Consider the following 57671-nt stretch of genomic DNA (forward strand, 5'->3'; position numbering starts at 1 on the left):
TCAGTGCTTGAATTGATCAGCTTAGTCAACGCGCTTTGCGACATAATTGGCGTCGTTAAGTAGCCACGCCAAACCCATCCGGCCTTCTTACCATTGGCAGATTGAATATAATAGTAGATTCGCGTTGATTTACCAATCTTCAGCGCCTCGTGACCCTTAGTATAAAACGTGGTATTCGGGTAATTAGAAAGCTTAAAGACTTTCTTACCCAACTTACTGGTATAAGCATACGCACCCTTTGCCTTCGATGCATTGACCTGATAGCTGTGCTTACCCATCGACTTCTTCCATACCACTGACACCTTGGTCTTCGCCTGCGCAGTCGGTGTCGACATCACTGGCTGAGCAATTAACGCTGCACCAAACGACAATGCTGCCACGACGATGATTCCAAGCTTTTTCATACTGATTGGGCCCCCTTAAAAACGCGCGTACCGTATTCGATACCAATTTGTTATAGCATCATTTTAACATAACCGGTACGTTTGTTCGCCCTGAATGCAATAAAGATTAGAGAAACTCAATCTTTAGTTCTTTGTTAACTGCCCGGCCAATTTTTTCCAGCGTTTCAACCGTGATGTTCGTACCGCCATTTTCCCACCTGGCAATCGATGACTGTGGCACTTTGATCATCTCGCCAAGTTGAATCTGCGTCAGTCCCGCCTCCACACGTAGTTTTTGAATTTCCACCGCATACTTGTATCGAATACTACTTTGGTGAAACTTCTTCGCGAACCCCGGCTTCTCAAAAATGTTAGTTTTCTTTCTCAAAATAACGGCTCCTTTGTGATGTAACTAGTTTCGGCAACATGTCATTGGCGACCGCTGCACGTTACCGGCACGCCCGTTTGACAAAATTATTCTACAAAGGAAATCAAATTTCAGAAATCGAACATATGTTCTTGAAATTGAAAATAAACTATGATAACCTATAGATATTCGATTGACGAATTCCAATCGGATGATCCTAAAACATTCCTAATTATGTCCTATGTTAGCCGCTTTCTAAGCGTTTGACAGCCATATGGTCGTCAGTGAACTGTCCCTTCACTGACGACTTTTTTGGCACTTCTTTTATTGTGTTAAATGGTTAACGGCATAGACCTTTTCGCGAATTTTAAGCATATCATTTCTGAAATTAATATAACCTATATGGCCAATCAAACAACATGTCCTCGGTAATTCAACACTCTCAAAATACTGTCGCACCGGCCAATGTAAACTTATCGCGACCATTATCAAGACATAGGTAACGAAGCGTTTCTAGTGCAAAATTCTGTTTTATTCTATAATTGAACCATTCAAACTCAAACGGAGGTTTTACCTATGTGGTGGCATAATTCAACCAACATTTTTGTGCATCCTTACGATATTTGGAATACCTATCTGATTCGCCTCGAAACCATTACCTTCCCATTTGTCATTCTAAGTTGGTTCACCCATATTTGGTGGCTACTGATCATAAGTGGCATCGCGTGGTTTCTTGATTGTTTCTGTACGATTCTCATTATTTGTTTAAATGCGCGGAAAAAGCATCGTCAGTACAACCATTAAAAACGGTTAACGTAAAGGACCACCTCATTAGCAATCATTGCTAGATGAGGTGGTCCTTTCAAAATTTAAGTCAATTAATTCGTAAACGTCTGAGCTAATGCTAATCCTAACCGTTGATTCGTTTGAACCGTTGGGTGTAGGTAGCCGTCGTTCAGTGTTGTCGCGTGGTTTTGATCCGTAATAATACTTGGTGCGAGTTGCTGGAAGTCAACCACCTTCACGTGTTGCTTGTGGTACACCTTCTTGAGGTAATCGCGTTCTTGTTTGAGCGTGAAGCCACGATCATTCGAAAACGTATCACAGTTAACGTTGCTCTTCATCGTGTAGCGTGTTAACGGTAAAATACCAATCACTTTCGCCTTGGGATTCAACTTCTTAAGGTATTTCAGGTAGGTGGTTAATTTACCGCCAATATTGGTTAGACTACCGGAGCCAGATGCTTTCGTATAGTCGTTAGTCCCAATTGCCACATAAATGTAGTTCATCTTTTTCAGTTGCGCCTTATGCTGCAGAATCTGCGTCGATAAGTCCTGACCATGTTCGATTCCTGAATTATAGGTGATGTAGCGATGACCGACAATTTTAGCATCCGGAATCGCATAGTTGTGCAGACGCTTATGATTCATGTGGACATACTGGCCGAACCAATCAAAGTAACTGTTGCCATGGTTAAGTCTGACACCATCCCAACCAGCCGGAATACTATCGCCTAATACCGCAATTTTACCAGTATATGCTGCGGGCAATTGGTACTTAGGGTGGAACTGTGATGAATAAATAGCTTGCAGATCACACGTCTCAATCCAAAATGACTTCTGTCCGGTAATACTAGTCACGTGATAAAACCGGGTCTTCTTGCCGTTCACTTTAATATCAGCCAGTTGATCCCGATACCAAGCGGCTTTATGATTTGCTTTCGTCAAGGTTACTTTACTGGTTAAGTTCTGATTCTTGTACGCGACCGCGCGAGTCTTCAGCGCATATGCGTGTGGTTGAGCCGTCTGAGTGCTCACCACTTTAACCGTTTGCTTCGTCTTTGCTTGTCCAATCACAGGTACCATGCCAACAACTCCAACTGCTAAACTCAATGCGACCACAAACTGCCAAATCCGACGTTGCTTAAAAATTTTAATCCACTCCCCTACTTTGAACATACTTTGATAATAGTAACATATGTTGTACGTAGTAGGTAGCGGCGCCTTACTAACTTAATTTTTGAGCCAATCGTTCAAACTCACCATGTTGATGCTTAAGCTTTTGCTCAATCAACCTTCGATGTTGATGAAATACAGCTTGAACCGTTTCATAATTCTCCATCAATCGTAGTTTAAGTTCCTGGTCATAAGATTGAAGAATTTGATTATTTTCAATTGCGGAAAGCGTCCCATACCCCATACTTAACAGGGCAGCGGTTTGACGCAATGATAAACCAAGCTCAATTCGATTCGCTTTCACCTCCGCCGCAGTTAAAAAGCCACATATTTCACGGAATAATTGAAAATCGATCTGAGTATTGTAGTCCGGATTATCGAGTGGCTCAAGGTATTCATCAACTTCATTCAAATCAATTACTACGGGCAACCAATTACGATGATGTGCTAAAAATGTTACGCCATTGATAGTGACTTTCTCTACAGTTTCAATCACGTTAAATTGTTCTTCTTGATTCGCAAAGTGATCGAAATAAGTCGTTTGCCCAATTAATTTAGTCATTTGAGAGCCTCCCATTATTTAAAACGATAGTGATACCAAGTATCAGTAATGATCCATTTTTAAATCGGCTTAAATTCTTTCAGTCATGCTTGATAAAGGGTGTGAAAAATCAGTTTTTTGTTTCTATATAGAAACAAAAGCTTAACATGGTTAACCATCTTTCACAATGAATTAACTACATTCGCTTCTTTGAGTAGTATGATTAGTAACCTCCAGAACAACGGTTTAATCATAACTACGAATTAGGCGACCATAAAAGCTCACAAAAAGAGGCCATTAAATTGGCCCTCTTTTGTAAAGATACAATGTTTCTGGACTATTTAAAATGGTTAAAAGACCGTCTTGGTAATTCCTTTGAACAATTCACGGCATTAGATATGCTATGAAGTCCCTAGTGATTTGGGTGAAGCTGATTCAAAGTCAACAACTGGTTTGGGTAGTTCAACAAGTATAAATAGGTTTGCATATTCGAAATGGTGTGCCCGTGGAGGTTATCACATAAAAACTGGTGATATACTAATAATGTATGGCATCCAATGCTGAAATTTAAATCAATCGGAAGGTGTATGGGTCAGTTACAACGGTGAAGCTCTTCCTTCTGGAAAGATTATTCACACTTTGGATCACGTGGAGCACGCTGATCAAGTTTGAGAAAAAAGGTTTTCTTCAACACTATGCACGACATAATTCTCAGTACCAAATTACATCTCATTTGATTCAATACAATCAGTACACCATTTTAAATTTAAAGCTCATCATTATATCTGGCATTATATCAATCCACATAACCTAGTTAAGGACTTTTCTGGATCATACAACCTAAGGACTTATACAGAATAAATAAATATTGAGGTGATAATTTTGTTAAACAGATTGGTAAACAAGTATGCCTTAATATATCTATTTCAGATATTTTTATTTGTACTTCAACTATCTGCAGGATTAAATTGGTTTATTAATCTATTTGTTCAATACTTCGGGCTAATGGGGATGGGAAACCACCCTATAACCTTCATTGTTTTTGCCTGGTTAAGTTTTATCTTTTCTATTTGTATGGTATTGCAGGCATGCGTTTTATTATTATTTGTTAAGCGTAATATTCCCATCATGATTTGGGTATTTTCGATAGTTGTCAGCATATTGTACTTAATTATCGATTTCTTCTTTACAGATTTAATTGCCGGATATGACACTTTACTCTTTATATTCAGCAATATTGGTGTTGTTTGGATCAGCTTACTTAAACATCAACTTACTAACTGATTTATATGAGATATATTTAGAAAGCTTATTATTTTTTCCGATCTTTGGGCTAATTTTTTAAAGAGTCCTCGAATATGTTAGATTCATTAAAGGTGAGAAAATGAAAAAAATAAAAGCAGTACTGATAATTGTATTAATTTGTTTACTAGGGCTCAGTCTACGTTGGTTACCATTTTCCAATAAAAATGCAATTAGATTTAATTTGCTAATGCACGGTCAAGTAATTGGCTCAGTTTTTTGTGAGCCGACTATTAAAAGCGCAAACGAATCATTGTCGTTACCAAAAAAGGGCGCCAAAATTTATTCTATTGGAAAGTACAATTATATGGACTACGATTTGGCATCAAATATCACAGATTACGAAGCGTATACTTTTAAAGGAAAAATCATTGCAAAACCATTGGCGGAATACATGCCTTAATAATTCGGACAATCGTTTCAATGATTAATTAATGAAGGTGCATTAGTATCAATAGTAGACGTTTCAAGGACCTCGTGTCTTGAAACGTTTTTTTTAATGATACAGGTAATAATCATTATTAGAATCTAAGTTTAACAGAATTACTTCATTAGCATCTACCCAAAGGTTGGTTACATTCTCTACCTAGACAATATGTAAACTACTATCCCTTCGATTCCATTTGTACCAAAACGGCTTAACAAGGACTAAGTTCAAACTGAAAAACAGCAAAATGATCATAATAAATCTATGCGCTTCACATTACCCTTCCCCCAATGTACATATTTATTCAGCAAACACCGAATATTTCGTACAGTATTTTAATCAAAAATTACCGGACTTGTGTGTATTCATTAAAATCTATTGACGTAAATTCAAAAAAAGTTTCATCAATTTGATAAGTCTATTACAACAATAATTGGAGCACGTTAGTTTGCATATAAAGCCCGTAAACATTGGGGAGTGCTTAACCAATGGGCTTTGTAAGCCATAGCAGGTGTGCTATCCTAACTACGTATAATCCTGCAAAGGATGCCGAGATTAGAGGAGAATTAACAAATAAAAAATTTGCTTCTCGGACACGAAGGCCCATCATAATTGAATAAACTATTTGATGTATGCGTGGAACGACCCTGTTTTTAAGGGAACGCGTCTTAGAACAATTGGGAAGGTAGGACCATATCACACGAAGAATGAATAACAGTTTAATCAAAAAAATTTCTAGGAATAATTTATTCCGTGTCACACTTTTGGTTATCTTTGCAGTTTCCTTATTAAGCAGCTGTAAGTTTAAAAAAATAAATAACGATGCTAATCAAAGTGGCATCGGTGCAATGCAAGGAATGGTTTTTGATAAAAAAGTCCTAACCAGAGTTGTCCCACAACAAACATCTTTTTTGGGTCCTTCAAACTATCATAGAGGGTATCCTGTGATGAATGGCAAGCAGTATTCCAAGTACGTTGAGACAGGCGGTGATGGGAGCATTGTAGAAACCATCGGGAAAAATGAAACAGTTCAAACGCTTGATTTAAACAACTATTCTAGATTGTTAGCGCAGACAAATACGGAGAAAATCTTTAGTCCTTTTTGGTATTCAGGAAAATGGATTAAGTCTGATTACCGCTTAAGATACATTTTAGTAGTTAACATTAAGGATGTTCACCGGAAACTTGCAGTCTCAAAAAATATGTATCAGCAGGCTAAATTAGGTGATTATATCAATGTCTTTAAAACTAAATTTAAAATTATTCAAGAAAAGTAAAGGCCTATAAATGAAAACACAAAGAAAGTTTGACATCATCACCGTAGTACTCAGTCTAGTAACTGGGCTATTATTGTATATCAAAATAGTTGATTACTACCAACTGTCTAACCTATGGGTGAATCATTCGGATGCCCGATTACATCATTTTATTTTGATGTTATGGTTGTTGGTAGCTGGTTTAATTCTAAGTATCTTACTATGGTTCTATTTTCGCAGTAAAGATGCAGGTACCAAACCATGGATTGGTTTTGGTATCTTATTAGTGACTTTATTCGGCAGCTTTTACCAGTATACACATGCACCAAACTATCAAAGCTATCATGAAACGCCCTATCCAATAAGTGCGACAGCGGTTGAAAAGCGTGTTAATTCAAAATCTTATGATCTATACAATGATGGTCCTATTTACTTCTATCGGAAGAATGATCATTCATATCCAAAGGTACGTAAACTTATTCGTCAGTATTCTTTGGCGCAACAAAATGACTTAGATTGTATTGATATGGCTACATTGAAAAAGTCATTAGGTCAAAAAAGGTATGCCGTAGTGATTAAAAATGCAAAAATAAGCTCTAGAAGCGCCATCTTCTTAAAGTATTCGAACGAAGACGGTGGAATCAGTCGAATCACATTTAACAACCTTCAGAAGTCCCATAACTTAAATTTTGCATTGAATTTTATTGATAACCATTGAGTTTTTATGGTGAAAGTAGAAATGCGGTGGTGATAAACGGATTAAGATATATGTTTTATATGAGGTATTACAATGTTGGAAAAAATGAAATTATTTTTGATTTCGATAATTACTTTGATTACTCTCGCGGGTTATTTCTTTATCTGTACACCACTTGGCGGCGCATATTCGTATGTCTTTTCATATGATTTGAACGGTTTCCCACACTCACTCAGTTATCGTTTTACCGTGAAATATAAAACTCAAGATAAAATCATGTATAAATTAAATAAACCATTCAGCGATATGGGAAATTATGTATCAGAGTTCGAGGGGGAACGAAAAGGCATTGTTTGGAGTGTCGGACCATACTATAACCCTGAGGATTTACCTTAAACTATTGGAATTTTTTCAGATATTGTCATCCCAGTATTAATCTGTGGTTTGAAATTGCTTATTAATTGTGCCGACATCTCATTAGTTAAATATTGAAAAAAACAGGATTGACTTTAAAATTCAATCCTGCTTTTTGAATACTTTAAAAATCAAAACCGACCCATTAACTAACTCTGTCAACGTAATAGTTATTTCCCCTATTAATAAATTATAAGCAATCAACACAGCAGTTCGAATAAATACTAACCTTAGCAGTAATACCCGAAAAATCAAATTTACAAAAATAATTTCTAACACAAATTTTCACCCAATTAAAAAAAGAGGGCCTTTAAATTGGCCTTCCTTTGATATGACTTTATAAAAGTGAATTATTTATTTGGCAGTGTAGTAAGCTGTCACATTAACTTGAACGTTGCTTCCCGTTGTAGTCGTATTACCCTGTGTACTCGTTAAAGTGTAAACTGTTTTATCAGCAGCAACTAACGTTTCAAGTTGAGCATCTTTGATAATATTTGTAACATCTTCGCTACTTACAGCAGTGCCTGGTGTAACTTGGAAAGCAGCCTTTTGACCAGAGGCAGTCAACGTTTTGGCATCAGCATCTCTCAATGTAATTGCCTGACCTGAGGTTGTTTCAACGTTAACATTAATCGACTGCGTCAAATTAGTCGAAGTCCCCTTCTTAACATAGAAGGTAACCGTATCACCACTCTTAGCAGTCGTAGCACTCAATGAAGCGGAACTGTTGCTATCAGTGTTGTAAGCTGAGTAGCCGGTTGGGATACCCTTGATGATAGCTGAGAAGTTAGTCCCAGTCGTTAAGTTAGTTGAAGTATCTGAAGTGCTAAATGGCACTGAGATTGAGCCAACGCTCTTGTTGGTCGAGTAATCAACGTAGCTAACCTTGACACTGTTTGTCTTAGCTGCAGTTAAACCGCCGGCGTAGATCCAGCCAGTAACTTTGGCGTTGTTGTCATCAGTAACCTTGTAATACAGTGAGCCTTCACGAGTCTTAGTGGCAGCTTCGCTAACAGTGAATGTGTCACCGTCTTTGTAGTCTGACATGTCAACTTTAGAAGCCTTGTATTGGGTGTATTGTGGGTTGTTCCACAACGTGTTCTTCTTAACGTTGGTAATGGTGTAACCCGTTAATTGATCTGGTAATTTAGCATCCGTTGTGGTCTTAGCAGAAGCAATCCCACCGCCAAAGACGCTGGTTGACTTACCGCCGTAGATCCAGCCACGGTACTTGCCATCAAATGAAACAACCTTGTAGTAAACTGAACCACGGTTAGTTGTAGCAACTTGGTAAGCACGGAAGTAGTTCTTTGACGACTTTGAGTTAGCTAAGGTTGACATGGTTGACTTAGAAGCAACCAACTTAGCACCCTTCAAAGTACCGGCCTTTGTATAAAGGGCGTTCGTCCCGTTAGCCTTAACGTTACGTGATTCTGGTGCAGTCGTTAACGTTGAGTTTGTTGCAACTTTTGCGTAGGTCTTTGCGCTTGCAGTGGTTGAAGCAAAGCTGCTAGCTGCCAAAACAGACACAGCTGCTAAACCAAAGTAAAGTGACTTCTTTAAACTTGATTTCATTTATCTTACACTCCTTTTTACTGGCCGTAGCCTCCTGCTAACCCCTAGATTAGCTTAATCATATTCTAACACTTCACTCCGTCAATCGACAGAATGACATCGAATCTTAAAGATTGTTATAGAATTGTTCGATTGTGGGACGGTTTAGGGATGATGGTGGAAATACTCGTCGGTTTAAGTGATGTAACGCTTGTCGGTAAGCTTGAATATCCAGAGTACTCTCTGGCGGCATTGCCGAAACGTGATAAAAAAAGCAGCACCCGGCCGTATAACGACACCAACCCCAGTGGCCAAGTTCAGGTCACTGGGGTTGGTGTCGTTATACGGCCGGGTGCTAAACGCTTTTTTTATCACTCTACCACGCCTAACATCACCGGCAAATTATGCGGGTCAATTAGACTAACATTCAACGGTTTTTGTAACCGATGAATCAGTTTGATTTCAGTCTCATAATCAGCAACGAGGTACTGCTGCTGGGTCATCTCGGCTGCCCAATCGTTTAATTTATCTGAAGCTGCAACGTCTGCGGTTACCAGCGCAACTGGCATCCCTTTCGTCATTGAAACTAACTCGCGGTAATCGGCGTTTTCTAATGGGCCCACTAAGACGCCCTTTGAGTTAAAATCGTTAGCCAGCCACCACTTAGTGAAGGCATCGATTGAGTCAAAAGTGGCGACTTGCATGCCAACCGGACTTAGTAATTCAATCTGAGACAATGAATCCTGTTCGTAATGAACGGTCAAGACACCTAAACCGTTTTGGCGGTAATACTCATCACGGTCCTTGGTGCCGTCTGCGTTGTAGAACCGGTTAGCGGCTAGTTGCCCTGACGTGGTTAACGTGCTCGATTCAGAAATCTCGTCACCCTTGAAATAATCGATGGTTGAAATTCGGTCACCCAAATCATAGTAGTGAACCTTCAACGTCCACTCGCCGTCTGGTAAGGTCAGGGTTCGTTCAGTGTGGCTCTCATTCCATGTATCACTGGTAACTTCTTCTGGTAACTGGAACTTAGCGCCTAATTCACCCTGGTGTTGCAAGTTATACAGTGGATTGTGCACCGTCACAACGCCACCATCGACAGCGAGTTCAGTCGTCCACTTAGCAATTTGTTCATTCAGGTTCAGGGTGAATTGGCTCGTATACAGGCCAACTCGGTTCACGCCGCGTTGAACTAGCAATGAGACGACTCGCTTCATTAAAGCCACCTGTTGGTCGCTGAGCTGATCCATGTCCAAAATGATCTCAGTATCCGTATCCAACATGAGGCCCTTCACTGGCACCGGCACACCCAGCCAATCATGGATGTCTTGGTTGATCTCAGTAAGTTGGGCCTGTTGCTCGTCCTGGCGATTTTCAGCGCCTGCAAGGTCGTGCTGAAGACTGGCCAGTTGATCAGACAGTTCGTCTAAACGATGTGACTTTTCCTCGTCGGCAGTCGCAATTTTAACCATCACGTCTTCCAGCTCATCGTTGATATCACTCACGGTCTTTTGATCCGTGGTCAACGTATCCCGAACACTTTGAAGTTGGTCTTTAAGTCCTTGGCGTTTAGATTCAACCTGAGCGATCACCTGCGCGTTCTTAAGCCGTTCATCCTTATTATCATCAATAGTCTGGCGATATTGATCTGCCAAAGCAACAATCGCTGCTGGATCCTTCTCAGCTTCAAACTTAGCCGAAATACTATCTTCATCTTCCGTTAACTTCTGTTGACGCTGATTCAACACTGTCAACTCGTGGCTGAGCTCATTCACGTTAGCCACAAGGCCCTTAGCGGTTTCTTGATTAGCGGCAATTTTATCATTGAGCGTCTTCTGTTGCGCAACCAGCTTGGCAGAAGCACTTTGAACAGCATCTTCAAGCTGGTCTTGGATGCCAGACATTTCTTGACTCGCCTCATCAATTTGAGTTTGGGTCGTCTTAATCTTTTCAGCCGCCTGGTCCAGTCGTTCCTGCACCGTATCTTGTTGTTCAAACAACAGATCTTGCAAGGCTTCACGACTGTCGTTATATTGTTGTGCGACCGCCGCTAACTTTTGCTTGGCAATGGTAGCCGACTCAATCGGTGAATTGGTGTTAACAGCTGTTTCTTCGTTCGCCGTGGCCGTAGTTGACTGTGGTGTTGCAGCCGGCCGCACGCGGTCGTTGTTTTCAGTTGCTTGACGCTTGACGCGTTCTGCCTCAGTTAAAGCAGGTTGTGACGCCGCTGTCGTATCTGATTGTTCTGATTTTCCTCGAAACATATCACGAAGTCCCATGATGTTCCTCCTTGCCGCATCCGGTCATAATCGATTTAATAGATAGTTATATTTTACCATTAAGCGACCCGAATGGCGTCATTTGGAAAAAGAAAACCCATTCAGCTGCAACAGATTGTAGCTAGTCGACCTTTGACCATACCTTACCGTTGTTTTGAAATCACGCCAATCAACAGCAATGCAACGATGCTCATCCCAATCCCACCGATTGGTGTCATGGCCAAACCAACGTGACTTACCAACTGACCACCGACCGATGATCCAATCACAATACCAATGTTAAATGCGGAGATATTGAGCGACGACGCTAACTGCAAGTCTTCAGGCAGACGTTGTTCGGCAATTTGCAGTGTATACAGTTGTAACCCTGGTACGTTCATGAAGGCTAATAAGCCCATTGCCAGCACTAAAATGAACCCGACAATCTGGGTCATCATCCCAAACAGCAGTAAAATCATCACACCACCTAAGGCAGCGAACATGATGGCCAACGCCCGTAATGGTGCTTCGTTGGCAAGCCGACCACCAGCTAGATTACCAATTGCGACCATCAGACCATAACCAATGAGCAGTAACACAATGGTATTCGCCGACCACCCGTTATGCTTTAAGATGGTGGTTAGATAAGTGTAAACTGGAAAACTCGCACCGTAACCCACCGCGGTCAGTACCAGGCTCAACATCAGTGCCGGCTGTTTCAAGATGCGCAACATGCCACCACGCTTGCCAACGGCTGGTTTCGGTAACTTAGCTGGCACCAAGAACTGGTTAGCGACCAACGCAATCAACCCAATAATGGCAATCACAAAAAATGACATCCGCCAACTGGCATATTGACCAATAAAGGTCCCCAGTGGCACACCCGTCACCGTCGCAACTGTCAGGCCGGTAAACATGGCTGCAATTGCCGAAGCCCGTCGATTAGCTGGTACCACGCTGGCAGCAATCACCGTGGCAACTGACATGAATAAGCCGTGCGCAAATGCCGCTACGACTCGGCCAACCAATAGCAGGCCAAAAGTGGGTGCAATCCCCGTCAACACATTGCCTAACACAAAGGTGATCATCACCGCTAACAAGAGGTGCTTGCGCTCAAACCGGCCAGTCAAAGCCGTCAGTACCGGCGCACCAACCATGACGCCCGCCGCATACACCGAAACGGTTAAGCCAGCGGTGCTTAAACTTACGTGAAAGGCCTGGATAATCAGTGGCATGACCCCAACGCTAATAAATTCTGTAGAGCCAATCGCAAAGGCACTCAGCGCTAAGGCGAGTAACGTCCAGTTGGCTGTTGCTGTTTGTCGTTGTTCATTTAACATGTATCAATTCCTCCTCGAATACCGGTTGTCTTGTCTTATCTTCAGACACAACCCTAAACTTGTTTTCCCGACAAGGAATGATTATACTAGTACCATCTTTAATAACAATTACGCACTAAAAAGTGCTATACCAACCTTTTAGTACCTATCAAGGAGATCTCATGTCCAAAACTTATAACATTGGCGTTGAAGCCACGATGGAAGTAATCGGCGGTAAGTGGAAAGCAATCATTCTCTGTCACTTGCGGAATCACACGATGCGAACGAGTGAGTTACGCCGAGCTATTCCCCAAATTACCCAGAAAATGCTGACACAGCAGTTGCGCGAGTTGGAAGCGGACGGCATCGTTGACCGCCACGTCTACGACCAAGTGCCCCCTAAAGTTGAGTACTGCCTGACCGAAACTGGCCAAAGCCTCAACCGCATTTTGAACCAACTCTGCACCTGGGGTGAAGCGGCGATTGACCGTCGTCGCGAGGCTGGTGAAGCCATCGAACTGATTCACCGCGATGAAGTTTTATAATGATTAACTAAAACAGCGAGTACTATCCCGAATGGACGGTACTCGCTGTTTTTGCGTACTAAAAATCAGGCATAAACTACCCTTACCATGTTATACTGATGAAGTATTACTTACTAAGCGGTTTGGGAAACCGCCTATTACTGGGAGGATGTTAAAATGACACATCATTTTACGGCAAAACTGGCAATCGCTGGGCTACTGACAGTGGGAATCTTAGGGGCAACCACGAGTCAAGCCAGTGCCAAAACGAAAGTGCGTTACTATCAAGATATCAAGAACGCTAGCTACACGGTGACAAATTCAAAAGCCACCGTGTATACGAGTGCCACCCTGAAGCATAAAAAGGGTACCCTTAAATCTTATGGGAGTAAGGTCACGGGTTACTACGCCGCTCATATCTCCAAGAACGGTAAGGCCACTGTCTACTACAAATTCAAAGTTGGCAAAAAGACTGGCTGGGTCTGGCGCGGCTATCTCAAGAAAGCAGCCACCCTGCCAAATATCTTCAATAGTTCTGAAAAAGCACAAATCACCAGTTACCAAAAGACGGCTAAGTCAATTGGTAACAGTACTTCTGGTATGTACGCCAGCAAGCCCGTCTACAAAAATAAGTTTGCGGTTGGTAAACTCAGCAGTACCTACATCAATAAAACACTGGCAGCCATTAACCTCGCCCGTGGCTTCTACGGTCTACCTAACGTCACCGCACCAGATTCATGGAACGCTTCAGCTCAATATGGTGCTGCAACTCTGGCGGCTGCTAACCAAGGCTTGTCTCATGGCTTAGATGGCCTGACCCAACCAAGCTTTGTGAGTGACGCAGCTTGGTCTAAAGGGGCTGCAGCTACTAGCCAAAGTAACATCGCGCAAGGTTACTCCGGCGCATTTAACACCATCAGTGGCTACCTCAATGATAGTGGTAACACAATGCCCGGTCACCGACTCTGGATCCTGGGTGGCATCACCCAAGTTGGTGTCGGCCAAGCCGGCGAATACAATGACCTCAAAGTGTTTGATATCGATTCCGGTTTAGGCCACGCTACGAAGACCGTTGCTTATCCAAACAGTGGACTTTTCCCTGCTGAATGGTCAGTTGGGACTTTCTGGTCATTAGCAGTCCCAAGTCGCTACGATGCTTCGAAGGTTAGCATCAAAGTGACGGATGCCACAACGAAACAAAACGTGCCCGTCGCAGCAGTGCAATCCGACGATGGCTATGGCCTCTTCGACACTGAAATCTCGTACCTACCAAAAGCTTCAATGATCAAGGCTAACCACGCCTACACCATTTCAGTTTCTAACTTTGCTGGTGTACCGGCTGGTTATAGCTACACCACTAAACTCTTCAAGATTGGTTCTGTGACGAACTAACCTAATTGATAAAAAAGGACCTACCTCATTTTTGAGATAGGTCCTTTTAAAATGCAAAAAAAATGAAATTAGTCGCCACGTTCTACAGACAAGATGTCATAGTAGTTGTGTCCGCCGACACTGTAGCGTGCCCAACTAGCAGTCGTATAATCGGCGTCACCTGAAGCAAACTTCTGCGTCCAAGTCTTGCTGATCTTGGCTGCGGTTTGCTTGATGGTTAAACGATAGTAACGACTGGAAACCTTCTTTTCAGTTAACCCGTAAATTGGTTTCTTGTAATACAGGTAAGCCGTGTTGCCCTTAATCTTAAAGGTTGAGACCTTCACAGAAGCAGTTGGCTTGATTCGGTTAATAAACGCTGGTGCGTAGGATGTGTTACTGCCATTTGGCAGATCAAACAAGTTCGTTGACTGATCAGGATCCTGGATCTTGTAATGCTTCAGCCGGGCTGCACTATAATACTCCACGTAGCCGTCTAACGTAACATGGAACATTGGCTTGTAGTCGTTGGTTGAATCATTAGTGAAGCCAGTACCACTCTGTAACAAGTGGGTCCGAACGCCCATCTTCAACTTGTAGACTTTGTAATCACTCGCCTTAAAGCTGATTGGCTTGCCGGTTTCGTAAATGCCCTTTTCGCTGTTGTAATGCAAATCACCACGACTCAAATTGATGGAATATTTAATGGAACCACTGCTGGTTCGCTCAGAGCCAACGCCATCCGTCCGCAAAATAGTGCCTTTTGGCGTAATGATCTTGTGACCCTTCTTACCATTGACGTAAGTGTACTGCCCCGTATACATTGCCCGAGTGGTCTTCACGTAGTCGGCTTTTTCAATTGCCGCAATTGAAGCAGCGTGCGCCGTAGTATTAACGCTGGCCAACCCAAGTAAACCAAAGGTAGCCCCTAACGCAACGGTAACGAGTTGCTTAGTTAGTCTGGTTGTCATAATGGTTCCTCCCCTAGATAACGACATTAGTTTTATATCAGTTTTGATTTTACACTTGATTGGTTGCGTTGGGGGTTGATTTGTGAGATTTAAGTGAGTCTTAAGGATTACCTTAAAATTCATACTCGGTGTTGCACTTCACTTTTAAATCAGGTAGGTAGGAGGTATGGCGGATATAACAGTTTTTTCTTGACCTTGATGCCATACTAAGGTGTAATATATCTAGATCATAAAAGCGCATTCTCAGACAAAAATACCGTAAGGACATTAATATTGAAATGGACAAACTCCAATTAACTGATAAACAGGCACACACACTCATCCACTGTTTGAAAAATGTGCTTGATACTCACTCAAAAACACTGTCAAATGGTGATCGTGGTAAATTCACATTAGAATCAACAAGAGTTGAAAATGTTCCACAATATTTTCAAGTGGATTATATGTATGATGTTGATGATATCCATATCAATCTTATGGATCTTAAAACCCATCATACTCTCATTCGTATCAATTTAGACACGAAGTTCCACAATAATTCTGATGGTAAGGTTCGCGGTCATCGTGTAGAAGTTTTCTCCGTAGCAGAATTTGAAGCTAAGCACGATTCGTTTACTCATATTAAAGCCTACCCTTTTCCATATGATGGTCTTAATGATACTAATGATTTTCTTGAGGCCATGCAAGAGTTGCTTGACTATACCAATGTTCATAAGCAAAATAGAATAAATATTGTTATTGCCTCTGATTTAGATATATAAATGAAAGGAGTGTTTGCATAATGGATAACCTTGTCGATCAAATTGATAGCATCGCACAGGACTGGCTACGGTTTATTAAAGAAAGTCATGAATTTAGAATTGCAAGTGACAATAGGATCCGTGTAAACACGCCATTTACTGATCCATTTGGAGATGAAATCTCACTCATGATTTCTCTAACGGATAAACAATATACAGTTTCTGATCAAGGATATACTTTGTGGAATTTAAAAGTTAACGGCTTAGATTTGTCAGACAAACGTTCACAACGCTATCGAAATCTGATGTCGATTTTAGACAAAACCAACACTTCTCTATCCAAATCTGACGTCATTCAAACAACCGGTTCAAAATCTGATATTCCACAAATGATTAATGATTTAACTCAGACACTAATTCAAGTATCTGACCTAATCTATCTAAGCAGAAACAATACCAAAAGTGTTTTTCTAGAAGATGTCAGATCATACTTCGAAACTCAGAAAGATACGTACAGCACCTTAAGGGGTATGTCCATGCGTGGACAAAGTCAACTAAAGTACAATATCGATTACATTTTCAACCTCACCGTTACTGATAGAAAATTTGTCAACGTCTATAACGCCCTTTCAAGATCATTGGTTGAGCAACTTATTGGCATTTGGGCAGACACCATTCAATATCGGAAGGCTAACGACCAAGAGAAAGTACCACTCAGTATCATCGTTCCAAATGTTAGCGATAAAGAAGAAAGATTTGTAAGTAGCCTTTCAAAACACAATATTGACGTCGTGCCTTTTGATGACAAAGAACAGGTGAATGACAAGTTAGCAATTCGTTAAGTAATTAGAAGGAACGATATCATCAAGTAACGTTGATATCGTTTCGTTTTTTAGTAAAAGGTATGTTGAAATTATTGAACAATAGCAGTGATTCTTTTCGGAGGGCACTTAGAATCGAGGATTAAGCGTGACGTTAGTCATGGCTAGTCGTCGATTTTTTCTGCATTTTTTAACACATCATTTAAAAATATCAAAAACCGGCCTACATAATACGCAGACCGCCGCTACTTACTTCTTCAATAAATAAGTGTGTTTAATTTTATGCGTTACGGGGTTGATGTTGTATGTCACTAACGCCGCCTTGCCATGATACTTAGTTCGTTTGAGCGTCAACGGCATTTCACCGTGGGCTTGTCCAAACCGATAGTAGCCCTGCTTCGATTTACTCAACACTCCCAAACGATTATTACGATTCTTCGACTTCATGGAAATTTTCCAAGCACCACCCAGATTTTTCCCATATCGATAGCAATACTGCGTCAACGTATATTTAGTTAACACAAACTTGTTCGTGTAATGGTCCTGTGCCTTGGCACTCACCCACGATCCTCTTAAAGCTGTTGGAACAGCTTTAAGATATCTTGATTTGGCTGAAGCCTGCTGAGTTGTGACTGTTAATCCAGTCACTGCGACAATCATCACCAGTGTTCCCATAAAAAATCGCTTAATATGCTTCATCATCTATTCCCCTTTACCTGCCTGATTGAATCGAACGTAAGTGCTTTGGCACCTTATACTGATGCTTGGTCTTGAAATGTGTAAACACATAAAAACCGTCTTCAACGAGAATCGGATGGTACTTACCATTGATTTTCATCTTGCCATAGCGATAGGTACTAAAGGCAGCACTGATATCTTTATTATGAAATACCCATAGATGGGTCTTCTTGTTATCAAGCGTTGCCACAAACTTTGATTTCGGAATATATTCGTGTGCATGATACTCGGCACTATTATTCCGATAATTCATCGTGTGGGCCGTCAACTTAATCTTGGTGTAACCCATATCTGAATGATAGTTGTACCATGTGCCGCGCATACTACGTGGCGAGGTATGGTAATCTTTGGCCGAAGCACGAATATTCGTCTGGTCAGCCATCAGCCCAAGGCTAAAGCCACAGGCAAGCAACAACAGTACTGCATTACTTTTCTTCCCTAGTTGAAACATCGAAATCCCCCTACAGATTTATTTGATGTTGAGACAACTTATTATAGCATTAATTGTGACAGAAAAAGCGACGTCTAAATTAAGACGTCGCACTTTTCTGTGTTTAAAAAATACTGGTATTCGGCAATTTCCTAAGTTGAACATATACTTTACTAATTTGTGTTTGAAGGGCCATCAATTACCTTCTTCAAATCCATGACATTAATTAATCCTCACCGTAGTCATATCCTAACAGCTTAAGCTGATCATAGAGTTTATGAATCTTTAAATCAATCCCATCCATTTCCTGCTTCAAATCTAAAACATGGTTACCAACCTTTTCATGTGCGGCTTTAACTTTTTCAAGATGGTCAAGTGATTCCACATAGCGTTTTTCTACCTCGTACACTTCTAACTGCAACGATTGATTTTCTTGGTCCTTTTGCAACTCAATCTTTTTCTCATTTAAACGGTCCTTATAATAATCTACGTTAGATTGTGTCGTTTCAACAGTTTCACGCACAAGTGCAAAAAGATCATACTTTACACTATTTTCCTCACGTAATTTCTCAATCTGTTCTAAGTACGGCTTCCACTCCGGCTTCTCTTCATAAACATCCAACAACCGTGGTTCCATGCTATCAATCTGTGCCTGCAGATTAGCAATCTGATTCTTCAAGACAGTAACTTCAGCACTATCACTATTAGGCTGTGTCTGATTCAATCGCGCTTCTAACTGCTCAATGCGCGCAAGTAATTTCGCCACGTCACTGTTCTGGTTAGCAGCAGGTGTTACCTTTTTAACCACACCGAAGTGGATAACCTTAGCCTTATACCCCTTCTTCGTCACAGTGAGTCGATAATGCCAGTTTGCCTTAACTGGCTGCTTCAACTCGAATTTGAACTTGCCTGACTTAGCAACTTTACCAGTGCCAAAAGTCTTCGCATAACGCGTCACTTTGACCTTAGCGCCGGCAGTTGCTGTACCTGTGATATACCGATCACCTCTATGAACTGCGGCGACCTTTAAATTGAGTTGCTGCTTAGTTTTCGTAGCAGCGCTAACTTGTGTAGAGGTACTGGAGATCGCAAAAATGGAAGTTGCGAGTAAAACGACGTAACGACTGTTCATTAAAATGAACCCCTCTCAATATATAATAATAGCTTTCAGAATATACAAAATATGTATAAACCATCTAAAAGGATAGCAAGAATAATTAACTTACACAACCATTAACTGGCGAAATGATTAACTATTTGTGCTTTAACACTTTCACTGTCACCACCCAGTCACCTCATTGGGCGACAGTAACTTCATCAGTTATCCTTCTTTTAAACAGTATTGATTAGTGTTACGTAACTAAGTGCCCCTTACTCAATTTACTGGACAATAAAAAACACCTCTCAATATCGAGAAGTGTTTCTGTCACTTTGACTGTAATCATTTACTATAAAACTTATTAAACGACTTGTAGTTGTAAGCAGCCTTTAAATCCGAAACAATACTATCGACACCTTTTTGATCAGTAATTTCCTTACCAGACTTCAGGGTAGTTTTGTACAGTGCGAAGTAATCACTTAAATACTCACTAGCGTAGAACGAGCCATCCTTAGTATAGTACGATGGATGTAGGGTCATTTGCTTGCCCAACTTAATGTGAGCCAACCGCCAATCGTTAACATGCTTTAATCCATGAACGTTAGTGTTTGAAACGCTCTTCCTCAATTCTTTAGGAATCACGTAGCCACCGCTGACCTTAACAGTCTTAACTTTAGGTGAAGACTTCTTCGTGAAATATCCTGAATAGACATAACCTGAAACAGTCCCGTGTGAGTTGATCACGTACCGATACTTCACTAGCTTACCGTTCTTGGCTTTAACAATGGCAGCTTTATCTGAAGTAAACACGTTGGACTTCCTGGAAACGTCATAAGTGGTCAAATACTCGCTTGTATAAACCCGAATCCCTTTATTCTTCTTAGATGAGATTCGATGATACGTTGTGTACTTATAACTCTGCAAACTCTTCAACGTTGGTACTGAATGATCTGGCACATACTTACTTGCAGATGCAGTTGTTGTTGAAGATACCCCCACGATACCCGCAGCCACAATTGCATATGCGGTAAACTTTAATCCTTTAATCATAAAATAATCCCCTTTATTTATAGATTAGGTTAATTTTATCATTTGATTGGAAGCGTGTACAGGGCCTTTGACAGTTCAACTAATTTAATTCAAAAATCAATTTTGATAAAATTAATAAAAATACAAAAAGCCCATCCAAAAGGATGGGCTTCAGCTCTACTAAAAGTAAAGCACTAGTAATTCACGATAACTAATTAACTGACCAAATTGGACGAATTACTTAGTTGAAAATTACTTTATCAGAACTGAACTTAGTTAATTAATATTAACCTAAGTAGTCAGTGTTTGCTGATTCTTGTGCTGGAGTAGTAGCAGGTGCATCTGTAGTAGTAGTCTTAGTGAATACTAATTGGATAGCATCGCCGTACTTAGCAGAAGCGTTGAGAGTTTGAGTTGCTTTATCGTTGTAGGTGTAGTAAGTGTAAACAGTCTTACCAGCTGCATCAGTTGAAGTTGCAGTTGCGTAGTACTTAGTAGTACCAAATGCATCCTTCAAAGCTGCGTAACCATCAAAGGTCTTAGTAGCAACGCCAGTGAATGCCTTTTGTTGAGTGGCAGTCAATGCAGGAGCATTCTTCAAATCAGAAGCGTTTAAAGTTTCTTTGAAGTTGTTTGAGTCAACTTGTACAAGAGAAACCTTTGAAGTAGCAGTCTTAGCTACAGTTGCGTAGCCAGTACCACCGTAAACAGCACCTGAAAGGTATGTTGAATCAGCAGTTACAGTGTAACCTTCTGGAGCGTTAGCAGCAGCAAATTGAGCCAAAGTTTGACCTGCAGTGTTCTTGTCAGTTGAGGCTACAGTTTGGCCTTCTTTAGTAGAAGTACCTTTTGCAGCGATAAACTTAGCTGATGCAGTAGAAACGATGTTCTTGTTTGCATCACGGTAAGCAACAGTTACACTGTTAGCAGTAGTAGCTTCTGGTTCAGCGTTAGTTTGAGTTAAGTTAGAAGCCTTTACCCAAGCGCCGTTGATATCAGTGTTTGATGACTTGATTTGGTACCAAGTTTCGCCTTCACGTGAAGTAGTCTTTGCAGCACTAACAGTGAAAGTTACGTTCTTGTAAGCATCAGTAGAAGTGATAACTTTGTTAGCAGCGGTCTTAGCACGGCCAATCTTGTATTGAGCGTATGCTGGTTCCTTGTAAAGAAGGTCGTTCTTAGTAGTAGAAGTTGAACCTGCCTTTAATTGGAAAGTAGCGTCAGTCTTAGGTGCAGTAGCATCCTTGGTAGTGTCGTATGAAGCAATACCACCAGCAAAGGCAGTCTTGTCCTTACCACCGTAGATCCATCCACGGTATGAACCGTCGAATGAAACAACCTTGTAGTAAACTGAACCGCGGTTAGTAGTAGCAACACGGTATGCACGGAAGTTAGCAGTACCGTTGGTTGACTTAGCTAACTTAGCAGCAGTAGTAGTTGAAGCAACAACCTTAGCACCCTTTAAAGTACCGGCTTTAGTGTATAAAGCGTTTGAACCATTAAGAGTAACGTTACGAGTTGATGCGGTAGTGGTCAAGGTTGCGTTTGATGTAACCTTGGCGTAGGTCTTAGCTGAAGCAGTAGTTGAGGCTGCGCCGGCAGCGGCAACGAATGATACGGCAGCTAAACCAAGATAAAGAGATTTCTTTAAACTTGCTTGCATGTGTAATTCCTCCAAACATATATTTATGTAACTCATCAAGCATAAACAGTATACACAATATCGATTCAAATGTTAAGTAATTTAATTACAAAACCCTCTTACCAAATACTGTGTATCGAGCTCCTAACTCTGTAAAGCAGTATAACGTAGGATTTTTTAGTATTCAAGGAAACCGCTCTAATTGTTGTTGACTTGCAATAATTTCACAAGTTTGAAATATATTGAAATAATGGGCTAAGCCCGTTATAACGTGGTAATGAACGGGTTACAACGTCTCATATATGTCAGATTTTGTAATAAAAGCACCGTTTAAAATTGAAGTTTTCAATCTCTAATTTACTACTTTCGTGGTTCAAATTTGGCTCATCATTGTTAATAAAACTGATTAAGATTTATTTTGATTTCCCCAAAATTTTTTTGAATCTTAAGGGAACGTTTACCTTGTTTTCCGGTTCTATACCATTACGCCACAAAAATACCAGCGCATCAAACTGACCGCTGGTATCTCAATCTCGATTAATTTAAACCAATTCTGCCGCATTTTTCAGCAACTGGCCCAACCGGTGCATGCCATCGGCAATCTGCTCCGGTGTTAGGCCCGTGAAGTTCAGTCGCATGCCGTTAGTGTGATCCTTGTAGGCGTAAAAGTTCTTTGATGGTACGTACGCGATGTGCTGGTTAGGGGTTGCTTCATTATAGAGTAAGTCAGTGGTGTTAATCGCCTCATCCACGGTCACCCAGGTGAAGAAGCCACCCTCTGGCTTGGTGGCCGTTGCACTGTCCGGTAATTCCCGTTCAATCGCCTCAATCATCGCTTGCTGTCGAATTCGATATTCTTGATTCAGTTTAGCAATGTGTTCGTCTAAGCTATTGTTAGCTAGAAATTGATTGATAGCCGAAGCAGTGAGGTTCGGTACTTCAAGATCTGCAGCTTCCTTTAACTTGTAAAGTTGGTCGATGATTTCAGTTGAAGCAACCAACCACCCCGTTCGCAGCGTGGGCATCAACACCTTTGAAAAACTTGATAGGAAGATAACGCGTCCCTCGGTGTCAAAGTGTTTGATGCTTGGCAATGACTCGCCAGTATAGCGTAAGTCCCGGTATGGTGTATCTTCCAATATAATGAAGTTATACTGGTTCGCCAGCTCCACTAGTCGTTGACGTTTAGCCAGCGACATCGTCACGCCACCTGGATTATGGAAGTCGGCAACGGTGTATAGCAATTTAATTTCAGGATGGGCCTTAAGCGTGTCTTCCAATTGATCAACGTTCAGGCCATCTGACTGTAGCTCAACTTCAAAGTAAGTTGGTTCATACATATCAAACGCCGAAAGTGCGCCGACGTAGGTTGGGGCTTCCACTACCATGGCGTCACCCTTATTCAGTAGCGCCTTAGCGACCAAATCAATGCCCTGTTGGCCACCAGCCGTGAGCATTACGTTTTCGGCTGTCACGTTTTCAATCTGCATCCGCGACATTGCCCGTTCAGCTAACCGTTCTCTCAGCTCAACCGGACCAGCAACGGTGTGGTACTGAAACGTGTGGTCACCCTCCTGTGCCATTGCGTCGAGGTACGCTTGTTTCATGGCCGCCGTTGGAAACAACGGTTCAGCTGGCGCACCAGCGGTGAACTTAATGGCATCATCATAATCCATCACTGGGAATAGACCCGCGAGACGTGATGGGACCTCTGGCTGAACACGTGTTGCAAACAGTTTATTATCCATATCGCTATACCTCAACTTTTCTTTTGCTCTATGGTATACTTCTTATTAGTTTTAGTATATATCAACTTATTCACGTTTAGATGAAAATTATTCATTTGATCTAAATTGTATTATAAGGCTGATTTAAAAAAGCGGTGTTATCTTAATGACACACTTGAACGTCCTGTAAAGCTAGGTAAAGCCTGGCTTGCACGGGTGTTTTTACTGACAAAATATAACTTTTATTTCTATATTAATTATCGGCCAGGAGGTCCTGCATCATTATTCCCTTTGCTTACCAAGTTTTTAGCACCGTCATCCAAGAAGGCACCTTTCAAAAGGCCGCCCTTAAACTCAATGTCACGCCCAGTGCGGTAAGTCACTCGATTACGCAACTCGAAAGTGAACTCGGCTTTCCCATCTTTCTGCGTTCACGCTCTGGCGCTGAGTTAACGCCGAATGGTCGGACGATTCTCCCCATCATTCAAGAAATTTTGAACAGCCAAGCTCGACTCGAACAAGAAGCCGCCAATATTAACGGGTTAAACGCCGGATCAATTCGAATCGGGGCTTTCTCATCGGTTTGCATTAACTGGCTACCACCCATCATCCAGACGTTTAAGAAACAATACCCTGACATCGACATCACGGTGAGCCAGACTGGCTTCAACGAAATTGTTCAAGAAGTTAAGACGGGGACGTTGGATGTGGGTTTCGTAGTTTTACCGGTTGCCGAAAATCTCATGGTCGATACGCTGATTAAAGATGAAATTTACTGCGTGGCGCCACAGGGCTTCGTACCGAAAAACCAAAAATCAGTCACACTGGACGATATGGTCGATCAAGATTTCATTTTGCAACCCGGTGACTACGACCGCGATACCAAGGCTGCACTGGATTACTACGGCATTCAGCCTAACTTAATTCACTTCTCCATCGATGATCAATCAATTATTGCCATGGTCGAAGCTGGTTTGGGGCTGGGTATCTTACCAGAACTGGCGCTTCAGAAAATCACTGGTAACGTGGTCGTCTATCCCTTTGAGCACTCATTCTACCGTTCAATCGGCTTGGCAACTTCTGCCGTACAGGCCAAGACCCCTTCGACGCAACGCATGATTGCGTCGATTAAGGACTTTGTGCGTGCTCAGTATCCTGAAGCAATTTTGGTGCGTGGGTAATCACTCAACATTTGTTCTCAATTCGTAACATGCATCTCGACCACTTACTCGTATAATAGTCATATAATTATCGCATTAAGGGGGAGATTGCCCGTGGACTGGACAATTTTTAAATTTTTGATTGTCGTCGGTGTTGTGTTCGTCGTATGTACCTTTTTCTTCTTCATTAAGAAGGCAACGAAGTGGGAAACTGGCACGTTCGCGGTACTAGCCTTCGCTGCATTCGGTATCGCTGCACTTCAGGTGGCATTGAGAGTCCTTCAAAAAATCATGAGTTAATAAATTTGACCCAATCATTGACGATTGTTACCGCCAATGATTGGGTCTCTTTTACGCCGAAAAATCGGTTTGATTGGTGAAGTGGTTGGTTAACCGCTCCATGGCAACTTCGTGAATCAGTTTAAAGTCATTGAGACTCACAACCGCAAACTTACCATGGCCATTCTCGTTTAAGAAAACGGGTTGCGCATCCTTCACTTTCGCTAGTAGATGATCAGCACTCACCTCACTCGTTTCCATACTGCTCCGCTTATCAGCGATTAAGTAACGATACCGATCAAGTTCAATATCTATAAACGTGGCCACTTCGTCTGGCTGACCCTTGGGCAACGTTTCGTCTACTCGCGGAAACGCCCGCAAGTTAATCAGACGCTCAATGAGACAGCGGCCAATGTATTCTCGACTCTGTTCAATCACTTCGAACAGTGAATCGCCGGTAACTTCAGCATCGAATGCTGGAATATAAGCCATGTATGGCATTTTTTCAAGTTCATCGTAGCGAATCAGACTGGCATACGTTAATTGATTCGGCATCGCTTCTGTCGTTGGTAGCATATATATTCCCCCTAAACACGATTTGATAACTATTCATAGCTACGTCGCGTTGAGGGATTCAGTTTTAAAGTTGGCATCAAAAAAGCACCTTACCATCCCTGGTAAGGCGCTGCTATGTTGGTGAAACTTCGGAATCTTCAGCTGCAAGTGCTGAGTCTTCTCTGGTTCGTCATGACCGAGAAAAGTGCCACCTATTCGGTAATGATGCCGATCAGTTGTCTTCAGATGCACCGGCAACCCATGTGCATGGTAAACGTATGTATCACTTCTGTGGCACCAACCAATCAAGTTGCCTTAATGAGTTGAACCACCGTCACTTAACATGACTCATAGTCATCTATGTGCTTCGCCCGCTAACTTTTCCTAAACTGACGTCCAGAAATCATCTGCAGACCAGAGATACTTACATTGCCGATCTTGACCGTCTGAATGGTTGTCATGTCTTTCTCCAATCTTGACGCCCTTGGGCTTGATGAAAATGTTTTAATACAGAACGGCTTGACGAATCGCACCGCCCTAAAATGTTTGGGGACTACAACTAGGATATTAATTTTGGGGAAAATATCCCAGCTCGCAATAAAAATTGGCATTACAACGACGCATCGTTATAACTTAGTCCATTCTAACCCGAAAACGTAATTAAAGCTATTAATGTTACTCTTTTTTTGAGGATAAACCTTAATTTTTTCAAAAATTTCACTAACTTGTGATGTAGTTAAAAGTTTTCATTTTGGATTGACCATCAAGAAAGCTGTTCCTTCAAATGGTAATTTACTACCAACTTTGATTTGACCTTTCAATATAAAATCAAGTCTAAAAAAGTCTACTAATTCTTTCGATATTTTCAACTTTGTTTCCATAACAATAAATAGTAAAACGACCTGCGTTCCCATCATTGAGAACTTTCAGGCCGTTTCATTGTTTGCGCCACTAATTGGCGCAAGGTTATTTCTGTGCTGACCACAAGTAGATGGCCAGTAAACCCAATTCTGGGCACCTAAGTTGCAATGCTGCGTATAGTGCTAACAATACAAGCATCGGTTGTACGTGTTTTGCCATATCCCTCGCCCCCTTGACCGTTCACTTGCGAAGACAGAATGAATTAGGGGCGTTATTGGTTAGGCGCTGTAGATGGTGTTGGTCTTAATGTTGACGTAAGCACCACTAACTGGTTTACGGTATAGCTGGGTGCCGTTACGAGTGAATAAGTTAAGCTCAGCAATCGTCTTCATGGCTTCACCAACAGTATCACTTGGTAAATCCTGTGCAGCCTTCGGAAAACTAAAGGTATGCAATTTGCCTTCGTCATCTTTGAATCGTAATTGTAATGTGGCGGTTAAACTATCAATAATTGGAATCATCGTCATCTCTCCTTATGGGTTAAATTAAGCGACTGGCGTCTTGGTATCAGTTGTGGCAACAGTGGCTGAGTCAAGGTGCAGATTAGTGAGCGATTCGACCACTTTTCCAAACATCTTGATTTGTTCATCCGCTGGTTTTTGAACCACATTACCAAAGGTCAAGCGAACTTTTTCGCCGCTGTCATTCACCATGATTAAAGCTAGGTTGGTCTTATTCCACGTTGTGTTCATCTGTATCACTCCAAGTTTAGTTTAGTAAGTGTTGGCCAACGCCTTACACTGATACAAACAAATGAGTGAGGAAAAGTGTAAAGTGAAATTGTGGAAATTTAGTCGGTTAGAGACTGAAATGCAAAAGAGTCCGCCTCAATTTGCACCAACCCCAAGTTTTCGGTAGAATATAGAAGTTAATACCAAATGAGAAACAGGAGGCTATTTATATAATGGCTCAACGGCTTGTATATCCAGCAATTTTTGATCCAACAGCGATTTTAAACCACGTTCAAATCACAATGCCAGACGTGCCCGGCGTAAAAGTATTAGGCACAAGCAACGAAGATGCCGCCAACAAGGCCGCAACGGCTGCCGGCAAGCTACTTATTAAACTAAAAGATGAATTACCAGTACCAAGCACCCCAAACGAGTTAGAGGTAAAACCAGGTCAATCAGTAAGTTTTATTGTGTTAGACTTGGATGACTTTAAGTAAAAAAGGTGCAGAACCAAGCGTTTAGAGACTGGCGCACAAAGAGAACCCACCATAAAGCCCGAATTTGGCTTTATGGTGGGTTCTCTTTGTGTGCAGGTCTTTGATTTGTGTCGCCTGATTAGGCTATATCTGAGTGGTGTCCCACATTCAAACTTAACTATCCGTTAGCACCCATTCTACTCACTAGCGCTCAATTAAGTTAAACCCGCTTCGCCTACCCCCGAATCTGCGGATAAAGCTCAACAAAAGCACCATTTTCAACCCGATCAGCCAACGAAAAAGTGGCCCACCACTTGCCGAATCCCTTCGACGAGCAATGAACCACTCTCCCTAACTTGCCACTTCTGTCTGATCAACTATCTTCCAGCCATCAAGCAGCTTGTCACTATTAATATACTGTTCCACGACCCACTTGGGACGCTTAGTGATTTGGGTAACCATCTGAAGGCTATCCGTCCGGTGTACAAGGTGCTCCTCTGGCTTGGTGATAACGTAACGTTTCGCCACGACCATTGCCCCCTTTACAAATTCAAGGAAGTTACACAACTCGATATCGTACTCGATCACTTACCGGTAACAGAGTGTAGTGTAACACTTTTTTTGTAATATTACAGGCGAACACGGTTAAATTTTGTTAGCGGTTGATCTATTCACGCCATTTTCACTATCACATCAGTATTTCAAAGACGTATCAATTTCTTTCAAATCACTTTTCAGCTTCCCAAGCAGACCGCTTATGCCGTATAATGTGTTTACGATTAAAAAACAGAAAGGGGTTGGCAGGTAATGGATGCCCAAACCAGTAAGATCGAACGTAATGATAATGGTGATTTAATGCTTAAACTTCCAGCTGAACTCCTCAAACAACTTGATTTAACAGCGGGCGATCAAGTTGACCTTGTCCCAACTGCAATGGGCGTTGAGGTCCGTAAAGTGGGCCAAGATATCCCACAGTTCTGGGACCCATTCTCCGAATCAGTGAACGAATATCAGCGCGCCTTGAAGATGATCAAGGACGGTGTGAGTGATTCAAATGACGATGTTCCAACAAAATAATCAAATTTGTGCGTTCGCAACCCTTAAATCTATGCTATAATGAATATCGCTGTGATGGCGGTATTGGTGAAGTTTGGTTAACACACCGGATTGTGGTTCCGGCACGCGTGGGTTCGAGTCCCACATACCGCCCTATATAAAAGAGTGGGCTAATCAGCAGTTAGCTCCCAGAGTGTAAGCAGAAAAAGTACGATTCCTGGACTTGGAATCGTACTTTTTTTGTTTACACGGCCGGGAGCTGCTGATTTGACCACGTTTCAGCCAGAGTGCTAAAACAGACGGTTAGTTCTCAAAACGTAAATGAATAAAGCGTGTTATCGTTGTTTCGACGGTAACACGCTTTATTTGTTTACGTGGCAGAGAGCTGTCTGCTTTTGCACGTTTCGATCAGAGTGGGCTAATCAGCGATTAGCTCCCGGTTTGAAACAACTAATCATCCGCATGTACATCGTAAGCCGCCAACATTTCCTGTACCCCAGGCGCATCCGGATCATGCCGACCTTTGCCAGTATCTAACGATGCTAACTGGGCCATTTCATCTTCATTAAGCGTAAAGTCAAAAATATTGAGATTGCTGCTAATTCGTGCTGAATGTGTGGATTTCGGCAGCACAATAACACCGAGTTGTGTTTCAAAGCGCAGAATAATTTGACCAGCATCTTTTTGGTATTTATTCGCTAATGCGACCACAATTGGGTTTGTTAGTAGTGCTTGATTGCCTTGTCCGAGCGGTGCCCAAGCTTCTAGTTTGACTTGATCATCAACCATCAATTTACGTAACTCGTGTTGTTGAAATAGCGGATTAAACTCCACTTGGTTTACTGCTGGTTTAACATCGAAGTGCGTGACGTAATGTTGCCAAATCTTCGGTGTCATATTTGAAACGCCAATCGAACGAATTTTGCCTGCCTGCTGGGCTGTGACCATCGACTGCCAGGCACCGGGAACATCACCATATGGTTGATGAATCAAATACAGATCAAGATAAACCAAACCCAGTTTCTTCAGTGACAAGTCGATTGCCCTTGTTGTCGGTTCAATACCATAATCCTGTAGCCAAAGCTTGCTGGTAATCCATAGTTGATCTCGAGGAATACCACTATCTCGAACAGCTTGACCAACTTCAGCTTCATTAAAGTAGGCTACAGCGGTGTCAATGTGGCGATATCCCGCCTTCAGCGCTTCACTAACTGCCTTATAAGTAGACCCATCAGCTGGAATTTGGAATGTTCCGAAGCCAATAGCTGGCATTTCGTTGCCGTCGTTCAATTGAATAGTTGGTGTCATATTTTTCATTAATTTTCCTCCTTAAGCTGTCGTAAACTCGACCCGAAAATCTGTTCAATGGTAATTGGATCGCGATGATCAAAAAACTGACTCTCTTGACGGTCCAGTGCACTAATAGCCGCCATTTCCGCAGGTGTTAGATTGAAATCAAAAACCGCGATATTTTCCCGCATACGTTCCTGATGCACCGACTTGGGAATAACCGTAATGCCACGTTGGAGCAACCACCGTAAAACAACTTGTCCAGTCGTTTTTTGGTGTGTTTCTGCAATGTTAACCAGTGCTGGCGCAGTAAAAATATCATGTTGACCCTCTGCGAATGGTGCCCAGGCCTCTACTCTCACACCCTCAGATTGGTTATAGGCGACTTCTTCGGGCTGCTGATACCAAGGATTAACCTCAATCTGATTCACGGCTGGCATCGTCGTCATCGTTAGCATTAAATTTTTAAGTTGATCTGCGTAGAAATTCGAAACCCCAATTGCCCGAATTTTACCGGCTTTTTGTGCTTCTTCTAGTGCACGCCACGCACCCATTGTATCGCCATAAGGTTGGTGCAATAGGTACAGGTCGAGATAATCTAGGCCTAACTTTTCCAGTGAGGCATCGATTCCCCGCTTTGCACGCTGGTAGGTGAAATCTGAGACCCACAATTTGGATGTGATAAAAAGGTCTTCTCGACTCACGCTACTCTTTTGAATCGCTTGACCGACCGCCGTTTCATTCCGATAAGCCGTTGCTGTATCAATAAGTCGATAACCGGTTTGAATTGCAGCTGAAACTGCTGCTTCACATTCAGCTGAATCTGGTATTTGAAAAACACCGAAACCTAGCTGAGGCATTTCAACCCCATTATTTAGTTTAATCGTTGGTATACGTGTCATAGAATTAATTGCCTTCTTTCAATGAGTAATCTCACTATAATGCAGTCAAGGCAAGTTGAAAATTACCAATTAATCATGCTAGTATACAGGCAATGTATACTAACTTGAATTGAGGTGATTTAACATGTTAGACACTTACTTATTAAAAGAGTTGGTAACCTTTGCACAAGCTGGCACACTAGCTCAAACCGCTCGTTTACTGAACGTTACTCAGCCCACGGTGACGCGAGGACTACAAAAATTAGAAAGCGAGCTGGGCGTTACTTTGTTTGATCGACAACCTAATCGTCTCAGTCTAACGGCAACTGGTAAACTGGCTGCCAATGAAGCAGCAACCCTGCTCCAAGCACAACAACTAGCTGTCAATCGTATTCATAACTTTGACGCGAGTCAACGTGTGTTAAAAGTGGGCGCTATCCTGCCTGGGCCACTAGCAGTACTCCACCATTTTGCGGCCGAATTACCACAAAACGTGACGTTACTGCCTCTAGTCGATACTGCAACACCGGCAGAAAATTTACTTAATTCTGAATATAGCCTACTGTTTACCAATCAGCCAGTCGTTGATTCCCGTATTGAAAATCAATTAGTCGGTACTGAACGACTAGCAGTTAATTTAAATCAGTTCATGTTTCAGGCTAATCAGTCAACCATCACCTTCGCCGAGCTTAACAATCTAAGCTTCGTGGTGCTCAGTGACATTGGCCCGTGGCGTGATATCATTCAGCAGCAAATTCCAAAGGCCAAGTTTTTTTATCAAAAAGAACAGGACGCGCTGCGAGAAATTACGCAATATTCCGACTTTCCTTACTTTAGTACAAATATTTCTCAACTTGATGATAACTTTGTCGCACAATCAACGACTCATAATCGCATTTGTTTACCAATAACCGATGAAACAGCTCAGATGCCAATTTATGCCAATTATCTACGATCAAATCAGGCTCAAGTTGCTTCGATTGTGAGCAAACTCAAATCGGTTTGGCCAGTATAACGCATACGACACATTGTGATAACGCAAAAGAAGCATGATTCACAGCGAATGTGAGTCATGCTTCTTTCGTACCTAAGTTTATCGCTTAAAATTAGATTGGTTTTCACTACCTATAATTAGTTGGTTGCAACTTTTACTTGACCATTATCACTTACGATAACTAATTGGGCGGCATGATCATCATTATAAGTCTGCCCCTGTTTTGCAACCTTTTTCCCGTTTAACTGTGCTTGACCGTTTTTAACCCCAATTTTCACACCCGGTACGTGCATACGGGTTAAGGTCGTTGTACCGTTTTTCTTGTTCAATGTGCCATCTTTGAGCACAGTAATGTCATTCATTAAAGTTGTCCCGTTGTTATGGTTAATCGTTAAATGCCCGACCTGCACAGCCGCCATCTTCAACGTACCGTTCAACTGTGCCACACTCATCGTGGTTAACTGACTTGGTACCGTCACCACAATTCGAGCAGACTTGCCCAGTTCTAACTGGTGATTTCCTGCCTGTGACTGTCTGACGGTCACTGTATCGCCAATTTGTTTCACCTGATAATCGTCATTTATAACGTTAGTGGCTTGAATCTTAAACTGTGAACCCGATTTAACCGTCACGACCGCCGTACGAACGTTTACGGCCAAATTTTTAACTTCATGTTTAGCCGTGAACGTTGCGTTGGTTAATTTTTCAACCTTCAACTGGCTTAAGTTAACGCGGTGCGAACTTGCATTAGCCCACCAGACCGTTCCGCCAATCAAAATCGCAACAACGACAATTAAACCAACTAACCAGCCAATGACCTTTTTCATGCTGCTTCCCCCATTACCCACTTTTCTAAGTACGCTTGCACCATCAAAACTAACGTCTCCGTTTGACTCACAAAATTTTCTGCAGTTAAGACTTGATCCAATTCGTTCAAAAAGACCACACCCCGCTTTAAATACTGTTGCTGTGTGTCAGTTAATCCTTGTATCCGAATTTGCTCGTCAAGCCATTCTGTTAACACCTGACTAAACCCATAAGTACCGTCAGCCATTCGTTTTTGATAGGTTTCATGCAGTAGTGGCCCAATCTCGGGTCGGTACCATTCCATCAAAACTTGATTTTGCTTCACAGTTTCAAAAACCGTCCTAACGATCATCGTGGCGCCATCAACCAAGCCAACGCCACTCCGTAATTGCTTGCTCAGATCACTACGGAGTCGTTCATTTTCTGCGTCATAAACGGCCAGAAAAATCGCTTGCTTAGACGCATAGAATTTATAGAATGAGCCGGTCGCAATCCCGGCCGATTTAGCAATCTGTGCAACGTTCGTATGCTTATAGCCGCTGGTTAAAAAAACTTCCCGCGCTGCCGCTAAAACTGTTGACGTCATATTTACCTCCATGAATGAATATTTTATTTCGTTCATTCATATTACCGAAAAATAAAACAATTCGCAAGACCGAATTGTTTTATTCGCGATTAATGACGATCTGGTCGCTGAATTGCCGCAGCAATTGCCGATTCCTTTCGGTGTAAAACCCACGTATACGTAAAACCGGAAACGGCCGAAATCGCCCAGATATACCAGCTGTACGCATTGCCAAACTTCATAAAGGTAAATAGCTCTTCTCTGACTACCTCACCGAGTTCACGCAAAATATGAGCGTTACTGATACGACCTACGTGCCAGATTTCGCAGGCAATCCCGAGCACAAAAACCGCAACCCAGCCAACAATGTACGGCCAATTTTGCTTCACTAAAACGATTGGCCGTTTAAACTTATCGTGCTCAGCAGTTCGTTGAATCGTCACGCCACTTGCTTGGTACCAGCCAATCAACGCCGACAACACCACAATGGGTACCAATAACCCAATCTCACTGGTTTTCCACGACATCGTAATCAAAAACATGATCAGCGAATAGCCTGGTAAGGTGATTTGTTCAAACCGCGAGACTTTTTCAAACTTAAACGCCTTACTGGCCACCCGATAAACCCCGTAAATTAAAATTAAATATAGCAATAACCCCATTATCATTCTCCTTCATGACATTCGTCCATCTCATTAAGCCCGTCTGAGGATTTTTTGTCAATATTTTGAGGTGTTTCAATCGTTGCTATGTCAACGTCTCATTCAATTTTAATATTCAATATGCATGAATAGACTGTTGACATGGTAATCGTCAACTGTTATCTTTAACAGCATTCATACATATTAAAATTTGAATAGAAGAAGGTCATACATATGAGAAAATACGCAATTATCGGCGTCGGACACGTTGGCGCAACAGTCGCTTATACCCTGGTCTGTCAGGGTATCGCTGATGAATTAATTTTGATTGATAAAAATGAGAAAAAGGCCCGTGCGGAACAACTTGATCTTCAAGATACGCAGGCTCGACTCGATTCACATACGACAATTAAGATCAACGATTACGCTGAGTTAGCGGATACGGACATTTTATTTGTCACATCCGGCAATATTCACGCCCTTGATCATGCAAGTGGCAACCGCTGGGCTGAATTTGAATACACCCGTGAAATCGTGCAAGACATTGCACCGAAAATCAAGGCGTCTGGTTTCAATGGCGTCCTAATTGACGTAATGAATCCTTGTGATTGCATCACTTACTTCTTACAGCAAGCGACCGGCTTACCAACTAACCAGGTTTTAGGGACCGGTACCTTCTTGGACACCGCCCGTATGCAAAAGGTAGTTGGCGAAAACTTTAACGTTGACCCTAAAAACGTCACTGGTTACACCTTAGGCGAACACGGCGAGTCACAATTTGTCGCCTGGTCAACGGTGTCCGTGAACGGTCTGCCAATTGAACAATTAGCTGAAGAACGACAATTAGACTTAGCTGACCTCGAAAGCCAAGCACGTGGTGGCGGCTGGGCTGTTCATTCTGGTAAAGGTTATACCAGCTATGCCATCGCAACCTGCGCCGTCAAGTTAAGTCGGGCCGTCCTTGATGACGCCAACCTCGCTTGTCCTTGCTCATGTTACAGTGACAAGTACGGCACATACGTCGGTCACCCCGCCATCATCGGCAAGTCCGGTGTAGTTGAGGCATTACGCCTGCCAATTACAGCTGAGGAGGAAGCCAAATTGGCTAAATCAGCTGGCTTTATCCGTGAGAAATTTGAAACTTTGCCAAGTCAGGAAGCTGTGGAAGAGGCGTAGGTTCGTTTTCTGGCTACCGTGCCGTAACGTGCAAAATAAAGCAGACAGCTAACATATAAAGGCTCCCCCGCATAAACACAAGCTCGGGGTTTATGCGGGGGAGCCTTTATATATCGCTGTCTAACCGCTTTATTTTGCACTCATTTTTTATTGTCCCAGTCCCGTCCTACTAAAATCAGACAGGATTCTCTGAGTGAATTTCTTCAACCTAGCTTTCAAGAAGTAGCCCAGCATCACCGTCACGATGATCATCGCGACTAGCGCGAAAGCGTCCGTGAAGACCGTTTCCATGTTTGGGCCGCCGACTGCTTCCCGAAAACCGCCCACGCTATATGCGAACGGGAAGAACCGATACATGATTCGGTAGAACAATGGGTTTAACTGAATCGGGTACAGTGCACCCGATCCCGCTAACTGGAGGGCGACCAGGAAGATGACAATTGCCTTACCCAGGTTACCGAACGTCGCCGCTAACGTAAATATGATGGTCGTAAAAAGTATCGACGTCAGCGCGCCAAATATCAGCATCACAAACAGGCTTTCCACCTGGACACGCAGGAGTAAGATCGAACTGAAGATGATAATCGCTGTTTGAATCAGTGAAATCGTCCCGTACGTCAGCATTTTGCCGAAATACTCTTCATGAATCGTAATGTTTCTGAAGCGTCGACCCTCGCGTGGCGCCGTTGTGTGCAACACCATCACCAACATGGTACAGCCGACCCAGATTGACAAGGTAATGTACGTTGGCAAGAAAGCTGCCCCAAAGGTGCTGACTTTATAGATACTTTCATCCTTAACGTTAAACAACGTCACCAGTGTATTGCCCATGGTCTTAGGGTTGTTTTGGAGCACCGTAATAATTGATGCGATATCACTATCACTGGTGAGCTTCAATTGATCAGCGATGGTCTTGATGTCGCCTTGATAACTGTCCAGTTTAGACGATAACTGCGCACTGCTATCAGCAATCAGCTGATTACCTTTTATCGCATTGTTCAAGTAGTCCTGGTTGATACCTTTAGCTTGCTGCAGTTCGCTCAAAATCGTCTGTGACTTGGTCACCGCAGAGATCAAGTGGCCACTGATGTTGTTCAAATGGCTCTTCACTGAAGTATTGTACTGTGTCAGTGCTGAATTCAAGTCATTCGTGATTCGACGGCTGTTGGCGGTCGCGCTATTAATGTCAGCTGACGTTAAGCGTCCCGTTTCATTCAGCGTTGATTTGAGTGATTTCAGTTGCGTTTTTTCAGCATTGAGTAATGACACCACGTTGCCCAACGTACTATTCAAGCCGCTGAGTGCCTGCAATTTAGATTGGCCGTTCACACTCTTTAAGAACGACTGTAACGGTGTCACTTGGCCCTTCAGCAGATTGACCTGCGAAATGGCCTGGTTCAAAGTGGCGTTAACTGCGCTCTTACTGCTTGAGCTTGCTGAACTGTTGAGTCGTTTCACGGTACTGTTCAACCGATTAGCACTCGTGGCAGCGCTATTCAAATTCGTGTTCAGACTGTTAAAGGCCTTGTTAATGGTCTTTTGAACGGAATTAAGTGAAGAAATCGTTTCGGTATTGGTCGTCTGCAACACGTCAACGTTTTGAGATGCCGTCATGACTGGCTTTAACCCGGTTAAAATTGCGGCCATGTTGGTCGAAGCATGATTGACTTCGCTCAGCGCACCAGTTGCTAAATTCATACTGTCGTCTAGCGTGATAATCCAATCCTTCAGCTCAAGGATCTCAGCCTTTTGACTCTGTGCTTTATCACCCAGCACATTTAATTTCGAAAAGATCGTCGTGTTGACCGTCTCTAAGAAGTTGGTCTGGACCTGATTCACTAAAGTCTTTGCCGCAGTTTCCGTAATCTTGCCACCCATTGGACTGTCACGACTATTGGCGCGATAGACAATTTTAGCCTTGTGTGGGTTACTACCAGCAATACTTGCCAATGACGCTGAAAAATTAGCTGGAATCACGATTTCGGCGTAGTACTTGCCACTTCTTAGTCGGGTATCCGCCGTTTTAGCGGACGTAAAGCGCCAGTCTAACTGATGATCAGACTTCAGCTGACTGATCACCTGGTCGCCGACATTCAGTTTGGTGCCTGCCAAGGTCGCCCCCTGATCGTGGTTAACCACCGCCACCGGAATATTTTTAATCTCCGACGTGTCGTAGGGATTCCACATTGCTCGGACGTTGATCAACGTGTACAGGCTAGGCAAGATACACAGCGCCAAGAACACAATGATTACCAACGGCGAAGAAATAATGGCCTTAAAATCTCGTTGATAAATTAATTTTACGTTTTCCATTTAAACTTCCTTATATTATCTATAAATTCACGATTGTTGTTTACCTTTAAACATTTTAGGGTAGCAACCGTTTGATTTCAACCAGTCACGTAACGTTACTGAACACTGTTCACAATCTAAATAATCAAACACTCTCTATGTAATTGTCCTAAAATATGGGTGAATCAGCGTGCATAACCCCGTTTACTTTGACAATTCAAGTTGTTGTTACACTGAGGTTACAGGATTTCCAAACGTTTGATGGTATAATGTGAACCATCAAGTTGTTGTAGGCCACTAACCTATTTCATCTTAACTTGACTATCCAATTTTTAAAAGGAGTTTTTCAACATGAAGAAGAAACCAATTTTATTTCTAGCACTTTTATCCGCCGTTTTCTTCCTATTTACAACGACTAATCAAGTTGACGCTAAAACTAAGAGCGCCAAGATTCTATCAACTCGAACACTAACCAAGACACCCTATCATGCTGTCAGTGGTTACCTCTATACCTCAGCTCACTTAACTAAAAAGGCCCACAACGCCGATAATTACCCGTTAACTACCTTCTATGCCACCAAGTCTGACACCGTTCGAAAAGCTAACGGTAACAAAGCCGTTTACTACTACATCAAAAACGGTAACGGCAAGGTTAAAGGTTGGATCTGGCGCGGCCACTTAGTGCGAATCGTGGACACCTCCGCTAAACTCAAACAGTTTAACGCACTCATCTCACTGATTGATTCCACAACCACCAACACGCATAACAAGATTGTTTCAGTTTTGAACACCATTAATAACGACACCACCTTAAGTGATCTGGTGACCAAGTTAACGACTTTGAAGAACAATTTAACTAATAGCTCGGACATTGCGAAGTTAAACGACATTATCACGATCATCAAGAGTGACTTCAGTACCAGTGTGAACGACCTGACGAATCTGGTAAATGCGTTGCACACTGTAAATGGTACCATTTCAACCGCTTTAAACGGTCTCATCGGTAAGCTATCGAGCGCTTCATAGTCAATTAAATTTAACGTTTTAAAATTGTTTTATGGTCTGAGACGCTAACACTCAAGTCTCGGCCGTATGATAAATCTCCCCGTGGGTTCTGGCGATCAGGAATCCACGGGGAGATTTACTTGTTCGCTGGATCTAAATCATTGGCGTTAAGCCAGATTTATCAAGATTCAGCCCACAACAGCACTTTCATTCATTTCCCAACTTATGTAAAATAAAGGCAATCAAAATTATTCCCGGAGGAAAACATGCGCAACCTTTTCAACCTGATTAAAACCGACTTCAGACGCATTTTTCATACGCGTTCTATACTGATCACCCTACTGGCATTTGCCCTCATACCAATGCTGTACGCCGTGCTTAACATCCAAGTTTCCTGGAATCCGTACTCGCCGAAGAATACCAGCCGCCTCAAAATTGCCGTTGTGAACAGCGATGAGGGGGGCTCGTTGAAGGGTAAAACGTTCAATGTCGGTGACCGAATCATCAAACAATTGAAGCAAAACCACGATATCAACTGGGTAATCACCAACGACTGGGCCGCTAACAACGGACTGGATAATGGTAAGTACTATGCGATGATCGAAATTCCAACTGATTTCTCGTCGAAACTATCGACCTTCGCTACAAGTGATCCGCAGAAACCCAGCGTAATTTATAAATCAAACGAAAAATTAAATCCTGCCGCCACCAAGATCATTGGTCAAGCACAAAGTACCTTAACGGACACCATTCGCCAAAACTTCATCAAAACCGGCTCCAAAGAAGCGCTCCAAATCGCCAACCAGGTCGGTGAAAAAGTGCAGACGAAGAAACCAGAGATTTTGCAAATCCGTAGTTCACTGACGGATGCAATCAGCACCATTAACAAAACCCAAAAGACCTTGCAAGACGTGAACAAGACCAACCTAAAAACTAAAGCAGCCCTGCAAGAAGTCAAAACCAATATCCCTAAAATTTCCAGTCAAATTGATGATCTTCAAGCGGTGATCAATAACACCAAGTCGCTGAATTCATCAACGCAACAACTGAACAGCTCGTTAAAAACCACGTTGGCTAACGGTATAAATTCCCTTCAATCTCAGGGCACCAAGCTTCAAAACACACTAAACGCTCTGCCATCTGGAAGTGTCTCTAAGACAACTTTAAACAGCACAACGTCAACAACCACGTCTCTACTCAACGGTATCAACGACACACTCAGTGACAACCTGCGTGTCTTAGATATCATTAATAACTTCATCCCCAACAACCGAACCACTGCACTGATCAAATCGATTGGTTCGGCTAAGCAAAACATTAATAAGCAAAAAGGTTTAGTGAAGCAATTAAAGGCAACCAATTCGACTGCTAAGCAAAAGTCGTTGATCACACAACTTAAGGCTGCCGCCAACACGCTCAACACCGATTTAGATAACACTTACACTGATTTTAACGCCACAACTAGCCCAGCGCTGGACAGCCTTAATAACACGTTGAGTAATAACTTGAACGGTAGCAGTAACGTCGTTCAGTCCATGAAATCGGTATTACCTGAATTAAAAGCTTTGGCAAACGCTGGCAGCATCACTACCTCACAAACCAGCGACATCAGCCAACGTTTAGGCAAGGTCAAAACGACGCTGAAGGCGCTCAACAGTCAGATGAGTTTTCTAAACGAGAAGAACCTTGATTCAGTGATCAAGTTATTGGGGACTGATCCAAGTTTATCCAACATTTTGTCGTCACCAATCAAACTTCAGACTAAAGAAGTCTACCACATGAAAAACTTCGGATGGCAGGTGACACCGTTCTATACCGTCCTCGCACTCTGGATCGGTTCGCTCTTGCTATCAACCATTTTGGCTTGGAAATACATTTTGCCAGATGACAAGAACGGGTTGCACCGGCCAAACCTCCTAGAGTCGTACCTCGGTAAGCTCACAGTTTACCTCAGCATGGGCTTCTTCCAAGCCACTTTCGCCTTTATTGGTGAGATTGCGTTAGGCGTTCGACCGGCGCACTGGTTCTTATTCTTACTGGCGTTTTACGCGGTCAGTTTTACGTTTACCATTATGATGTTCAACCTAGTCTTTATGTTTGGTAATGCCGGAAAAGTAATCATTGTCTTGCTGATGCTGATACAATTATTCGGTACTGGTGGTGTGTATCCACTGGAGGTCGTGCCAAAAGACCTGGCCGCTCTGGCGCCGTTCGTGCCGTTCACCTATGGTATTCAGCTCTTCCGTGAAGTCATGACGACACCTAACTGGGCTGTCATCGGCCACGACGTTTTGATGTTATTCGTCTTCATCGTGGTCTTCACTGCCATCATGCCGCTTCGACGCGTGTTCGAGAAGCGTGTTTACCAGATGGAAGAGGATTTGAGGAAGTCGCGGTTATGATTAATGTATTTTAGTTCAACACGAAGCACTCATCGACTACGGTGAGTGCTTTTTATATTGTAGTACTGGTTAGACGTTAACTGCCGCCTCCGGCAGCCAGTGGGGTTGGGCGTTAGATGCTGTGGGACCGGTTTCAGCCGCTAACGCGTCTTCCACCTCGCGTCAGAGCCTTGCCAAGTACGCAAGTCTCTGACCCGTCCAGTACTTGTAACCGCTACGCGCTAACAAGTACTAGTCGCTGCTACTAACGCCCAACCCCACTGACTGCACTCCGGCTTACCATAATGTCAAACTAAACAGTTACTTTACTTTGTCCAATCATTCAAAACACAGTGCCTATTGAAAAATAGGTGCACTGTGACGTGAACCTCAAGTTGGACAACCATTCAAATCTGGAGGTCTGACTATGATTAACTTCAATAATTAGCTCGTCGCCCGTTCAATCAACGTACAAAATGACCGCTTCAATTCGCTATGAATGCGCCTATTTTATAATAGGTCGTGTATTCATCTCTCAAGTTAATGGACACCTGAGCTTCAACACACACTCAAACATCCAAGAGATATCCCTACCTCTTCGTAACGAAAACGGAGACAAGCGGGCTTTTTTCGCAGCAGTGACAAGTGGCACTTGGCGCTTTAGCGCTTAGAGCCACTGGACGGTTCTAAGACTCGGCCTTTGAGGCTTAGAACCGAAGCGGAAGCCCCGTGCCTTCCGGGGCTGCAGCTGGTCCCACAGCAGCGAAAAAAGCCCGCTTGTCGAAGTGACAGTGGGCGTAGCGCACGTATTTTTTTAATTTTATGTCTGAACAATATCCATAGAAAAAGGCCGCATGACCTTCGTCATACGACCAAATAGTAATTTATAAGTTACGTTGCGTAAACACTTTATACCCCGCCCACAAAAACAGCGCAATATAAATGACGTTACCCAACAACATTTGCCAAGCTTGCATGTTCAACAACGGCTGATAGACCCCTGGGTGCGCAAGCATCTGCGGATAAAGGAGCATAGTCAGTGGATTCCACTTCGTCCAGTCCCATTTTTGAATCAGCATGGTCAATAATTGGGTCACAATGTTAGTGGCAAAGTAGCCAATAATCCCAACTGAAACCGCAGCCGCCGAGTTCGTAAACAGGTTGGCCAATAGAAATACCAAGCTCAGCAACAGCCACAACGTGATGAAGGTGGCAGCCGAAACTTCTAAGCTTTGAGCAAAAATGCTCAGCCCGTGGCCCGCACTCTGGTGGATACTTAGCTGGTGTCGGAAAAGCATCAGTTTTAACAACATAGCCACACCCAAACTTAAGATGTACCAGTATACACTGTACAAGAGCATCGCCAACCACTTGCTGACCAAAATTTGGCCACGACTATAACGTCTATATAAGACTTGTTTCATCGTGCCAAACTGAAATTCCATGGTGATGATGGTCGCAGTCGCCGCAATCATGTAAAAAATAATGATGGGACGTGCAAAGTACAGCGACTCAAAGGTGCTGGCTGGCACAAACGTCTTTGGATAAACTTTCGATAAAATTGCGAATAAAATCTCAACCGCAACCAAAAAGCCCGTGCTGATCCACGTACTTTTCTTACGGGTAAGTTTAAAAATTTCTTGTCTTACTAAGGTCCCCAATTCAACTACCTCTTTCAAAAAATAACGGTTATCGCTATGCTTGCTCTTTAGCGAGTTTTTGAGCAACACGGTACTGCTTCAAGACTTCTAATAACGAGCTTTCGAGGTTTCCCTCCAAGCGTTTAACATCCATAATCTCAATGTCAGCCTCAACTAAAGTCCGAAGCACCTGAGGCATCGTCTCATCATCGGTGGCAACGACTTCCAGCCGTGGATCTGCGGTCATCTTGAACTTGGCCTTCTTGAGTATCTGACGAGCTGTTTTGTCGTCATTGGTTGCCAGCATAATGGTCTGCTTGCCCTGAGAAGCCAGCAATTGGTGCATGGTGGTTTGCTGGACAATGGCGCCTTGATCGATAATCAGTAAATCACTGGCGAGTTGTTGAAGTTCACTTAGAATGTGGGACGAAATTAGAAAAGTCGTTCCCCGTTGTGATTCTGAAATAATTAAATCACGCAAATCTTTAGTCGCTTCCGGATCCAACCCGTTCATCGGTTCATCCAAAATCACCAGGTCTGGAAAGTTCACCAGTGCCAGCGCAATCCCTAATTTTTGTTTCATTCCCAGTGAATAGCCCTTGGTCTTACGCTTGATGTAACTATCCATATTAAGCTGTGAAATAATTTCTTGAATGTGGATCAATTGGTGATCCCCATCAGCAAAAAGCTGCAAGTGATCCCAGCCGGTCAAAAATGGATAAATGCCCGGATATTCAATCAAAGCGCCAACTTTACTGAGTGCTGCGTGGCTTGCAGGTGTCACCGTTTGATTGGCAATTTTAATCTCACCAGACTGATAATTGATCAAGCCCAAAATGGCCTTCATAATGGTTGATTTACCCGCACCGTTTGGACCGACTAAGCCCACAATGTGGCCCTTCTCGACGGTAAACGAGACGTCATGCAAAACGTGCTTGTTACCGAAACTTTTATTCAGATTCTGCACGGATAAAATACTGCTCATGGTAACCTCCCAAAGATGGTATTAACTTCATATATTTAACCATATCGTCGAAATTGAAACAAGTAAGCGCCCACTTGATTTAATCACGTTGTCACCTGCTTTGTCTCAATACGATAACACGAAAATAAGCTACTTTCATGATAATCGTGAAAGTAGCTTATTTCAGTTGATTGAACTAAACATAACGAATATTTAAGCCTGATAGTGATGCTTGGCCACGTAAGTAAATCGTTTTAGTGATCACGGTGTCCTCACCGTAGTCCTGGACACCACTTAACATTGCGCCAATTTCGTTCACAATATGCCACTCACGCGGAATGTAGAGCTCGATGCCACTTAACCGGGCGTTAACGTTGATCACAGCGTCGTCAACTAAGTCAGCATGTTCAAAATAGACTTTGACGCCGGACATATCTGACACAATGTTAACTTGTTCGATATCATCTCCCTGAACATAGCGAATGCTGTTACTCATCCGACTTTCGATATCCACCTGCGTCGCATCACTGGACACCGTTTCAGTATCAACCATCCCGCCATGATGAAAGCCATTAGCGTGTGGTCCACCATGCCAGTGATGATGCCCTTTTCCAGCGTTCTTCATTTGTTTCAGCCACCAATTATGGCGTGGTCGAAAAAAGATGATCGACAAGCCAATCGTCAGCAAAATGGCAATCCCCAGAATCGTCCAGGGCGCCAGTTTGGCAATCCCCAGCGGACCGGCATACAAAATACTTAAAAATGCCACCGAGAACACAGTCCCACCAATGCTTAACATGATCAGGCTCTGAATCAGTGCACCCGCTAGTACCAACGTTGCAATCACAGTCCAAAAACCTAAGTGGTAAGAGATCAGTCCCATCTGACTCACGCCTAATAAAATGGCACCTAAGATGAAGAACGTGCCCCAAAACCAATTTCGACTCCTCATTGTTTGTCCTCCAATCGTTGTCTTAGCACCGGATAGTACTTTCGTGAAACGTAGACTTGTTTTTGGGTTTGTTGAAACTCGACTAAACTGCTCGAAATAGAGTGCGTGAGCGCAAAAATCTTATCAATGTTTAAAATCGCTGACTTTGAGATTCGCATAAACGTCCCTGGCAACTGATTTTCTAACTCATACAAGTGTTGATGCGTTTCAAAAATATCGTCCACCGTGTGCGCGTTTACCTGACGGCCCTCGGTCTCAAAAAACAAGATGTCGTCCAGCGCCAAGTAATACTCCGTCGCACCTTTATAGAATCGCAGCTGCAACTTTGCATCTTCCGCTGTCTGAAGTTGCTGATAGAGTTGTTGCACCGTTTCGTCAAGAGCTGGTGCCTTGATCACCACTTCTTTTTCAGTCAACGATTCATCGATTTCAATTCGAACTTTCACGGCTACTCCCGCCCCCTCCGTGTTACTAGTTAACGCTATTTTACCCTATGAGTAAATACCGCGTGCGTAAGTGGTGAGGTTTGGGGGGTAAGTGGCAAAATCAGAGTGAGATAAAAGTCGTTTAGCACCCAGAATAGAAGGCCTTCTATAGCCGGGTGCTGACTTTTATCGCGGATTTCGGCAATTTTAAATAAAAGAAACTATGGTAGCCGAATCAATCGCCCTAACCAAAATTGGTATACCCAACTCTAAAATAAGTAAATCGGTTTAAATAATACGTCACAATAGCCTTCAAAAATTTAATATTGCGTATTATTCAGCAAGTGGTATACTCATAATCGAAATCAACACAAATTGGTATACGTTTAATAATGCTATTTTAAATGAATAATGTACGATTTTTAAGCAATCGGTCTATATACAATTACGGTTTGTTAACGTTAATAATTAACTATTTTGACCCATTTAAGGTCACTTTAAGTTATTTCCCTTAGGCTGATTGCATACTAAAAATCGAATTGGAGGCCCCCTATGACAACTGCCCAACAACAAGCACTGTTTTATGACGTCGAACAGCAAGCGATTACGTTTCAAGGTCGTAAGTTATTTCAACAGCAACCCAATTGTCCCATCGCTGTCCTCGGTCAAGGCCAAGCAGACGTTTCAATGTACCGTGGCAACTTCGACATTCAAGATCATTTACTGACGAAGTGGCCATTAACGATTCAAGATCATCAGGCTAATACAGACCGCTTAGTCTTGACGCTGGGCACCCACGATACCGCCTACTTATGCCTGACGTTTCAAATTGATGCGCAAGCGCAACTGATTGTTACACCAGAAGTCCTGACCGGCAGTTGGAATCGCCTCTGGTTGCGCATCGTGGCTGAGCCAAGCGATAACGTTTACGGTGGTGGTGAGCAACTTTCCTACTTCAATTTACGTGGACACCATTTTCCGCTCTGGTCTTCAGAACCAGGCATCGGCCGCAACAAGCATACCTTAACCACCTTCCAAGCCGACCAAGACCATGCCGGTGGCGATTATTACACCACTAACTTCCCGGAAGCCACCTTCATTTCCAGCCAAAAGTACTACTGTCATGCGACTACATACGCCTACGCTGACTTCGACTTTAGTCAACCGGGCTACTACGACTTACAGTTCTGGGCAATACCAGAACGGCTACAATTCGGTACGGCAGATGATTACCCGTCACTAATCTCTAAACTGGCCGATCAACTTGGGCGAACTCAGGGCTTACCAGAATGGACTAATAACGGTGTCATCATCGGACTTCAAGGCGGTACTGAACGAGTTGAAGCCATTAAACAAAAGCTGCAACAACATCACGTTCAGCTAGCCGGTCTATGGTGTCAAGACTGGGAAGGCACCCAAACCACCAGTTTTGGCAAACGAAACTACTGGGAGTGGCGAGCGGATTCAAAGCTCTACCCGCAACTAAAAGCGCACATCCAAAACTGGCAACAAGAAAAGTTGCAGTTTTTAGCCTACATTAACCCCTATGTTGTTGAAGATTCCGATCTATTTAATGAGGGCGCTGCTCATGGCTACTTTGCTAAAACGCAGGCGGGTGACGTTTACCTCGTTGATTTTGGTGAATTTCTCTGTGGGGTTGTTGATTTCACTAACCCGGCCGCTTACGACTGGTTCAAACAAGTGATTCAGCATAACTTAATCGATATCGGCATCAAGGGTTGGATGGCCGACTTTGGTGAATATTTACCAACCGACGTTGTCCTGTACGACAACTCTGATCCAATGGTCCGCCACAATCAATGGCCAATGTTATGGGCAAAATGCAATTATGACGCCGTTCAGGAATCTGCCCATCCCGAAGAACTCGTTTACTTCATGCGTGCTGGCGCCACGGGAAGCCAAAAATATGGTCAGCTACTCTGGGCGGGTGATCAAAGCGTGAACTGGAGTAAAGATGACGGTATTGTTTCAACGATTCCAGCCGCCCTTTCTAGCGGCATGGTCGGCATCAGCCTTAGCCACAGTGATATCGGTGGCTACACCAGCATGTACGGTAACATCCGTTCCAAGGAATTGTTCATGCGCTGGGCCGAAATGGCTGCCTTCACACCCGTTATGCGGACACACGAAGGTAACCGACCTCAACAAAACTTCCAAGTCTACGACGACGATGACGCCATGGCTCATTTGGCAAGCTGCACCCAGATATTTACCAAATTGACACCGTACCGACAGGCGGTCGTCAACGAGGCCGTCACATCTGGTTTACCGGCACAACGCCCGCTCATGATGTACTACGACGAACCGGCCGCTGATAACTGTCAAACCGAGTATCTTTTTGGCCGCGACCTACTGGTAGCCCCCGTTGTACAACCACATCAAGCCAGTTGGACCGTCTACTTACCAGATGATCAGTGGGTCAACCTCTGGACGGGGGAGTCTTACACCGGCGGTACTTACGACGTGCCAGCACCGATTGGTCAGACACCGGTATTCTACCGTCAAAGTAGTGCCTTCACCGAATTATTTAAAGAAATAGGAGCCCTGAAATGAACTATCAAGTAATCAATCCTTACACCGGCGCACTAGAAAACGAGTATGCGCAAACCAGTGATGATGCGCTACAAAGTGCATTGCAAACTGGTGATACCTATTACCATGCCCACTACAATGAACCATTAGCCATTCGGGTAAAACAGTTACAAGCGATTGCTGATGCGTTCCGTCAAAACGTTGAACAGCTTGCCTTCACCGCTACCACTAACATGGGCAAGCTGCACCGCGAGGCTATCGGCGAATCAACCGCAGCGGCCAACATCGCCCAATACTACGTGGACCACGGTCCAGCTGCATTGCTACCTAAGTCCTACACCTACCAAGACGGTAAACAGGCCACGCTCCATTACGATGCCACTGGCATTGTCATGGCCATTGAGCCCTGGAACTTTCCTTATACCCAAGTAATGCGCGTTTTTGCGCCAAATTTTTTGCTTGGTAATCCGGTTATTTTAAAGCACGCCCCAATTGTGGCAGGGTGCGCCGAATTATTCGAAAAACTGGTCTGGTCGACTAATGTCGATCACGGTGCGTTTCAAAACCTCTTCTTGTCAAACGAGCAAACTGCTGATGCGATTGCTGACGACCGTGTCCAAGGCGTGGCCTTAACGGGTTCGCCAAAAGCCGGTCGCGCAGTTGCCGCTGAAGCAGCAGCGGTCCTAACGAAGTCCACCCTTGAGTTAGGCGGTAACGACGCCTTCATCGTTCTTAAAAGTGCTGATGTTGATCAAGCAGTGAAAGATGGTGCAGTATCTCGACTGCGTAATGCTGGTCAAGTCTGTACATCGGCAAAACGTTTCATCGTCCACGAAGCGGTGGCAGACGAGTTCATCGCCAAAATGACCGCAGTTTTTGAATCACAGGTCCTGGGTGATCCAATGGCTGACGCAACGACGCTAGCACCACTATCTTCCAAGGCAGCTCAAACAACCCTCCAACAGCAAGTCGACACTGCGATTGCCAACGGCGCCAAGGTACTGGTTCCCGGCGGTGCGGTCACTGATCAACCAGGTAACGGCTTTAAGCCCGTGCTCTTGACTAACTTGTTACCAGACAATCCGATGTATGACACTGAGTTATTTGGACCAGTTGGCCAAATTCAAGTCGTTCGGTCAACCGAAGAAGCCTTGAGTATCGCGAACCATTCTCAATACGGGCTAGCCGGGGCCGTCTACGCTGGCACTACGGCCGAGGCCCAGGAAGTCGCTGAAAAGCTTGAAACTGGTCAAATTTTTCTTAATCAACCGTCAAACGGTTATCCCGAACTCCCCTTCGGTGGCGTCAAAAATTCTGGCTACGGCCGTGAAATGAGCGACCTGGCGCTTTACGAATTTGCCAACCAAAAAATGATTGCTCAAGGTACTAAGGAGGCGCACTAAACTATGGATGCTACTGAAACACACGCTGCAACACAAAAAAACGATCAAGCACCACGAACTGTAACCCTGCGAAACAAAATTGCTTACGCTGTCGGTGATATGGGGAATAACTTCCTGTTTGATATGGGACAGCTTTACCTCTTAAACTACTTCACTGACCAGGTTGGCTTACCCAGCGCTGCTGCCGGGACCGTCTTCTTAGTGGCCAAAATCTGGGACGCCTTCGCTGATATGGGCGTTGGGACCTGGATCGATAACCGGACCAACATTAGTAAACGTGGTAAGTTCCGACCATTCTTGCTTTGGGCCGCAATTCCACTCGCCATGCTCTTAATCGCCAACTTTACTACGCCAAACTTCTCGGTTACGGGTAAGTTGATTTGGGCCTACGTTGCCTACATGCTGTTTGGGACTTGTTACAGTATCTCAAACGTGCCATTTGGCTCGATGATCCCAACGATGACGCGAAACAGTCAGGAACGTTCCGAACTGGCTTCTTGGCGTCAAGCGGGATCTAACATGGGACTGATGTTAGCCACTATTGGCTTTATGCCGATTGTTAATTCAATGACTAACGAAGGCACTGGTTACACCATTGCGGTGGTGGTTTTCGCCGTTCTTGGGGTTGCCGCACAGTGGTTCTCCTACGCCAACATTAAGGAAAATTACTCGTCACCTGCCAAAGCTAAGATCAATAAAAAGGACTTAAAGGCATCTTTTAAAGCCCTGTTGAAAAACAAACCATTATTGACACTCAGTATCGTGAACCTATTTACCTTCTCAGCCTTCAACCTGAAGCTGACCGTACAGGTTTATTACTGCAAGTACATTCTTCAAAACACAACCGCTGAATCCTTGTTGGGTGTATTCAGTATCGGGATGGTCTTCGTCTCAGTCATGCTGGCACCACTTTTAACGAAGCGATTTGATAAAAAATACGTGTACATGATGGGCTGCGCCATTTGGGCCATCGCTGACATTTTAGGCTTCTTCTTTGCAAACAATACTTTCTTATTCGTCTTCTTTACCGCGATTGCTTACCTCGGTGACGGTTTTACCAGTGCCCTAAACTGGGCGTTAGTTTCTGACTGTGTGGAGTACGGTGAATGGCAAACTGGCATCCGCTCAGAAGGGATGGTTTACTCCTTCTTCACCTATTTCCGTAAGCTATCACAAGCCATCGCTGGCTTCGTTCCCGGCATCATCTTAGCCTGGGTTGGCTACGTGCCAGGTAAAACCCAGACTGCCACAGCACTAATGGGTATCCGCGGGCTAATGTTCCTCTACTCCGCCGTACTATCCATCGCCACGATCATCTTGATGTATTACGCCTACTCACTCACCGAAAAGCGTTACGGCACCATCGTGTCAGACTTGCTAAAGCGACGCGGTTCCGAACGCATTGAACCAGCCGGTGGCAGATAAATCGAACAGTCAACAACGCAGATAACTAAATATCACTCATTAAGGAGAATGACTCATGAAATACTTTTTAGACAGTGCCAAATTAGATGAAATTAAACTCGCATACGAGCAATACGGCTTCGACGGCGTCACCACTAACCCTAAGCACATCATGGCCAGTGGCAAGCCCTTCATGACCGCTATTAAAGACATCGCGGCCTACGTAGCTGACAAACCCGACTTCCCCGTTTCAGTGGAAATCAACCCACACTTGGACAACGCCGATGACATGGTCAAAATGGCCACTGACATCAGCGCACTTTCAAGTAACTTCGTCATCAAAATCCCGACCAATAAAGAAGGCATCAAGGCGGCTCGGCGTCTAGAACACGCTGGCATCCGAACTAATATGACCTTGGTTTTCTCACCCGCGCAAGCCATCATGCCTGGTAAGTTACACGCCAAGTACGTTTCACCCTTCGTTGGCTGGAAGGAAGATTACGGTGACGATGGCATGAACTACGTCAAAGACGTGGTCGATATCTACCGCAACTACGACTTTGATACTGAGATCATCGTGGCGGCCATCCGTAATGCCAAGCAAATTCAACAAGCCGCCATTTACGGCGCCGATATTGTAACTTGCTCACTGGCCGTCTACGAAAACAGTTTTTACAACCCTTACACAGACTTAGGTCTCCAAATCTTCCAAGATGCTTGGGACCACACAGAAACGGGTGATTAAATGACAACTCTAGAACGCTTAAGATTAGAAAATCCAGACGTCAATATCCGAACCGTCAACGACCCCAGCTTCGCGCTTTATGGCCGCGTCGTTACCCTACCCTACCAAGATCAATTAATGGCAACTTTGACGGATCAAACAACCATCCCGACTGAAAATAACGTCTACGTCAGAGAGGACGGACAATTTCTCAATGACGAACAACGTAGCGCCATCAGCTGGGATTACTACGGTGAACAAACCATTGAGATTGGCTATTGTAACGGCAACAGCGACCGCATCAATGCATTTGAATTTCACAACTGTTCAGAGCTTAATCTAGCTGGTACCGACATGCTCCTGTTCTTGAGCCACCGCAGAGAACTAAATGGTAAAACAATGTCGACTGAACAAGCGCACGCCTATTTTGTGCCTAAGGGGACCGCAATTGAAGTTTATCCAACCACGTTGCACTTTGCGCCCATTCGTGTTCATACGACTGGCTTTAAATGTTTAGTCATTCTAACCGCTGGCACCAACACGCCATTAAGCCGTGAACGTGACGCCGACGACCTCTTATTCCAACACAACAAGTGGTTACTGACCCACCCTGAAAACCGACGCATGGTCAACAATGGTGCCTTTGTTGGCCTAACCGGCGAAAATACTCAGATCGAACCAATTCAACACGTGGAGGTAAACTAATTGACTCAAATTCTATACTTACCAGTTGTCCGTCGAAAGTTCGACGCTGATACGGCTGAACAAATCATGCAACAAACCAAAAAACAGCTTGCCGAATATAACTTGGTCGCACCTGATGCAGCCCTTGGCGACCCAACCGAACTCAGCAGTTACTTGAGTTCGGTCCGCAATCAACACTTTGCCGGGATTATTTTCCACAACACGACCTTTACCGATGCTGAGTTCATCAAACTCGTGCACGAATGGTACCCAACCACACCCATTTTGCTACTAGCACCGCATGAACCAAGCGTTGGCGGTTGGCTACGGCTTAACGCCCTCACCGGTATCATGAGTTCCGGCAATTATCTTGCCAGTCAACATCACCAGTTCGATCACATCTACGGGAATCCTGACGAGCCAGCCGTTCATGATGAAATCACCCGCTTCGTCAAAGCCGTCCAGGTGAAAGATGAACTGGCATCACTCAACATTGGTGTTGTCGGGACCTACCCACCTGGTTTCTTCTTTTCGGACGCCAACGCTGCACAGTTAAAAGCGCACTTTGGCACTAATTTGATTCACTACAACATCGATGACGCTTTCGACCGCGCATATGCGCTCAAACCTGCCGACTATTCGGACCAACTCGACTATGCGAAAGCCCACTTCACTGGCCTAGACGCGCAGGGTGATGAAACCATTCGCTTCGTTAAGTTTGCGACCTTAATGCGTCAGTATCAAAAAGCTGATAACCTCGGCGCCTTAGCTTCGCGTTGTTGGCCAGACTTTTTCGATAAATACCACAGCGCACCAGGTGCGGTTTGGTCACAACTCTGCGACCAGCAATTACCAACTGCAATGGAGTGCGACATTCACGGCGCACTTTCGATGTACATTTTGCAAGAAATGACCGCTAATCGTGATGCTATCTTCTTGGGTGACTTTTCTAGCATGGACCCGAGTGATAACACCATGACGACTTGGCACGATTACGGCGCCTACTCCCTAGCAAACCCCAAGTACGGTGTTGAAGCCAGCGTGCATCCTAACCGTAAAGTGCCAGTTAGTCCTAACATGGCACTCAAACCTGGTCAAGTGACCTTCCTGCGCGTGCACTATAACGAACTCGACGGTTATTCATTAGCCGTGACTACTGGTAACGTGTTAGATGCTGAGCCACAATTTAACGGCGCCTCAGGTCGGGTTCAAATGGACTCACCAGTTGAAGCACTCGTTGACCAATTCGTTGAAGCTGGCTACGAATCACACTTCGCCGTAGCCTATGGCGATTACGTCGCTGATTTAAAGGAATTGGGCCGACTCTTAGGCTTAACTGTTAACGTCTACTAAGCATCAAATTAAATCGCGTCCGATGTGAAGACTTCAGTCACCAAACTTGATGACGAAGAAGTCCTCATAACGGACGCTATTTTTGTGACGATTATACGGCCTTAGATTCAGCTAATTTAGCTAAGTCAAGTGCCATATCGGCGGTTCGAATCAACCGAATATTGTCAGGAAAACTCACGTTAACTGCTAAATAACCGTGCGTACTGTTCAGTAGCCCGTATACATTAACCGGTTTACCAGATTGTTCAAATATTGGAAAACGAAAAATGGGATTGTGGTCGTACAAATAAGTGAAACTGCCAATATAAGTAAATGAAATCAGGTAAAGCCGGCGAGTACCCTCTTCAATCAACCGAATTGATTTAAATTGAAATTCATCGTCGTTGATCAAGTTATGAAACGCGACTTCACCGCGGTCACAAAAGACTTCTTCATCGTAGAGCGCCCTTAACGTATGTAAGTTGGCAACGGCTGCTTCTGCTTGTTCCTTAGCAATCATCACGTCATCTGAACTAGCGGTGCCAGCATCCCAAAATGACTTGCGGGTTTGTTCTAATTGATTCTGAGTAGCCGTAATCATCGATGTAACACTGGTATATAGCTTCGTATCGTCAAGATTCATTCGTCTCACGTCCTGGCTTTCGTTTTAGATAATTGTCTAGTCCAATTTATCATGTGCGCTTATCCCTGCCAAGGTAGTTTTGATTGGGATTTCCAGAGAGAAAAACGGTGCCATTAACAGAAATGTATCAATGACGTTGAAATGTTTCAAAAGTTTTTTAACCTAATTAATCACCAGTTATGTCATTCAAGGCATCTCCAGAATTAATGCCATAAATACTGCTATCACGGCCTTCAAGCCTGTAACTAATCTTTATGAGAAGCCCATCATTTGGGCTCAAACATTTCCTCATTTTTCGAAAAATAGCAATTTTAATTCACTTTAAGGTCCATTTAAGCTCGGGCCAGTATATTAATCCTTGTACTTAACGTACAACTCCAAACAAGCAAAACAACGTTTCATATTCTATTCTCCCAAATAGATGACACAAAGAATTGTTTTCTCCCCTAAGAAGACAACCCCGGTCATCGCTCCCCCTAATAGCGATGATCACAATCCAAATGTTGTGGGCGACCTCCCAATCGTCTGCAACGCCCCTAAAATTCTTCTTCCTATTCTCCCAAATAGATGAAGAGACAGATTGCGCGCAGTCTCCCAGCTGCCACAACGTATATATTAAAAACCAGCAGTTCTCCCAAACTGCTGGTTTTTTGTTGGCTTATCAAGGTGAATCTATTAGTCCTGGTTTGGCTGAATATAGCGATATTCCTGCGTCAGTCCACCATAACCCCACGCCTCTGAGGCAACATCTTGTAGCACCACGTAACTTGTCTTTGCAAGGTCACCGTATAATTTAGCCATAAAATCAAAAACAGCTTTAACAAAGGTCGCCTTCTCATCACGGGTATTAGTCGCTTCCGTAATTTTAATCTCGGTGAAAAAACCGGTTTGATGCGTTTCGGTCAACGATTGACCACCAATAAACCAGTCATCAGGTGACGTGAACTTAACGTCAACCGCGGCGACATCAGCAGCCTTGCCAAGCTTAGTAACCGCTAAATCGGTCAACCCCTTGGCAATTTGCTGGGTACTAATATCCTTTTGTGCAGTGGCAACTCTAACTCTTAAATATGGCATTGTCAGTTCCTCTTTTCCTATTCAATACCCTGAGCATACCGACCTACATTGACATCGCCAATTACCAGTTTATGATAGGGGTATCACAAATAACGATAAGGAGGACTCAATCGATGCAGCTCAATGACTTAGAAATTTTCTGTCAGCTCTATCAACTGCGGTCAATCAACCAAGTGGCCCAAGCCCTTGGCTACGCGCAATCCAACGTTTCAGCCCGCTTACAACAACTAGAACGCAAATTTGACACCCAATTATTTAACCGCACTCACCAAGGCATTACACCAACAGAAAACGGCCAATTATTCTACGAGTATGCCACTGATGTCTTAACGAAAACTAGCCGTTTACAAGAACAGCTCCATCCGCACCACACTGATGGCACCACCGCTATTTCAGAATTACTATTCAACTATTTCACCACCGAAACGCACGCCATCGATCTTAATACGCACCAATACCAGATTATGAGTTCCAGTGACATTATGGCGTTAGATGAGCCTAAGGTCGATCGGGTGATCACCTACGCACAATTCAGCAACCCGTCGTTTAAGGAAATTGACCGCCAGCACTTCGCCGCTACTTTTCTAGCAAGTAGCCAGACTACTGATCAGTTACCTTACATCGTCAATAGCGATCACCACTGCCCCTTCCGCGCCCGAACGCTAAGATTTCTGCACGGTGATTTCAGCAACGTCCAAGAAATCAATTCGTGGGAAAGTATCATTAATTTAGTTGCTCACGGCCAAGGTATCGCACTGTTGCCAAGTTATTTAGCGAAACAGCGTCACTTAACAAGTGTGTGGCCAAAGCGGCACTATCAAGTCCCATATGCGACTTATCAACGTGACAAGCTGCCACGCTAACCGTTGCCCTGGCTACACCAAAATTTAATAATTTTCGGTATCCTAGCAAAATAGGCATCCACCGCCCCACGTCTTGTAAACCCACTTGTTCGCTCTGAGGATTGGGGCTATAGTATGGTCAATTCTAGGGAGGACTCATCATGAAAAAAACGATTGCACTTACACTCACCTTACTCGCAGGTGGCGGTTTATTTGGCCTTGCGGGTACTCAAACAACAGCTCACGCTAGCTCATACGTCCGTTACTATCAAAACATCAAAAACCAAACTGCTACGGTTTCGAACCGCAATGCGCCTGTTTACACCACTGGATCATTGAGGCATCGCGCTGGTACGATGAAAAACTATGGGACGCAAGTTGAACAATACTACGCCGCGCATGTTCGCAAGCAAAACGGTAAGGCTTCAATCTACTATAAGTTCCGGATCGGTAAAAAAACTGGTTGGGTGTGGCACGGTTACTTGAAACCCGTCTCGACTACCAGCAATACGGCAACGAATGGGACAACACCGACAACAGCCTCCACGAACAATTCGACCACAGTTGAAAACACAGATTGGCGTAAAACCTCTGCCAGTGGCACCTTCTCCGCCTCAGCAACCTTGATGCAGTTATTCCCGAAAACCATTTATAGTTCAACACTATTTCAACTCGCCAATGGCTACATCAATATTGACGACGGCTCAGACAGAACTAATTATTTTGATTGGCACCAGACTGAGCTTAATCAAGCATTCGGTAACGGCAGCACTGTAACGCCGACCTTAATTGACGTTCACATTCCAGATCAAGAGCCATTCACCAAAGCCGCAATTGACGCTGGCCTAACTAAAGCTGGGTATGATGCCACCGCCCGTGCTAAGTTTGCGGGGTGGTACATCGGTGGCTTTATTGAACCAAATGCGTATGCTGATGAAGGCGCCAGCGGTGGTGATATCGAAGTCGTTTTGGTACCAGCAACGGTTCAGTAATTTTTCAACATAATCAAGGTAACTAAGTTTGTGGTCAGGTCACAAACTACCAAATATAAACAAATACCACTACATCAGCCGTAGTGCCAGAAGCAGACGGGGGTGTGGGTGGTTGCAGTGATAAATGATGTTAAGGCGAAGTAATGCAAGAAGTGATCTACTTCTTGTGTTGCTTCGCCTTAACATCATTGGACGAATTTAAGACTTGCGGTTTTTGCGAGGCTCAAATCCGAGGTGGAAAACGCGATAGCGGTTGAAGCCGGTCCCACAGCAACCACCCACATCCCCGTCTGCTGGCGGCCGAAGGCGGCAGTCAACACTGCGGTTGCTATATTTCGTAAAGTAGTGGATCAAAGCAGCAGATTGCAAATAATTTCGCACTTTAAGTTCCACTTAAGCTACCATTAAGTCTCACTTAAGCCAGGCCAGTTATAGTAATACATGTACTAAAGGTACAACACGTTAACATCTCTCAAAACGAAAGGAAGTCTGCTCATGAAAAAAATGATTGCTGTCATTCCTGCTTTAGTTACGGTGGCGACCCTCGGGTACGTGACCTATCGAAGTCGAAGAACAAGTTAACCGGAGGCGACAAACTTAAATAGATAACTTAACAACTTAACATTAACATCCTTCCCCTAGGATAACCCACACAAACGAACAACGTTTTCACTCTTGATTCTCCCTAACAAACGATAATACACAACCATAGTTGTCCTCCCAAACAACCATGATTAAAACGGTCACCATATCCTCCCAAGTATGGCGCGCCCATATCCAACCGCGACTGAGTCACCTCAACCTGATCCAGTCACACAACAACTTTCTTCCTATTCTCCCAAATAGAACGAAATACCCCAAACAATTGACGTCCTCCCAAGCGTCGATTACAAACCAAATTTCTTTTCTATCCCCCTAAAATAGAAAAACGCAACAACGCCTGACATCCTCCCAAATGTCAGGCGTTGTTGCGTTATAATGAGAGGTATGAATATCAAGGGAGTTGGTACTATGCGAGTCCATACTGGATCAGAAACTTGGCAACACGCGGCCGCTTTATACATCCGCCTCAACGTCTTTGTCCTTGAACGCGGCATCGCGATTGAAGATGAGTTCGACGATAACGATGAACCAGACCGGGTTTACACCGTCGTTTATAGTGATGATGGTCAACCAGCTGCGACTGGTCGGTTTCAAACCATCGACGACCAAACCATGCGACCGGGTCGAATTGCGACACTAAAGGCGTTCCGGGGTCAACATCTTGGCGCTCAGGTTATTGTTGAACTTGAGACCTATGGTAAAGCACACGGCTATA

56 protein-coding genes and 1 tRNA gene (2 of these 57 only partly in view) are annotated in these 57671 nt (G+C 43.6%); 27 read left to right on the forward strand and 30 right to left on the reverse strand.

Annotated elements, in window-relative coordinates; all coding sequences use genetic code 11:
- Together FD04_RS03705 and FD04_RS03710 are read right to left on the reverse strand one after the other, a co-directional pair.
- Positions 1 to 404 carry the 5' portion of a M57 family metalloprotease gene (locus FD04_RS03705; protein WP_054699269.1) on the reverse strand. The gene continues 751 nt to the left of window position 1, outside the view, so only the first 404 of its 1155 coding nucleotides appear in the window; the start codon lies at positions 402 to 404; the stop codon falls past the left edge of the window.
- Between the two features lie 106 nt (positions 405 to 510).
- Positions 511 to 771 (reverse strand): helix-turn-helix domain-containing protein, encoded by a 261-nt coding sequence (locus FD04_RS03710; protein ID WP_056947117.1) that lies wholly within the window; start codon positions 769 to 771, stop codon positions 511 to 513.
- Positions 772 to 1326: 555 nt separating this feature from the next.
- On the opposite strand from FD04_RS03710, the gene FD04_RS12430 reads away from it, so the two are divergent.
- On the forward strand, positions 1327 to 1554 hold the full coding sequence (locus tag FD04_RS12430; protein ID WP_156660394.1) for a hypothetical protein: 228 nt from the start codon (positions 1327 to 1329) through the stop codon (positions 1552 to 1554).
- 74 nt (positions 1555 to 1628) lie between these two features.
- Here FD04_RS12430 and FD04_RS03715 read toward each other — a convergent pair whose 3' ends face one another.
- A complete protein-coding gene (locus FD04_RS03715) occupies positions 1629 to 2708 on the reverse strand; it encodes an SGNH/GDSL hydrolase family protein (protein WP_082603108.1) in 1080 nt (359 codons plus the stop codon).
- A gap of 49 nt (positions 2709 to 2757) precedes the next feature.
- Positions 2758 to 3267, reverse strand: coding sequence for a helix-turn-helix domain-containing protein (locus tag FD04_RS03720; protein WP_054699264.1), 510 nt, complete (start codon positions 3265 to 3267; stop codon positions 2758 to 2760).
- Positions 3268 to 4630: 1363 nt separating this feature from the next.
- Here FD04_RS03720 and FD04_RS03730 point away from each other — a divergent pair.
- The 4 genes from FD04_RS03730 to FD04_RS03745 all read left to right on the forward strand — a co-directional run bounded on the left by FD04_RS03730 (position 4631) and on the right by FD04_RS03745 (position 7324).
- Positions 4631 to 4951, forward strand: a complete 321-nt coding sequence (locus FD04_RS03730) for a hypothetical protein (protein WP_056947125.1) — start codon at positions 4631 to 4633, stop codon at positions 4949 to 4951.
- A gap of 731 nt (positions 4952 to 5682) precedes the next feature.
- A complete protein-coding gene (locus FD04_RS03735; RefSeq protein WP_056947128.1) occupies positions 5683 to 6252 on the forward strand; it encodes a hypothetical protein in 570 nt (189 codons plus the stop codon).
- Between the two features lie 10 nt (positions 6253 to 6262).
- The gene (locus tag FD04_RS03740; RefSeq protein ID WP_056947131.1) at positions 6263 to 6949 is read left to right on the forward strand and encodes a hypothetical protein; all 687 of its coding nucleotides are present in this window, start codon (positions 6263 to 6265) and stop codon (positions 6947 to 6949) included.
- 72 nt (positions 6950 to 7021) lie between these two features.
- The gene (locus tag FD04_RS03745; RefSeq protein ID WP_054699257.1) at positions 7022 to 7324 is read left to right on the forward strand and encodes a hypothetical protein; all 303 of its coding nucleotides are present in this window, start codon (positions 7022 to 7024) and stop codon (positions 7322 to 7324) included.
- A gap of 372 nt (positions 7325 to 7696) precedes the next feature.
- Here FD04_RS03745 and FD04_RS03750 read toward each other — a convergent pair whose 3' ends face one another.
- From FD04_RS03750 to FD04_RS03760, 3 genes are all read right to left on the reverse strand, one after another.
- Complete coding sequence (locus FD04_RS03750) at positions 7697 to 8917, reverse strand: hypothetical protein (protein ID WP_054699254.1); 1221 nt, start codon at positions 8915 to 8917, stop codon at positions 7697 to 7699.
- Between the two features lie 350 nt (positions 8918 to 9267).
- A complete protein-coding gene (locus FD04_RS03755; protein ID WP_054699252.1) occupies positions 9268 to 11178 on the reverse strand; it encodes a coiled-coil domain-containing protein in 1911 nt (636 codons plus the stop codon).
- 143 nt (positions 11179 to 11321) lie between these two features.
- A complete protein-coding gene (locus FD04_RS03760) occupies positions 11322 to 12497 on the reverse strand; it encodes an MFS transporter (RefSeq protein ID WP_056947135.1) in 1176 nt (391 codons plus the stop codon).
- A 161-nt stretch (positions 12498 to 12658) separates the two neighbouring features.
- Between FD04_RS03760 and FD04_RS03765 the strand changes: the two genes are divergently transcribed.
- Positions 12659 to 13021 (forward strand): winged helix-turn-helix transcriptional regulator, encoded by a 363-nt coding sequence (locus FD04_RS03765; protein ID WP_056947138.1) that lies wholly within the window; start codon positions 12659 to 12661, stop codon positions 13019 to 13021.
- A gap of 156 nt (positions 13022 to 13177) precedes the next feature.
- Positions 13178 to 14392 carry a CAP domain-containing protein gene (locus tag FD04_RS03770; RefSeq protein WP_056947142.1) on the forward strand — a complete coding sequence of 405 codons (1215 nt, stop codon included), beginning with the start codon at positions 13178 to 13180 and terminating at the stop codon, positions 14390 to 14392.
- A 68-nt stretch (positions 14393 to 14460) separates the two neighbouring features.
- Here FD04_RS03770 and FD04_RS03775 read toward each other — a convergent pair whose 3' ends face one another.
- Complete coding sequence (locus tag FD04_RS03775; protein ID WP_054699245.1) at positions 14461 to 15342, reverse strand: hypothetical protein; 882 nt, start codon at positions 15340 to 15342, stop codon at positions 14461 to 14463.
- A 278-nt stretch (positions 15343 to 15620) separates the two neighbouring features.
- On the opposite strand from FD04_RS03775, the gene FD04_RS03780 reads away from it, so the two are divergent.
- Positions 15621 to 16103: a DUF6978 family protein gene (locus tag FD04_RS03780; protein ID WP_054699243.1), complete on the forward strand. Its 483-nt coding sequence runs from the start codon at positions 15621 to 15623 to the stop codon at positions 16101 to 16103.
- 20 nt (positions 16104 to 16123) lie between these two features.
- The gene (locus FD04_RS03785; RefSeq protein WP_054699241.1) at positions 16124 to 16924 is read left to right on the forward strand and encodes a DUF1828 domain-containing protein; all 801 of its coding nucleotides are present in this window, start codon (positions 16124 to 16126) and stop codon (positions 16922 to 16924) included.
- A 228-nt stretch (positions 16925 to 17152) separates the two neighbouring features.
- Here the strand turns inward: FD04_RS03785 and FD04_RS03790 are convergent, their stop codons facing one another.
- The 6 genes from FD04_RS03790 to FD04_RS03815 all read right to left on the reverse strand — a co-directional run bounded on the left by FD04_RS03790 (position 17153) and on the right by FD04_RS03815 (position 23589).
- On the reverse strand, positions 17153 to 17602 hold the full coding sequence (locus tag FD04_RS03790) for a hypothetical protein (RefSeq protein ID WP_054699239.1): 450 nt from the start codon (positions 17600 to 17602) through the stop codon (positions 17153 to 17155).
- A gap of 13 nt (positions 17603 to 17615) precedes the next feature.
- Positions 17616 to 18092: a hypothetical protein gene (locus FD04_RS03795; protein ID WP_054699237.1), complete on the reverse strand. Its 477-nt coding sequence runs from the start codon at positions 18090 to 18092 to the stop codon at positions 17616 to 17618.
- Between the two features lie 205 nt (positions 18093 to 18297).
- On the reverse strand, positions 18298 to 19203 hold the full coding sequence (locus tag FD04_RS03800) for an Ig-like domain-containing protein (RefSeq protein WP_054699235.1): 906 nt from the start codon (positions 19201 to 19203) through the stop codon (positions 18298 to 18300).
- Between the two features lie 309 nt (positions 19204 to 19512).
- Positions 19513 to 20220 carry a hypothetical protein gene (locus tag FD04_RS03805; RefSeq protein ID WP_054699233.1) on the reverse strand — a complete coding sequence of 236 codons (708 nt, stop codon included), beginning with the start codon at positions 20218 to 20220 and terminating at the stop codon, positions 19513 to 19515.
- 265 nt (positions 20221 to 20485) lie between these two features.
- Positions 20486 to 21862, reverse strand: coding sequence for a hypothetical protein (locus FD04_RS03810; protein WP_054699231.1), 1377 nt, complete (start codon positions 21860 to 21862; stop codon positions 20486 to 20488).
- A gap of 521 nt (positions 21863 to 22383) precedes the next feature.
- Positions 22384 to 23589: an aminotransferase-like domain-containing protein gene (locus tag FD04_RS03815; RefSeq protein WP_054699229.1), complete on the reverse strand. Its 1206-nt coding sequence runs from the start codon at positions 23587 to 23589 to the stop codon at positions 22384 to 22386.
- A 260-nt stretch (positions 23590 to 23849) separates the two neighbouring features.
- Between FD04_RS03815 and FD04_RS03820 the strand changes: the two genes are divergently transcribed.
- A complete protein-coding gene (locus FD04_RS03820) occupies positions 23850 to 24749 on the forward strand; it encodes a LysR family transcriptional regulator (protein ID WP_054699227.1) in 900 nt (299 codons plus the stop codon).
- A gap of 93 nt (positions 24750 to 24842) precedes the next feature.
- Positions 24843 to 25028 carry a hypothetical protein gene (locus FD04_RS03825; protein WP_056947144.1) on the forward strand — a complete coding sequence of 62 codons (186 nt, stop codon included), beginning with the start codon at positions 24843 to 24845 and terminating at the stop codon, positions 25026 to 25028.
- Between the two features lie 51 nt (positions 25029 to 25079).
- Here FD04_RS03825 and FD04_RS03830 read toward each other — a convergent pair whose 3' ends face one another.
- From FD04_RS03830 to FD04_RS03840, 3 genes are all read right to left on the reverse strand, one after another.
- Positions 25080 to 25583: a hypothetical protein gene (locus FD04_RS03830; protein WP_056947147.1), complete on the reverse strand. Its 504-nt coding sequence runs from the start codon at positions 25581 to 25583 to the stop codon at positions 25080 to 25082.
- A gap of 1118 nt (positions 25584 to 26701) precedes the next feature.
- Positions 26702 to 26944: a DUF2922 domain-containing protein gene (locus FD04_RS03835; protein WP_054699219.1), complete on the reverse strand. Its 243-nt coding sequence runs from the start codon at positions 26942 to 26944 to the stop codon at positions 26702 to 26704.
- A gap of 24 nt (positions 26945 to 26968) precedes the next feature.
- Complete coding sequence (locus FD04_RS03840; RefSeq protein WP_054699217.1) at positions 26969 to 27175, reverse strand: DUF1659 domain-containing protein; 207 nt, start codon at positions 27173 to 27175, stop codon at positions 26969 to 26971.
- 212 nt (positions 27176 to 27387) lie between these two features.
- Here FD04_RS03840 and FD04_RS03845 point away from each other — a divergent pair, with 212 nt between their 5' ends.
- Positions 27388 to 27651: a hypothetical protein gene (locus FD04_RS03845; protein WP_054699215.1), complete on the forward strand. Its 264-nt coding sequence runs from the start codon at positions 27388 to 27390 to the stop codon at positions 27649 to 27651.
- Between the two features lie 330 nt (positions 27652 to 27981).
- Here FD04_RS03845 and FD04_RS12435 read toward each other — a convergent pair whose 3' ends face one another.
- Positions 27982 to 28158 carry a hypothetical protein gene (locus FD04_RS12435; RefSeq protein ID WP_156660395.1) on the reverse strand — a complete coding sequence of 59 codons (177 nt, stop codon included), beginning with the start codon at positions 28156 to 28158 and terminating at the stop codon, positions 27982 to 27984.
- Between the two features lie 279 nt (positions 28159 to 28437).
- Here FD04_RS12435 and FD04_RS03850 point away from each other — a divergent pair, with 279 nt between their 5' ends.
- Positions 28438 to 28707 (forward strand): hypothetical protein, encoded by a 270-nt coding sequence (locus FD04_RS03850; RefSeq protein WP_054699213.1) that lies wholly within the window; start codon positions 28438 to 28440, stop codon positions 28705 to 28707.
- A 57-nt stretch (positions 28708 to 28764) separates the two neighbouring features.
- Positions 28765 to 28839 (forward strand) — tRNA-His (locus FD04_RS03855).
- A 297-nt stretch (positions 28840 to 29136) separates the two neighbouring features.
- Here FD04_RS03855 and FD04_RS03860 read toward each other — a convergent pair.
- The gene (locus tag FD04_RS03860; protein ID WP_156660400.1) at positions 29137 to 29994 is read right to left on the reverse strand and encodes an aldo/keto reductase; all 858 of its coding nucleotides are present in this window, start codon (positions 29992 to 29994) and stop codon (positions 29137 to 29139) included.
- A gap of 8 nt (positions 29995 to 30002) precedes the next feature.
- Positions 30003 to 30878 (reverse strand): aldo/keto reductase, encoded by an 876-nt coding sequence (locus FD04_RS03865; protein ID WP_056947150.1) that lies wholly within the window; start codon positions 30876 to 30878, stop codon positions 30003 to 30005.
- A gap of 124 nt (positions 30879 to 31002) precedes the next feature.
- Here FD04_RS03865 and FD04_RS03870 point away from each other — a divergent pair, with 124 nt between their 5' ends.
- Positions 31003 to 31872, forward strand: a complete 870-nt coding sequence (locus FD04_RS03870) for a LysR family transcriptional regulator (RefSeq protein WP_056947153.1) — start codon at positions 31003 to 31005, stop codon at positions 31870 to 31872.
- 116 nt (positions 31873 to 31988) lie between these two features.
- Here the strand turns inward: FD04_RS03870 and FD04_RS03875 are convergent, their stop codons facing one another.
- The 3 genes from FD04_RS03875 to FD04_RS03885 form a co-directional block, all read right to left on the reverse strand.
- A complete protein-coding gene (locus FD04_RS03875; protein ID WP_054699209.1) occupies positions 31989 to 32678 on the reverse strand; it encodes a DUF4097 family beta strand repeat-containing protein in 690 nt (229 codons plus the stop codon).
- Positions 32675 to 33244 carry a TetR/AcrR family transcriptional regulator gene (locus FD04_RS03880; protein WP_056947155.1) on the reverse strand — a complete coding sequence of 190 codons (570 nt, stop codon included), beginning with the start codon at positions 33242 to 33244 and terminating at the stop codon, positions 32675 to 32677. Before FD04_RS03880 ends, FD04_RS03875 begins: the two co-directional genes overlap by 4 nt.
- A gap of 89 nt (positions 33245 to 33333) precedes the next feature.
- A complete protein-coding gene (locus tag FD04_RS03885) occupies positions 33334 to 33885 on the reverse strand; it encodes a hypothetical protein (RefSeq protein ID WP_054699205.1) in 552 nt (183 codons plus the stop codon).
- A 213-nt stretch (positions 33886 to 34098) separates the two neighbouring features.
- Here FD04_RS03885 and FD04_RS03890 point away from each other — a divergent pair, with 213 nt between their 5' ends.
- A complete protein-coding gene (locus FD04_RS03890; protein WP_054699203.1) occupies positions 34099 to 35040 on the forward strand; it encodes an L-lactate dehydrogenase in 942 nt (313 codons plus the stop codon).
- Between the two features lie 147 nt (positions 35041 to 35187).
- On the opposite strand, the gene FD04_RS03895 is transcribed toward FD04_RS03890, so the two are convergent.
- Positions 35188 to 37353 carry a YhgE/Pip domain-containing protein gene (locus tag FD04_RS03895; RefSeq protein WP_054699201.1) on the reverse strand — a complete coding sequence of 722 codons (2166 nt, stop codon included), beginning with the start codon at positions 37351 to 37353 and terminating at the stop codon, positions 35188 to 35190.
- A 330-nt stretch (positions 37354 to 37683) separates the two neighbouring features.
- Here FD04_RS03895 and FD04_RS03900 point away from each other — a divergent pair, with 330 nt between their 5' ends.
- Both FD04_RS03900 and FD04_RS03905 read left to right on the forward strand, forming a co-directional pair.
- Positions 37684 to 38358, forward strand: coding sequence for a hypothetical protein (locus FD04_RS03900; protein WP_056947157.1), 675 nt, complete (start codon positions 37684 to 37686; stop codon positions 38356 to 38358).
- A gap of 245 nt (positions 38359 to 38603) precedes the next feature.
- Positions 38604 to 40739, forward strand: a complete 2136-nt coding sequence (locus FD04_RS03905; protein ID WP_056947159.1) for a YhgE/Pip domain-containing protein — start codon at positions 38604 to 38606, stop codon at positions 40737 to 40739.
- Positions 40740 to 41602: 863 nt separating this feature from the next.
- Here the strand turns inward: FD04_RS03905 and FD04_RS03910 are convergent.
- The 4 genes from FD04_RS03910 to FD04_RS03925 all read right to left on the reverse strand — a co-directional run bounded on the left by FD04_RS03910 (position 41603) and on the right by FD04_RS03925 (position 44720).
- On the reverse strand, positions 41603 to 42379 hold the full coding sequence (locus tag FD04_RS03910) for an ABC transporter permease (RefSeq protein ID WP_056947162.1): 777 nt from the start codon (positions 42377 to 42379) through the stop codon (positions 41603 to 41605).
- A 34-nt stretch (positions 42380 to 42413) separates the two neighbouring features.
- Positions 42414 to 43343, reverse strand: coding sequence for an ABC transporter ATP-binding protein (locus tag FD04_RS03915; protein ID WP_056947166.1), 930 nt, complete (start codon positions 43341 to 43343; stop codon positions 42414 to 42416).
- Between the two features lie 175 nt (positions 43344 to 43518).
- Positions 43519 to 44274, reverse strand: a complete 756-nt coding sequence (locus tag FD04_RS03920; RefSeq protein WP_056947169.1) for a LiaF transmembrane domain-containing protein — start codon at positions 44272 to 44274, stop codon at positions 43519 to 43521.
- Complete coding sequence (locus FD04_RS03925; RefSeq protein WP_054699188.1) at positions 44271 to 44720, reverse strand: LytTR family DNA-binding domain-containing protein; 450 nt, start codon at positions 44718 to 44720, stop codon at positions 44271 to 44273. Before FD04_RS03925 ends, FD04_RS03920 begins: the two co-directional genes overlap by 4 nt.
- Positions 44721 to 45251: 531 nt before the next feature.
- On the opposite strand from FD04_RS03925, the gene FD04_RS03930 reads away from it, so the two are divergent.
- The 6 genes from FD04_RS03930 to FD04_RS03955 are packed head-to-tail and all read left to right on the forward strand — an operon-like array spanning position 45252 to position 52820.
- On the forward strand, positions 45252 to 47273 hold the full coding sequence (locus FD04_RS03930) for an alpha-glucosidase (RefSeq protein ID WP_054699186.1): 2022 nt from the start codon (positions 45252 to 45254) through the stop codon (positions 47271 to 47273).
- Positions 47270 to 48655 (forward strand): aldehyde dehydrogenase family protein, encoded by a 1386-nt coding sequence (locus FD04_RS03935; protein ID WP_056947172.1) that lies wholly within the window; start codon positions 47270 to 47272, stop codon positions 48653 to 48655. The genes FD04_RS03930 and FD04_RS03935 overlap by 4 nt, the downstream gene beginning before the upstream one ends.
- A 3-nt stretch (positions 48656 to 48658) precedes the next feature.
- Positions 48659 to 50080: a glycoside-pentoside-hexuronide (GPH):cation symporter gene (locus FD04_RS03940; RefSeq protein WP_056947174.1), complete on the forward strand. Its 1422-nt coding sequence runs from the start codon at positions 48659 to 48661 to the stop codon at positions 50078 to 50080.
- 55 nt (positions 50081 to 50135) lie between these two features.
- Positions 50136 to 50804 carry a transaldolase family protein gene (locus FD04_RS03945; protein WP_054699185.1) on the forward strand — a complete coding sequence of 223 codons (669 nt, stop codon included), beginning with the start codon at positions 50136 to 50138 and terminating at the stop codon, positions 50802 to 50804.
- Positions 50805 to 51488 (forward strand): DUF4867 family protein, encoded by a 684-nt coding sequence (locus FD04_RS03950; RefSeq protein ID WP_054699183.1) that lies wholly within the window; start codon positions 50805 to 50807, stop codon positions 51486 to 51488. It abuts the gene before it with no gap.
- On the forward strand, positions 51489 to 52820 hold the full coding sequence (locus FD04_RS03955) for a hypothetical protein (RefSeq protein ID WP_056947177.1): 1332 nt from the start codon (positions 51489 to 51491) through the stop codon (positions 52818 to 52820). It begins immediately after the preceding gene.
- A gap of 91 nt (positions 52821 to 52911) precedes the next feature.
- Here the strand turns inward: FD04_RS03955 and FD04_RS03960 are convergent, their stop codons facing one another.
- Positions 52912 to 53442, reverse strand: coding sequence for a hypothetical protein (locus FD04_RS03960; RefSeq protein WP_056947179.1), 531 nt, complete (start codon positions 53440 to 53442; stop codon positions 52912 to 52914).
- A gap of 675 nt (positions 53443 to 54117) precedes the next feature.
- A complete protein-coding gene (locus tag FD04_RS03965) occupies positions 54118 to 54519 on the reverse strand; it encodes a tautomerase family protein (RefSeq protein WP_056947182.1) in 402 nt (133 codons plus the stop codon).
- Between the two features lie 113 nt (positions 54520 to 54632).
- On the opposite strand from FD04_RS03965, the gene FD04_RS03970 reads away from it, so the two are divergent.
- The 3 genes from FD04_RS03970 to FD04_RS03980 all read left to right on the forward strand — a co-directional run.
- Positions 54633 to 55382: a LysR family transcriptional regulator gene (locus FD04_RS03970; protein WP_054699176.1), complete on the forward strand. Its 750-nt coding sequence runs from the start codon at positions 54633 to 54635 to the stop codon at positions 55380 to 55382.
- A 140-nt stretch (positions 55383 to 55522) separates the two neighbouring features.
- Positions 55523 to 56353: a hypothetical protein gene (locus FD04_RS03975; protein ID WP_056947186.1), complete on the forward strand. Its 831-nt coding sequence runs from the start codon at positions 55523 to 55525 to the stop codon at positions 56351 to 56353.
- Between the two features lie 1011 nt (positions 56354 to 57364).
- Positions 57365 to 57671: the 5' portion of a GNAT family N-acetyltransferase gene (locus FD04_RS03980; RefSeq protein WP_054699170.1), read on the forward strand. 125 nt of this gene lie beyond the right edge of the window; only the first 307 of its 432 coding nucleotides appear in the window; its start codon is at positions 57365 to 57367; the stop codon falls past the right edge of the window.

This window comes from Secundilactobacillus odoratitofui DSM 19909 = JCM 15043 (assembly GCF_001434895.1).
In the GTDB taxonomy this organism is placed as follows: domain Bacteria; phylum Bacillota; class Bacilli; order Lactobacillales; family Lactobacillaceae; genus Secundilactobacillus; species Secundilactobacillus odoratitofui.

Bases quoted from the DNA above. Each gene is read 5' to 3' on its own strand.
- FD04_RS03950 (WP_054699183.1), top strand. From the start codon at position 50,805: ATGACAACTCTAGAACGCTTAAGATTAGAAAATCCAGACGTCAATATC.
- FD04_RS03850 (WP_054699213.1), top strand. From the start codon at position 28,438: ATGGATGCCCAAACCAGTAAGATCGAACGTAATGATAATGGTGATTTA.
- FD04_RS03895 (WP_054699201.1), bottom strand. From the start codon at position 37,353: ATGGAAAACGTAAAATTAATTTATCAACGAGATTTTAAGGCCATTATT.
- FD04_RS03840 (WP_054699217.1), bottom strand. From the start codon at position 27,175: ATGAACACAACGTGGAATAAGACCAACCTAGCTTTAATCATGGTGAAT.
- FD04_RS03835 (WP_054699219.1), bottom strand. From the start codon at position 26,944: ATGATTCCAATTATTGATAGTTTAACCGCCACATTACAATTACGATTC.
- FD04_RS03785 (WP_054699241.1), top strand. From the start codon at position 16,124: ATGGATAACCTTGTCGATCAAATTGATAGCATCGCACAGGACTGGCTA.
- FD04_RS03930 (WP_054699186.1), top strand. From the start codon at position 45,252: ATGACAACTGCCCAACAACAAGCACTGTTTTATGACGTCGAACAGCAA.
- FD04_RS03815 (WP_054699229.1), bottom strand. From the start codon at position 23,589: ATGGATAATAAACTGTTTGCAACACGTGTTCAGCCAGAGGTCCCATCA.
- FD04_RS03890 (WP_054699203.1), top strand. From the start codon at position 34,099: ATGAGAAAATACGCAATTATCGGCGTCGGACACGTTGGCGCAACAGTC.
- FD04_RS03750 (WP_054699254.1), bottom strand. From the start codon at position 8,917: ATGAAATCAAGTTTAAAGAAGTCACTTTACTTTGGTTTAGCAGCTGTG.
- FD04_RS03780 (WP_054699243.1), top strand. From the start codon at position 15,621: ATGGACAAACTCCAATTAACTGATAAACAGGCACACACACTCATCCAC.
- FD04_RS03770 (WP_056947142.1), top strand. From the start codon at position 13,178: ATGACACATCATTTTACGGCAAAACTGGCAATCGCTGGGCTACTGACA.
- FD04_RS03800 (WP_054699235.1), bottom strand. From the start codon at position 19,203: ATGAACAGTCGTTACGTCGTTTTACTCGCAACTTCCATTTTTGCGATC.
- FD04_RS03745 (WP_054699257.1), top strand. From the start codon at position 7,022: ATGTTGGAAAAAATGAAATTATTTTTGATTTCGATAATTACTTTGATT.
- FD04_RS03880 (WP_056947155.1), bottom strand. From the start codon at position 33,244: ATGACGTCAACAGTTTTAGCGGCAGCGCGGGAAGTTTTTTTAACCAGC.
- FD04_RS03920 (WP_056947169.1), bottom strand. From the start codon at position 44,274: ATGAGGAGTCGAAATTGGTTTTGGGGCACGTTCTTCATCTTAGGTGCC.
- FD04_RS03865 (WP_056947150.1), bottom strand. From the start codon at position 30,878: ATGACACGTATACCAACGATTAAACTAAATAATGGGGTTGAAATGCCT.
- FD04_RS03730 (WP_056947125.1), top strand. From the start codon at position 4,631: ATGAAAAAAATAAAAGCAGTACTGATAATTGTATTAATTTGTTTACTA.
- FD04_RS03875 (WP_054699209.1), bottom strand. From the start codon at position 32,678: ATGAAAAAGGTCATTGGCTGGTTAGTTGGTTTAATTGTCGTTGTTGCG.
- FD04_RS03975 (WP_056947186.1), top strand. From the start codon at position 55,523: ATGAAAAAAACGATTGCACTTACACTCACCTTACTCGCAGGTGGCGGT.
- FD04_RS03795 (WP_054699237.1), bottom strand. From the start codon at position 18,092: ATGTTTCAACTAGGGAAGAAAAGTAATGCAGTACTGTTGTTGCTTGCC.
- FD04_RS03940 (WP_056947174.1), top strand. From the start codon at position 48,659: ATGGATGCTACTGAAACACACGCTGCAACACAAAAAAACGATCAAGCA.
- FD04_RS03860 (WP_156660400.1), bottom strand. From the start codon at position 29,994: ATGACACCAACTATTCAATTGAACGACGGCAACGAAATGCCAGCTATT.
- FD04_RS03965 (WP_056947182.1), bottom strand. From the start codon at position 54,519: ATGCCATATTTAAGAGTTAGAGTTGCCACTGCACAAAAGGATATTAGT.
- FD04_RS03905 (WP_056947159.1), top strand. From the start codon at position 38,604: ATGCGCAACCTTTTCAACCTGATTAAAACCGACTTCAGACGCATTTTT.
- FD04_RS03775 (WP_054699245.1), bottom strand. From the start codon at position 15,342: ATGACAACCAGACTAACTAAGCAACTCGTTACCGTTGCGTTAGGGGCT.
- FD04_RS03935 (WP_056947172.1), top strand. From the start codon at position 47,270: ATGAACTATCAAGTAATCAATCCTTACACCGGCGCACTAGAAAACGAG.
- FD04_RS03715 (WP_082603108.1), bottom strand. From the start codon at position 2,708: ATGTTCAAAGTAGGGGAGTGGATTAAAATTTTTAAGCAACGTCGGATT.
- FD04_RS03765 (WP_056947138.1), top strand. From the start codon at position 12,659: ATGTCCAAAACTTATAACATTGGCGTTGAAGCCACGATGGAAGTAATC.
- FD04_RS03830 (WP_056947147.1), bottom strand. From the start codon at position 25,583: ATGCTACCAACGACAGAAGCGATGCCGAATCAATTAACGTATGCCAGT.
- FD04_RS12430 (WP_156660394.1), top strand. From the start codon at position 1,327: ATGTGGTGGCATAATTCAACCAACATTTTTGTGCATCCTTACGATATT.
- FD04_RS03945 (WP_054699185.1), top strand. From the start codon at position 50,136: ATGAAATACTTTTTAGACAGTGCCAAATTAGATGAAATTAAACTCGCA.
- FD04_RS03810 (WP_054699231.1), bottom strand. From the start codon at position 21,862: ATGCAAGCAAGTTTAAAGAAATCTCTTTATCTTGGTTTAGCTGCCGTA.
- FD04_RS03740 (WP_056947131.1), top strand. From the start codon at position 6,263: ATGAAAACACAAAGAAAGTTTGACATCATCACCGTAGTACTCAGTCTA.
- FD04_RS03960 (WP_056947179.1), bottom strand. From the start codon at position 53,442: ATGAATCTTGACGATACGAAGCTATATACCAGTGTTACATCGATGATT.
- FD04_RS03760 (WP_056947135.1), bottom strand. From the start codon at position 12,497: ATGTTAAATGAACAACGACAAACAGCAACAGCCAACTGGACGTTACTC.
- FD04_RS03735 (WP_056947128.1), top strand. From the start codon at position 5,683: ATGAATAACAGTTTAATCAAAAAAATTTCTAGGAATAATTTATTCCGT.
- FD04_RS03885 (WP_054699205.1), bottom strand. From the start codon at position 33,885: ATGGGGTTATTGCTATATTTAATTTTAATTTACGGGGTTTATCGGGTG.
- FD04_RS03970 (WP_054699176.1), top strand. From the start codon at position 54,633: ATGCAGCTCAATGACTTAGAAATTTTCTGTCAGCTCTATCAACTGCGG.
- FD04_RS03870 (WP_056947153.1), top strand. From the start codon at position 31,003: ATGTTAGACACTTACTTATTAAAAGAGTTGGTAACCTTTGCACAAGCT.
- FD04_RS03805 (WP_054699233.1), bottom strand. From the start codon at position 20,220: ATGATTAAAGGATTAAAGTTTACCGCATATGCAATTGTGGCTGCGGGT.
- FD04_RS03720 (WP_054699264.1), bottom strand. From the start codon at position 3,267: ATGACTAAATTAATTGGGCAAACGACTTATTTCGATCACTTTGCGAAT.
- FD04_RS03845 (WP_054699215.1), top strand. From the start codon at position 27,388: ATGGCTCAACGGCTTGTATATCCAGCAATTTTTGATCCAACAGCGATT.
- FD04_RS03755 (WP_054699252.1), bottom strand. From the start codon at position 11,178: ATGGGACTTCGTGATATGTTTCGAGGAAAATCAGAACAATCAGATACG.
- FD04_RS03915 (WP_056947166.1), bottom strand. From the start codon at position 43,343: ATGAGCAGTATTTTATCCGTGCAGAATCTGAATAAAAGTTTCGGTAAC.
- FD04_RS03900 (WP_056947157.1), top strand. From the start codon at position 37,684: ATGAAGAAGAAACCAATTTTATTTCTAGCACTTTTATCCGCCGTTTTC.
- FD04_RS03790 (WP_054699239.1), bottom strand. From the start codon at position 17,602: ATGAAGCATATTAAGCGATTTTTTATGGGAACACTGGTGATGATTGTC.